46 protein-coding genes, 5 tRNA genes and 1 pseudogene are annotated in these 49,891 nt (G+C 61.8%); 30 read left to right on the top strand and 22 right to left on the bottom strand.

What is annotated here, in order from left to right; genetic code table 11:
• The 5 genes and pseudogenes from OO306_RS18650 to phhA form a co-directional block, all read right to left on the bottom strand.
• Positions 1 to 133, bottom strand: a pseudogene (locus OO306_RS18650) (FtsW/RodA/SpoVE family cell cycle protein); the annotation flags it as partial.
• A gap of 48 nt (positions 134 to 181) precedes the next feature.
• The gene (locus OO306_RS18655; RefSeq protein ID WP_099430130.1) at positions 182 to 1,381 is read right to left on the bottom strand and encodes an MFS transporter; all 1,200 of its coding nucleotides are present in this window, start codon (positions 1,379 to 1,381) and stop codon (positions 182 to 184) included.
• Between the two features lie 95 nt (positions 1,382 to 1,476).
• On the bottom strand, positions 1,477 to 1,605 hold the full coding sequence (locus OO306_RS18660; RefSeq protein ID WP_256214942.1) for a hypothetical protein: 129 nt from the start codon (positions 1,603 to 1,605) through the stop codon (positions 1,477 to 1,479).
• Positions 1,606 to 1,794: 189 nt separating this feature from the next.
• On the bottom strand, positions 1,795 to 2,151 hold the full coding sequence (locus tag OO306_RS18665) for a 4a-hydroxytetrahydrobiopterin dehydratase (protein ID WP_027593094.1): 357 nt from the start codon (positions 2,149 to 2,151) through the stop codon (positions 1,795 to 1,797).
• A 37-nt stretch (positions 2,152 to 2,188) separates the two neighbouring features.
• The gene (gene phhA / locus OO306_RS18670) at positions 2,189 to 2,977 is read right to left on the bottom strand and encodes a phenylalanine 4-monooxygenase (protein WP_027593093.1); all 789 of its coding nucleotides are present in this window, start codon (positions 2,975 to 2,977) and stop codon (positions 2,189 to 2,191) included.
• 256 nt (positions 2,978 to 3,233) lie between these two features.
• On the opposite strand from phhA, the gene OO306_RS18675 reads away from it, so the two are divergent.
• Positions 3,234 to 4,793 (top strand): sigma-54-dependent phenylalanine hydroxylase transcriptional regulator PhhR, encoded by a 1,560-nt coding sequence (locus OO306_RS18675; protein WP_027593092.1) that lies wholly within the window; start codon positions 3,234 to 3,236, stop codon positions 4,791 to 4,793.
• A 72-nt stretch (positions 4,794 to 4,865) separates the two neighbouring features.
• Here OO306_RS18675 and OO306_RS18680 read toward each other — a convergent pair whose 3' ends face one another.
• Complete coding sequence (locus OO306_RS18680; protein ID WP_027593091.1) at positions 4,866 to 5,120, bottom strand: DUF2790 domain-containing protein; 255 nt, start codon at positions 5,118 to 5,120, stop codon at positions 4,866 to 4,868.
• A gap of 408 nt (positions 5,121 to 5,528) precedes the next feature.
• On the opposite strand from OO306_RS18680, the gene acs reads away from it, so the two are divergent.
• From acs to mgtE, 21 genes are all read left to right on the top strand, one after another.
• A complete protein-coding gene (gene acs / locus OO306_RS18685) occupies positions 5,529 to 7,490 on the top strand; it encodes an acetate--CoA ligase (RefSeq protein WP_027593090.1) in 1,962 nt (653 codons plus the stop codon).
• A gap of 624 nt (positions 7,491 to 8,114) precedes the next feature.
• A complete protein-coding gene (locus OO306_RS18690) occupies positions 8,115 to 8,900 on the top strand; it encodes an ABC transporter substrate-binding protein (RefSeq protein ID WP_027593089.1) in 786 nt (261 codons plus the stop codon).
• A gap of 88 nt (positions 8,901 to 8,988) precedes the next feature.
• A complete protein-coding gene (locus OO306_RS18695) occupies positions 8,989 to 9,678 on the top strand; it encodes an ABC transporter permease (protein WP_027593088.1) in 690 nt (229 codons plus the stop codon).
• Positions 9,675 to 10,373: an ABC transporter permease gene (locus OO306_RS18700; RefSeq protein WP_027593087.1), complete on the top strand. Its 699-nt coding sequence runs from the start codon at positions 9,675 to 9,677 to the stop codon at positions 10,371 to 10,373. Before OO306_RS18695 ends, OO306_RS18700 begins: the two co-directional genes overlap by 4 nt.
• Positions 10,374 to 10,395: 22 nt before the next feature.
• A complete protein-coding gene (gene aotP / locus OO306_RS18705) occupies positions 10,396 to 11,160 on the top strand; it encodes an arginine/ornithine transport ATP-binding protein AotP (protein ID WP_027593086.1) in 765 nt (254 codons plus the stop codon).
• 103 nt (positions 11,161 to 11,263) lie between these two features.
• Complete coding sequence (gene argR / locus OO306_RS18710) at positions 11,264 to 12,244, top strand: transcriptional regulator ArgR (RefSeq protein WP_027593085.1); 981 nt, start codon at positions 11,264 to 11,266, stop codon at positions 12,242 to 12,244.
• A gap of 532 nt (positions 12,245 to 12,776) precedes the next feature.
• The gene (locus tag OO306_RS18715; RefSeq protein WP_265969579.1) at positions 12,777 to 13,997 is read left to right on the top strand and encodes an aspartate aminotransferase family protein; all 1,221 of its coding nucleotides are present in this window, start codon (positions 12,777 to 12,779) and stop codon (positions 13,995 to 13,997) included.
• 142 nt (positions 13,998 to 14,139) lie between these two features.
• The gene (gene aruF / locus OO306_RS18720; RefSeq protein WP_027593083.1) at positions 14,140 to 15,159 is read left to right on the top strand and encodes an arginine/ornithine succinyltransferase subunit alpha; all 1,020 of its coding nucleotides are present in this window, start codon (positions 14,140 to 14,142) and stop codon (positions 15,157 to 15,159) included.
• Between the two features lie 86 nt (positions 15,160 to 15,245).
• Complete coding sequence (gene astA / locus OO306_RS18725; RefSeq protein ID WP_027593082.1) at positions 15,246 to 16,274, top strand: arginine N-succinyltransferase; 1,029 nt, start codon at positions 15,246 to 15,248, stop codon at positions 16,272 to 16,274.
• Positions 16,275 to 17,738, top strand: a complete 1,464-nt coding sequence (gene astD / locus OO306_RS18730; protein ID WP_265969580.1) for a succinylglutamate-semialdehyde dehydrogenase — start codon at positions 16,275 to 16,277, stop codon at positions 17,736 to 17,738.
• A gap of 23 nt (positions 17,739 to 17,761) precedes the next feature.
• Positions 17,762 to 19,111: an N-succinylarginine dihydrolase gene (gene astB / locus OO306_RS18735; protein WP_265969581.1), complete on the top strand. Its 1,350-nt coding sequence runs from the start codon at positions 17,762 to 17,764 to the stop codon at positions 19,109 to 19,111.
• Between the two features lie 14 nt (positions 19,112 to 19,125).
• Positions 19,126 to 19,416 (top strand): hypothetical protein, encoded by a 291-nt coding sequence (locus OO306_RS18740; RefSeq protein WP_027593079.1) that lies wholly within the window; start codon positions 19,126 to 19,128, stop codon positions 19,414 to 19,416.
• A 10-nt stretch (positions 19,417 to 19,426) separates the two neighbouring features.
• The gene (astE, locus tag OO306_RS18745; RefSeq protein ID WP_027593078.1) at positions 19,427 to 20,434 is read left to right on the top strand and encodes a succinylglutamate desuccinylase; all 1,008 of its coding nucleotides are present in this window, start codon (positions 19,427 to 19,429) and stop codon (positions 20,432 to 20,434) included.
• A 393-nt stretch (positions 20,435 to 20,827) separates the two neighbouring features.
• Entirely contained in the window at positions 20,828 to 23,452 is a 2,625-nt protein-coding gene (alaS, locus tag OO306_RS18750) for an alanine--tRNA ligase (RefSeq protein WP_085272489.1), read from the top strand.
• Positions 23,453 to 23,536: 84 nt separating this feature from the next.
• Complete coding sequence (locus OO306_RS18755) at positions 23,537 to 24,772, top strand: aspartate kinase (RefSeq protein ID WP_027593076.1); 1,236 nt, start codon at positions 23,537 to 23,539, stop codon at positions 24,770 to 24,772.
• Positions 24,773 to 24,931: 159 nt separating this feature from the next.
• The gene (gene csrA / locus OO306_RS18760; protein ID WP_003254503.1) at positions 24,932 to 25,120 is read left to right on the top strand and encodes a carbon storage regulator CsrA; all 189 of its coding nucleotides are present in this window, start codon (positions 24,932 to 24,934) and stop codon (positions 25,118 to 25,120) included.
• 72 nt (positions 25,121 to 25,192) lie between these two features.
• Positions 25,193 to 25,283, top strand: a tRNA-Ser gene (locus OO306_RS18765).
• A gap of 107 nt (positions 25,284 to 25,390) precedes the next feature.
• A tRNA-Arg gene (locus tag OO306_RS18770) sits at positions 25,391 to 25,467 on the top strand.
• A gap of 72 nt (positions 25,468 to 25,539) precedes the next feature.
• Positions 25,540 to 25,616 (top strand) — tRNA-Arg (locus OO306_RS18775).
• A gap of 72 nt (positions 25,617 to 25,688) precedes the next feature.
• A tRNA-Arg gene (locus tag OO306_RS18780) sits at positions 25,689 to 25,765 on the top strand.
• A gap of 377 nt (positions 25,766 to 26,142) precedes the next feature.
• Positions 26,143 to 27,585 (top strand): magnesium transporter, encoded by a 1,443-nt coding sequence (mgtE, locus tag OO306_RS18785; RefSeq protein ID WP_027593075.1) that lies wholly within the window; start codon positions 26,143 to 26,145, stop codon positions 27,583 to 27,585.
• Between the two features lie 193 nt (positions 27,586 to 27,778).
• Here the strand turns inward: mgtE and OO306_RS18790 are convergent, their stop codons facing one another.
• The gene (locus tag OO306_RS18790) at positions 27,779 to 28,105 is read right to left on the bottom strand and encodes an Arc family DNA-binding protein (protein ID WP_003254499.1); all 327 of its coding nucleotides are present in this window, start codon (positions 28,103 to 28,105) and stop codon (positions 27,779 to 27,781) included.
• Between the two features lie 347 nt (positions 28,106 to 28,452).
• On the opposite strand from OO306_RS18790, the gene phnN reads away from it, so the two are divergent.
• Complete coding sequence (gene phnN, locus OO306_RS18795) at positions 28,453 to 29,049, top strand: phosphonate metabolism protein/1,5-bisphosphokinase (PRPP-forming) PhnN (protein ID WP_265969582.1); 597 nt, start codon at positions 28,453 to 28,455, stop codon at positions 29,047 to 29,049.
• 121 nt (positions 29,050 to 29,170) lie between these two features.
• Positions 29,171 to 29,247 (top strand) — tRNA-Arg (locus OO306_RS18800).
• 69 nt (positions 29,248 to 29,316) lie between these two features.
• On the opposite strand, the gene OO306_RS18805 is transcribed toward OO306_RS18800, so the two are convergent.
• The 6 genes from OO306_RS18805 to OO306_RS18830 form a co-directional block, all read right to left on the bottom strand.
• Positions 29,317 to 29,643, bottom strand: a complete 327-nt coding sequence (locus OO306_RS18805) for an AzlD domain-containing protein (protein ID WP_099430121.1) — start codon at positions 29,641 to 29,643, stop codon at positions 29,317 to 29,319.
• Positions 29,643 to 30,383: an AzlC family ABC transporter permease gene (locus OO306_RS18810; protein ID WP_265969583.1), complete on the bottom strand. Its 741-nt coding sequence runs from the start codon at positions 30,381 to 30,383 to the stop codon at positions 29,643 to 29,645. Before OO306_RS18810 ends, OO306_RS18805 begins: the two co-directional genes overlap by 1 nt.
• 140 nt (positions 30,384 to 30,523) lie before the next feature.
• Complete coding sequence (locus OO306_RS18815) at positions 30,524 to 31,474, bottom strand: dihydrodipicolinate synthase family protein (RefSeq protein WP_265969584.1); 951 nt, start codon at positions 31,472 to 31,474, stop codon at positions 30,524 to 30,526.
• 31 nt (positions 31,475 to 31,505) lie between these two features.
• Entirely contained in the window at positions 31,506 to 32,879 is a 1,374-nt protein-coding gene (abaF, locus tag OO306_RS18820; protein WP_099430119.1) for a fosfomycin efflux MFS transporter AbaF, read from the bottom strand.
• 264 nt (positions 32,880 to 33,143) lie between these two features.
• Positions 33,144 to 33,764 (bottom strand): GntR family transcriptional regulator, encoded by a 621-nt coding sequence (locus OO306_RS18825; RefSeq protein WP_097151317.1) that lies wholly within the window; start codon positions 33,762 to 33,764, stop codon positions 33,144 to 33,146.
• A 131-nt stretch (positions 33,765 to 33,895) separates the two neighbouring features.
• Complete coding sequence (locus OO306_RS18830; RefSeq protein WP_265969585.1) at positions 33,896 to 34,417, bottom strand: hypothetical protein; 522 nt, start codon at positions 34,415 to 34,417, stop codon at positions 33,896 to 33,898.
• A 215-nt stretch (positions 34,418 to 34,632) separates the two neighbouring features.
• Between OO306_RS18830 and OO306_RS18835 the strand changes: the two genes are divergently transcribed.
• Entirely contained in the window at positions 34,633 to 35,631 is a 999-nt protein-coding gene (locus tag OO306_RS18835) for a sensor domain-containing diguanylate cyclase (protein ID WP_265969586.1), read from the top strand.
• A 227-nt stretch (positions 35,632 to 35,858) separates the two neighbouring features.
• Here the strand turns inward: OO306_RS18835 and lpdA are convergent, their stop codons facing one another.
• From lpdA to OO306_RS18855, 4 genes are read right to left on the bottom strand one after another with little or no spacing between them, the layout of a single operon-like run.
• The gene (gene lpdA, locus OO306_RS18840; protein WP_252825307.1) at positions 35,859 to 37,238 is read right to left on the bottom strand and encodes a dihydrolipoyl dehydrogenase; all 1,380 of its coding nucleotides are present in this window, start codon (positions 37,236 to 37,238) and stop codon (positions 35,859 to 35,861) included.
• Positions 37,239 to 37,240: 2 nt separating this feature from the next.
• The gene (locus OO306_RS18845) at positions 37,241 to 38,527 is read right to left on the bottom strand and encodes a dihydrolipoamide acetyltransferase family protein (RefSeq protein WP_265969587.1); all 1,287 of its coding nucleotides are present in this window, start codon (positions 38,525 to 38,527) and stop codon (positions 37,241 to 37,243) included.
• Positions 38,528 to 39,586 (bottom strand): alpha-ketoacid dehydrogenase subunit beta, encoded by a 1,059-nt coding sequence (locus OO306_RS18850; RefSeq protein WP_027593065.1) that lies wholly within the window; start codon positions 39,584 to 39,586, stop codon positions 38,528 to 38,530.
• A 1-nt stretch (position 39,587) separates the two neighbouring features.
• Positions 39,588 to 40,820, bottom strand: coding sequence for a 3-methyl-2-oxobutanoate dehydrogenase (2-methylpropanoyl-transferring) subunit alpha (locus OO306_RS18855; RefSeq protein WP_027593064.1), 1,233 nt, complete (start codon positions 40,818 to 40,820; stop codon positions 39,588 to 39,590).
• 197 nt (positions 40,821 to 41,017) lie between these two features.
• On the opposite strand from OO306_RS18855, the gene bkdR reads away from it, so the two are divergent.
• From bkdR to OO306_RS18870, 3 genes are all read left to right on the top strand, one after another.
• Positions 41,018 to 41,503 carry a Bkd operon transcriptional regulator BkdR gene (bkdR, locus tag OO306_RS18860; RefSeq protein ID WP_027593063.1) on the top strand — a complete coding sequence of 162 codons (486 nt, stop codon included), beginning with the start codon at positions 41,018 to 41,020 and terminating at the stop codon, positions 41,501 to 41,503.
• 309 nt (positions 41,504 to 41,812) lie between these two features.
• Positions 41,813 to 43,054 (top strand): glutamine synthetase family protein, encoded by a 1,242-nt coding sequence (locus tag OO306_RS18865; protein ID WP_265969592.1) that lies wholly within the window; start codon positions 41,813 to 41,815, stop codon positions 43,052 to 43,054.
• A gap of 130 nt (positions 43,055 to 43,184) precedes the next feature.
• Positions 43,185 to 44,525, top strand: coding sequence for an MFS transporter (locus tag OO306_RS18870; RefSeq protein ID WP_027593061.1), 1,341 nt, complete (start codon positions 43,185 to 43,187; stop codon positions 44,523 to 44,525).
• Positions 44,526 to 44,584: 59 nt separating this feature from the next.
• Here OO306_RS18870 and OO306_RS18875 read toward each other — a convergent pair whose 3' ends face one another.
• From OO306_RS18875 to flgA, 5 genes are all read right to left on the bottom strand, one after another.
• Positions 44,585 to 45,163: a hypothetical protein gene (locus OO306_RS18875; RefSeq protein WP_265969588.1), complete on the bottom strand. Its 579-nt coding sequence runs from the start codon at positions 45,161 to 45,163 to the stop codon at positions 44,585 to 44,587.
• Between the two features lie 151 nt (positions 45,164 to 45,314).
• On the bottom strand, positions 45,315 to 46,058 hold the full coding sequence (locus OO306_RS18880) for a flagellar brake protein (protein WP_265969589.1): 744 nt from the start codon (positions 46,056 to 46,058) through the stop codon (positions 45,315 to 45,317).
• A 79-nt stretch (positions 46,059 to 46,137) separates the two neighbouring features.
• Positions 46,138 to 46,605, bottom strand: a complete 468-nt coding sequence (locus tag OO306_RS18885; protein ID WP_099428626.1) for a flagella synthesis protein FlgN — start codon at positions 46,603 to 46,605, stop codon at positions 46,138 to 46,140.
• 50 nt (positions 46,606 to 46,655) lie between these two features.
• Positions 46,656 to 46,970 (bottom strand): flagellar biosynthesis anti-sigma factor FlgM, encoded by a 315-nt coding sequence (gene flgM, locus OO306_RS18890; RefSeq protein WP_265969590.1) that lies wholly within the window; start codon positions 46,968 to 46,970, stop codon positions 46,656 to 46,658.
• 156 nt (positions 46,971 to 47,126) lie between these two features.
• The gene (gene flgA, locus OO306_RS18895) at positions 47,127 to 47,879 is read right to left on the bottom strand and encodes a flagellar basal body P-ring formation chaperone FlgA (protein ID WP_265969591.1); all 753 of its coding nucleotides are present in this window, start codon (positions 47,877 to 47,879) and stop codon (positions 47,127 to 47,129) included.
• A 77-nt stretch (positions 47,880 to 47,956) separates the two neighbouring features.
• Between flgA and OO306_RS18900 the strand changes: the two genes are divergently transcribed.
• Positions 47,957 to 48,886 (top strand): chemotaxis protein CheV, encoded by a 930-nt coding sequence (locus OO306_RS18900; RefSeq protein ID WP_099428629.1) that lies wholly within the window; start codon positions 47,957 to 47,959, stop codon positions 48,884 to 48,886.
• Positions 48,887 to 48,937: 51 nt separating this feature from the next.
• Entirely contained in the window at positions 48,938 to 49,765 is an 828-nt protein-coding gene (gene cheR / locus OO306_RS18905) for a protein-glutamate O-methyltransferase CheR (RefSeq protein ID WP_027593054.1), read from the top strand.
• The last annotated feature ends 126 nt before the right edge of the window (positions 49,766 to 49,891 follow it).

Consider the following 49,891-nt stretch of genomic DNA (forward strand, 5'->3'; position numbering starts at 1 on the left):
GGCAGATGCCGACCAAGCCGAACTCCTCACCGAGCACGGCGATGATGAAGTCGGTGTGGCTCTCGGGCAAAAAGTCCAGGTGCGACTGGGTGCCCAGCAGCCAGCCCTTACCGAATACCCCGCCCGACCCGATCGTGGGAGCGGGCTTGCCCGCGAAGAGGCCGGTACAGCCACTGCATCATCAGGACTGCTGCAGGGTATCCCGAGCCCGGCGCGCCTGCCTGTACAGGTAAAGGCTCAACACCAGCCCGCACGCCGCAGCCCCCGCCGCAAACAAGAACATCGAAGCAAACCCGAACCCCGCCGCCACTGCGCCCACCAGCGGGCCGGTAATCCCCAGCGACAAATCGATGAACAGCGAATACGCCCCAACCGCAGCGCCGCGGTTGGCCGCCGACACCTGGTTCACCGCTTCCACGCCCAGCGCCGGGAACACCAGCGAAAAACCAAAGCCACTCAGTGCCGCACCTGCCAATGCCAGCTCGGCACTGGGTGCCAGCCACAGCATCAACAACCCCACGGTCTCCACCGAAAGGCAGGCGATCGCCACGCGAAAACCACCGATGCGATTGATCAGGTTGCCGAACAACAAGCGGGCACTGATGAAGCTGGCGCCGAACAGGCTCAAGGTCAGTGCGGCATTCGGCCAGTCGCGGCTGGCGTAGTACAAGGTGATGAACGTGGCGATGGTGCCAAAGCCGATCGAGCCCAAGGCCAGGCCTGAGCCATGCGGGAACACCTTGCCCAATACGCTCAGGAATGGCAGGCGCACGCCGCTGACGATGGGCGCCGCGCGCTTGGGCCAGGCCAGCAGAAGGCCGGCCGCGCACAGCAGCATGATGCTCACGCCCATGCTCCATAGCCCCAGTGTCTTGACCATCAGCACCCCCAGCGGCGCGCCAATGGCCAGAGCGCCATAGCTAGCAATGCCGTTCCAGGAGATGACCTTGGCGGTATTCTCAGCGCCCACCCGGCCGATGCCCCAGCCGATCGCGCCAGAGCCCACCAGGCTTTCGGCGCTGCCCAGCACCAGGCGGCCGATCAGCAAGCAGGTCAGGCTCAGCCAGGGCAGGTGGGTGAGAAAGGCGCAAGCCAGCATGAATACGCCGCTGAGCCCACAACCGGCCAGGCCATACATCACCGCCTTCTTGCTGCCGAGGTTGTCGATGATGCGGCTGGCCGTCGGGCGGCTGAGCAACGTGGCGAGGTATTGCACGCTGATCACCAGGCCAGCGACCACGGCGCTGAAGCCCAGGTCGTTATGCACATAGCTGGGCAATACGGCCAGGGGGATGCCGATGTTCAGGTAGCCGATAAAGGTGAAGAGGACGATGGAGACGACTTGCAGGGTGACCGCAAGAGGGCGCGGTGAGTGGGGCATGGGGGCCTTCGTGGCAGAGTTCTGGACGGTGTGAAAACGTGATGACGGGGGTGGCCCGCAGGTCAGCCGTTTTCACACAGTCGGGGGATGCGCAGTTATTCCTGGTCAGCGCTGGATTGATCGTCACCATCCTGATCGACGGCAGGCGTCGGCTCGGCATGGACGGTAACGGTTTGCTCTTCTGGGTTCAGGCTTGGGAAGGGAAGATTCGGGATTTCATGCATCTCGTCGTTCCTCGCAAGTGTGAGTGAAAAGGCTGCGCCAGGCGCGTGTGGGGCTTTAAAAAGCTGGGGCAGGATACAGCAGTCTGGATGACAGTTTGAAATTTTTCCCGTTCGTTTGTCGGTTTTACGGGCGAATAGCGGACATTTGCCTTACAAAAAACGGGGCCATTGCGGCCCCGTTTTCGCTTGTTACTTACGGCCTTCGGCCGTCTCGGCGACCTTGTCGGTGCGCGCGCACATGATGAAGTCGTTGCGGTGCAGGCCTTTGATCGAGTGGCTCCACCAGGTCACGGTGACCTTGCCCCACTCGGTCAGCAGGCCGGGGTGGTGGCCTTCGGCTTCAGCGATTTCACCCACGGCGTTGGTGAAGTCCAGGGCGTGCTTGAAGTTCTTAAACTTGAACACGCGCTCCAGCTCCATGTGGCCGTCACGCACTTCGATGTTCCAGTCCGGGATTTCGCGAATCAGCTCGGCCAACTCTTCGTCACTGACTTTCGGGGCGTCGGCGCGGCAGGCTTCGCAGTGGGCTTGGTTCAAGGCATTCATGGTGTCTTTTTCCAGTTCGAGTTGTTATCAGGTGGCTTCAGGCAGCAACCTTGGGTGGAAACTTGGGGGTGTGCAGGCCCAACTGCATGGCCTGCTGCACCATGCCCATAATGTCTTCATGGGCCAGGTCGAATAGGCGCTTGAGGTTCGGCAGCACGAAGTACAGCGGCTGCAGAATGTCGATACGGTACGGCGTGCGCATCGCCTCGATCGGGTCGAACGCCTGATGTTCCGGTTCGTTCGACAGACTGTAGACCGTTTCTTTCGGCGAAGAGAGGATGCCGCCGCCATAGATCTTGCGACCTTGCGGGGTCTCCATCAGGCCGAACTCGATGGTCATCCAGTACAGGCGCGCCAGGTAAACGCGCTGTTCCTTGGTCGCAGCCAAGCCGAGCTTGCCGTAGGTGTGGGTGAATTCGGCGAAATACGGGTTGGTCAGCAGCGGGCAGTGGCCGAAGATCTCGTGGAAGATGTCGGGCTCCTGCAGGTAGTCGAGTTCTTCCGGCGTGCGGATGAACGTGGCGACCGGGAAGCGCTTGCTGGCCAGCAGTTCGAAGAACGTCTGGAAGGGGATCAGCGCTGGCACCCTGGCAACCTGCCAGCCGGTGGTGGCGCCCAAGACCTTGTTGACCTCGCCCAATTGCGGGATACGGTCGTGGGGCAGCTTCAACTGATCGATGCCGTCCAGGTATTCCTGGCAGGCACGGCCTTCAATGACTTTCAGCTGACGCGTGATCAGCGTGTTCCACACCGCATGCTCTTGCTGCGGGTAGTCGATAAAACCATGCGCATCGGGCTCGCGTGCCACGTATTGCGTCTGTTTCATGTGGCTCTCCTGGTGAGGGCTTTTCTTGTTATGTCCACGACATACCTAAGGAATATCCCCTCATTGCCCGATTTGCACGGGGGTAGGGTGGCCGCCCCGGTCCAGGATCGGTCCTGGTTCGTAACGATAATTTTACAAAAAGGCGTAGGTGTCGGAAAATCCGGGGCAAAGGGCTGATGATTTACGGGTTTTTGTCAGCTTATCTTTACGAATTTTCTGCGTCGGGTTGAAAAACTTCGGCGCTTCGAGAGCGTTCATGCGTATCAAAGTGCATTGCCAGAACCGCATCGGCATCCTTCGCGACATCCTCAACCTGTTGGTGGAGTACGGCATCAACGTGCTGCGTGGTGAGGTGGGCGGCGACCATGGCAACGCCATCTACCTGCACTGCCCGAACCTGATCAACTTGCAGTTTCAGGCACTGCGGCCCAAGTTCGAAGCCATTGCCGGGGTGTTCGGCGTCAAACGCGTCGGCTTGATGCCCAGCGAGCGCCGGCACATGGAGCTGAACGCGTTGCTGGGTGCGTTGGACTTTCCGGTGCTGTCGATCGACATGGGCGGCAGCATCGTCGCCGCCAACCGCACTGCGGCGCAGTTGCTCGGGGTGCGCGTCGACGAGGTGCCGGGCATGCCGCTGGCGCGTTATGTGGAAGACTTCGACCTGCCCGAGTTGGTGCGCGCCAACAAGTCGCGCATCAATGGCCTGCGGGTCAAGGTGAAAGGGGATGTGTTTCTCGCCGACATCGCTCCCTTGCAATCCGAGCATGACGACAGCGAGGCGCTGGCCGGCGCGGTGCTGACCCTGCACCGCGCCGACCGTATCGGTGAGCGCATCTACAACGTGCGCAAGCAGGAGCTGCGCGGCTTTGACAGTATCTTCCAGAGCTCGCGGGTGATGGCGGCGGTGGTGCGCGAGGCACGGCGCATGGCGCCCTTGGATGCCCCGTTGCTGATCGAAGGGGAGACCGGTACCGGCAAGGAGTTGCTGGCACGTGCCTGCCACCTGGCCAGCCCGCGCGGGCAGTCGCCGCTCATGGCGCTCAATTGTGCGGGGTTGCCAGAATCCATGGCTGAGACCGAGCTGTTCGGCTACGGGCCGGGTGCTTTCGAGGGTGCGCGGGCCGAGGGCAAGCTGGGCCTGCTGGAGCTGACGGCCGGCGGTACGCTGTTCCTTGACGGGGTAGGGGAGATGAGCCCGCGTTTGCAGGTGAAACTGCTGCGCTTTCTGCAGGACGGTTGCTTTCGCCGCGTAGGCAGTGATGAAGAGGTGTACCTGGATGTGCGAGTGATCTGCGCCACCCAGGTGGATTTGTCCGAACTGTGCGCGCGCGGTGAGTTCCGCCAGGACCTGTACCACCGCCTCAACGTGCTGTCGCTGCACATTCCGCCATTGCGTGAGTGCATGGACGGGCTGGAAGGCTTGGTGCAGCACTTTCTCGACCAGGCCAGCCGGCAGATCGGCTGCGCCTTGCCACGGTTATTACCGGCCGCGATGGATAAACTAAGCCAGTACCACTGGCCAGGCAACGTACGGCAACTGGAAAACGTATTGTTCCAGGCGGTTTCGTTATGTGAAGGCGGTGTAGTTAAAAGCGAACATATACGGTTGCCGGACTACGGTGTGCGGCAGCCGTTGGGGGAGTTTTCATTGGAAGGGGACCTTTCACAGATTGTCGGCCGTTTTGAAAAAGCCGTGCTGGAAAGTTTGATGGGGGAATTTACAAGTAGTCGCGCACTGGGCAAAAGACTGGGTGTTTCGCACACCACGATTGCCAATAAGTTGCGGGATTATGCATTGGGCAAGTCAACTGAATAATGCCAGCCGACTGGGTTTATTTGTTCGCGGGGAAACCCGCGAAGGGCCCCAGCGGGGCCCCGATCTCAAGGGTTAGCCGTTAGAGCAACCGTTCCCCATCACGCGGTATTCAAGAATGTGCTTCTGGCCCTGGGAGTCCTCGTAGGTCATGCGGGCGGGCACGACTTCACAGACGTTGGGCACTTCGCTCATGGAGATGACGCGGGCAATGTCCAAGTGCTGCGAGTAACTGTACTGTTCAACCGGAATCTGCTCGGCATCGTTTGCTTCGCCGGCCATTGCCGCGCCGCAAAGACTGCCAAGTACCAATACCAGTAACGCTTTCATTTTCTATTTACCTGTCTAAGGTCGTGAGGGGGTGCGCGGCGCTTGTGGCGCCGCGAGTACTGCTAGTTTTAACGATCGGGATTTAGCGGGTGATTAACGCTTGCCTTCGTGGGGGCTGTTGCCAGAAGTTAATCGCCTTGCCGTTGTTGGCGAGATGAATTCTAGGCAGGTGGCAACCGCTGAAACAGTGGGACTTTTGATAAAGTGTTTTGACAGAATCTGTAACAATCGCGCGAAAAAAACCGCGATTCTTTCTGCCCTGGGCTGCGAGCCGCGTGCTAGAGCGCTTTGCTCGTACGTCAGTACCAAAATCCGCTGCTTTACTACCAACGTCGAATGGCTTTTGCCGCTCTGGTACAGTTACAAACGGTTCCATACAAAAACAACTATTACACCGAGGTAACACAGATGAGTGCGGCTCCACTGTATCCCGTTCGTCCCGAGGTTGCGGCCACTACCCTGACCGACGAGGCCACCTACAAGGCCATGTACCAGCAATCGGTGATCAACCCGGACGGCTTCTGGCGCGAGCAGGCCCAGCGTCTCGACTGGATCAAGCCGTTCACCAAGGTCAAGCAGACCTCGTTCGATGACCACCATGTCGATATCAAGTGGTTTGCCGACGGCACTCTGAACGTTTCCTCCAACTGCCTGGACCGTCACCTCGAAGAGCGTGGCGACCAACTGGCGATCATCTGGGAGGGCGACGACCCTTCCGAGCACCGCAACATCACCTACCGCGAGCTCCACGAGCAGGTCTGCAAGTTCGCCAACGCCCTGCGCGGCCAAGACGTGCACCGTGGCGATGTGGTGACTATCTATATGCCGATGATCCCCGAGGCCGTGGTCGCCATGCTGGCCTGTGCCCGCATCGGTGCAATCCACTCGGTGGTATTCGGCGGCTTCTCCCCTGAGGCGTTGGCTGGCCGAATCATCGACTGCAAGTCCAAGGTGGTGATCACCGCCGACGAAGGTGTGCGTGGCGGGCGCCGTACGCCGCTCAAAGGCAACGTCGACCTGGCGCTGACCAACCCTGAGACGAGCAGCGTGCAGAAGATCATCGTGTGCAAGCGCACCGGTGGCGATATCGCCTGGCACCAACACCGCGACATCTGGTACGAAGACCTGATGAAAGTGGCCTCCAGCCACTGCGCGCCGAAAGAGATGGGCGCTGAAGAAGCGCTCTTCATCCTTTACACCTCCGGCTCCACCGGCAAGCCCAAGGGCGTGCTGCACACCACCGGGGGTTACCTGGTTTACGCCGCGCTGACCCACGAGCGCGTGTTCGACTACCGCCCAGGTGAAGTCTACTGGTGCACCGCCGACGTTGGCTGGGTCACCGGCCACAGCTACATCGTCTACGGCCCGCTGGCCAACGGCGCCACCACCTTGCTTTTCGAAGGCGTGCCGAACTACCCGGACATCACCCGTGTGTCGAAGATCGTCGACAAGCACAAGGTCAATATCCTCTACACCGCACCGACCGCAATCCGCGCCATGATGGCCGAAGGGCAGGCTGCGGTAGAGGGTGCTGATGGTTCCAGCCTGCGCCTGTTGGGTTCGGTCGGCGAGCCGATCAACCCCGAAGCGTGGAACTGGTACTACAAGACCGTCGGCAAGGAGCGTTGCCCGATCGTCGACACCTGGTGGCAGACCGAGACCGGCGGCATCCTGATCAGCCCGCTGCCGGGCGCCACTGGCCTCAAGCCGGGCTCCGCGACCCGTCCGTTCTTCGGCGTGGTGCCGGCACTGGTGGATAACCTGGGCAACCTGATCGATGGCGCTGCCGAAGGCAACCTGGTGATTCTCGATTCCTGGCCGGGCCAGTCGCGCTCGCTGTATGGCGACCACGACCGCTTCGTCGACACCTACTTCAAAACCTTCCGGGGCATGTACTTCACCGGCGACGGCGCGCGCCGCGACGAGGATGGCTACTACTGGATCACCGGGCGCGTGGACGACGTGCTCAACGTATCTGGCCACCGCATGGGTACTGCCGAGATCGAAAGCGCCATGGTTGCCCATTCCAAGGTTGCCGAAGCGGCAGTAGTGGGCGTGCCGCACGACATCAAGGGCCAGGGCATCTATGTCTATGTCACCCTCAATGCCGGCGTGGAGCCTAGCGAGCAATTGCGCCTGGAGCTGAAGAACTGGGTGCGCAAGGAGATCGGCCCGATTGCCTCGCCGGATGTGATCCAGTGGGCGCCAGGGCTGCCGAAGACACGTTCGGGCAAGATCATGCGGCGTATCCTGCGCAAGATCGCCACGGCGGAATACGGCTCGCTGGGTGATATCTCGACCCTGGCTGACCCGGGTGTGGTGCAGCATCTGATCGACACGCACAAGGCCATGAACCTGGCTACGGCCTGATATTGGGGCAGAGCGCGAGCCCTTGTAGGAGCGGCCTTGTGTCGCGAAAGGGCCGCAAAGCGGCCCCGGCATTGCCAGTGGCGAAGCTGAAATGGTGGGGCCGCTTCGCGCCCCATCGCGACACAAGGCCGCTCCTACAGGGGTGTGTCTGTGTCAGAAAACCCCGCACGGGCAACCGGCGGGGTTTTTTGCTTTACTGTTACCCGACATTCATCGGTAACTCTTCTGTCACCGATTACGCACAGGCGCGGGGCGAGCGGAAACAGTCTTGACCCGTTTCGGTGCGTTTGCCGAGCCATTTTCTGCAACACAGCACGCTACACTTGCCGTCGTACAAGGCTTTGCGAATAATAGGCCCAGTAATTGCTAGGTCTATAGGTTATTTTCCTTGCGCCTTTGCATGTTTTGCAATGGCTGTCAACATCGCCCGCAGTGGTTTCAAGCGCTTCTGTAAGTAGTTGTCGCTTTGAAGAAATATCGACTACCGGGCTGTCGTTAAAATGCCACTCACTCGCTCGTGGTCTGCGGCCTTGGTCGAACCCTGCGCGGCTCGCGTTGTACCCATTCGCATATCGGGCAGTTGTTACCCTGCCTTGTATTGCCCCGTACCGATGGAGTTACCTGATGAAGAAGCTCGCACTGCTTGGCGCCCTGGCGCTGTCCGTGTTTTCCCTGGTGTCGCAGGCCGATGAAAAACCGTTGAAAATCGGCATCGAAGCCGCTTACCCACCCTTCGCCTTCAAGCAGCCCGACGGCAGCATCGCCGGTTTCGACTACGACATCGGCAATGCCCTGTGTGAAGAGATGAAAGCCAAGTGCACCTGGGTCGAGCAAGAGTTCGACGGCCTGATCCCGGCACTGAAGGTGCGCAAGATCGACGCTATCCTGTCGTCGATGTCGATCACCGAAGACCGCAAGAAATCGGTCGACTTCACCAAGCGCTACTACCTGACCCCAGCGCGCCTGGTCATGAAGGAAGGCACCACCGTCAGCGACAGCCTCAACGAACTGCAGGGCAAGAAGATCGGCGTGCAGCGTGGCTCGATCCATGACCGCTTCGCCAAGGAAGTACTGGGCGCCAAAGGTGCCACCGTGGTCCCTTACGGCACCCAGAACGAAATCTACCTGGATGTCGCGGCCGGTCGCCTCGATGGCACCGTGGCTGACGCCACCCTGCTGGAAGATGGCTTCCTGAAGACCGATGCTGGCAAAGGCTTCGCGTTCGTAGGCCCCGCATTCACCGACGCCAAGTACTTCGGTGACGGCATCGGCATTGCCGTGCGCAAGGGCGACAAGGCCAACGTCGACCGCATCAACGCGGCCATCGACGCCATCCGTGCCAACGGCAAGTACAAACAAATCGAAGCCAAGTACTTCAATTTCGATATCTACGGTCCAGACTCGAAGTAAGACGTCGGGTTAAACCTGTGCAATGGTGCAAACAGCAGAGGCTCTGAGGTTTGCACCATTTTTCATTCTCTAGGTCGAGGACCTCATCATGTTGAAAGGCTACGGGGCAGTCATCCTCGACGGGGCGTGGCTGACGCTGCAGCTCGCCCTGTCGTCGATGGCCCTGGCCATCGTGCTCGGCCTGATCGGTGTGGCGCTGCGCTTGTCGCCAGTGCGCTGGCTGGCTTGGCTGGGCGATATGTATGCCACGGTCATCCGTGGTATTCCGGACTTGGTACTGATCCTGCTGATCTTCTACGGCGGGCAAGACATCATCAACCGGGTAGCGCCGCTGCTCGGCTACGAAGACTACATCGACCTGAATCCGCTGGCGGCGGGTATCGGGACCTTGGGCTTCATTTTTGGCGCCTACCTGTCGGAAACCTTCCGCGGCGCCTTCCTCGGCATCCCCAAGGGCCAGGCCGAAGCCGGCGTGGCCTATGGTATGAGCAACCGTCAGGTGTTCTTCCGCATCCAGGTGCCGCAGATGATCCGCCTGGCCATCCCGGGCTTCACCAACAACTGGCTGGTGCTGACCAAGGCCACGGCGCTGATCTCGGTGGTCGGCCTGCAGGACATGATGTTCAAGGCCAAGCAGGCGGCGGACGCTACCCGTGAACCCTTCACCTTCTTCCTGGCGGTGGCGGCCCTGTACCTGGTGCTGACCAGTGTCTCGCTGCTGGCGCTGAAGTATCTTGAAAAACGCTACTCGGTAGGCGTCAAGGTGGTTGAACTATGATCTTCGACTACAACGTGGTGTGGGAGGCCATGCCGCTGTACTTGGGCGGGTTGCTGACCACCCTGAAGCTGCTGGCGCTGTCACTGTTGTTCGGTTTGCTCGCGGCGATTCCGCTGGGGCTGATGCGGGTGTCCAAGCAGCCGCTGGTGAACCTCACCGCCTGGTTGTACACCTATGTGATCCGCGGTACGCCGATGCTGGTGCAGTTGTTCCTGATCTACTACGGCCTGGCCCAGTTCGAAGCGGTGCGCGAGAGCATCTTCTGGCCGCTGCTGTCCAGTGCGACCTTCTGCGCTTGCCTGGCCTTTGCCGTCAACACCAGCGCCTACACCGCAGAAATCATCGCCGGCAGCCTCAAGGCCACGCCCCATGGCGAGATCGAAGCGGCCAAGGCCATGGGCATGTCGCGCTTCAAGATGTACCGCCGCATCCTGCTGCCCTCGGCCTTGCGCCGGGCATTGCCGCAGTACAGCAACGAAGTGATCATGATGCTGCAGACCACCAGCCTGGCGTCGATCGTCACCCTGATCGACATCACGGGTGCGGCGCGCACGGTCAATGCCCAGTACTACCTGCCTTTCGAGGCCTACATCACGGCGGGCGTGTTCTACCTGTGCCTGACCTTCATCCTGGTGCGCCTGTTCAAGATGGCCGAACGCCGCTGGCTCGGCTACCTGGCGCCGCGCAAGCACTGACCGCTTTGTGAGAATCGACAGCATGTACAAACTCGAAGTCCAAGACCTGCACAAGCGCTATGGCAGCCATGAAGTGCTCAAGGGCGTGTCCCTGGCGGCCAAGGCAGGCGATGTGATCAGCATCATCGGCTCCAGCGGCTCGGGCAAGTCAACCTTCCTGCGCTGCATCAACCTGCTGGAGCAGCCCCACGCCGGCAAGATTCTGCTCAATAACGAAGAGCTGAAACTGGTCGCTGGCAAGGATGGCGCGCTCAAGGCGGCCGACGCGCGCCAGTTGCAGCGCATGCGCTCGCGCCTGTCGATGGTGTTCCAGCATTTCAACCTGTGGTCGCACATGACCGCGTTGGAGAACGTCATCGAAGCCCCCGTGCACGTGCTCGGGGTGAGCAAGAAAGAGGCCCTGGAAAAGGCCGAGTACTACCTGGCCAAGGTGGGTGTGGCCCACCGCAAGGATGCCTTCCCGGGGCACATGTCCGGTGGTGAGCAGCAGCGCGTGGCGATTGCCCGTGCCTTGGCCGTCGAGCCTGAGGTGATGCTGTTCGACGAGCCGACCTCGGCCCTCGACCCCGAGCTGGTGGGCGATGTGCTCAAGGTGATGCAGGCGCTGGCCCAGGAAGGCCGGACCATGGTGGTGGTGACCCACGAGATGGGCTTTGCCCGCGAGGTGTCGAACCAGTTGGTGTTCCTGCACAAGGGCCTGGTCGAAGAGACCGGCTGCCCGCGCGAGGTGCTGGCCAACCCGCAATCGGAGCGGCTCAAGCAGTTCCTCTCCGGCAGCCTCAAGTAAAGTAGGCTGCATCTTTGCACCAGAATAGGGCATGCTGCGCAGCGAGCGCAGCCTGACCCTGTGCCACTGACGTGAACGCCCCCAAGGTTTCGGACCGCACCCTATGACCACCCAGCGAATCGGTTTTCTCATCTGGCCCAGCACCAAGCCCTTGACCCTGGCGCTGGCCGAGGAAGTGTTGCAGGTGGCCCAGCGGGTGCATCCGGATGTGGTCTACGACTTGGCGTTTCTGCAGGCCGAGCCGGCGGTGGAGGGCGCCTGGCGCTTGCCGGGCGAGCCGTGGAATGGCCGCCTCGAAGGGTGCCAGAAGCTCTTGTTGCTGGCCGACGAGCCGCCGCAGGCCGTGGGTTCGGTGTTGTCGACCGCACTCAAGCAACTGGCGCGCAGTGGTTGCATGATCGGTGGCTTGTCTGCCGGTGTGTATCCGCTGGCGCAGCTTGGCCTGCTCGACGGTTACCGTGCGGCAGTGCACTGGCGCTGGCAGGATGATTTTGCCGAGCGCTTCCCCAAAGTCATCGCCACCAGCCACCTGTTCGACTGGGACCGCGACCGCCTGACTGCCTGTGGTGGTATGGCGGTGACCGACCTGTTGCTGGCCGTGCTGGCGCGTGATCACGGCGCGGAGCTGGCGGGGGCGGTGTCCGAGGAGCTGGTGGTCGAGCGCATTCGCGAGGGCGGCGAGCGTCAGCGCATTCCGTTGCAAAACCGCTTGGGCTCCAGCCACCCCAAACTGACCCAGGCTGTGCTGCTGATGGAAGCCAACATCGAAGAGCCGCTGACCACCGACGAGATCGCCCAGCATGTGTGCGTGTCGCGTCGGCAGCTGGAGCGGATCTTCAAGCAGTACCTGAACCGCGTGCCCAGCCAGTATTACCTCGAGTTGCGGCTGAACAAGGCGCGGCAGATGCTGATGCAGACCAGCAAGTCGATCATCCAGATCGGCTTGTCGTGCGGGTTCTCTTCCGGGCCGCATTTTTCCAGTGCCTACCGTAATTTCTTTGGCGCGACGCCGCGAGAAGATCGCAACCAGCGGCGTAACAGCAGCCCGTTCGAGTTGAGTTCGGCGCCGGCTGAAAAGGGCTGAGATTCTGGTTGGGTTCGGGCGAATGCCTTGGGGGTGAGGGTGGCGCCGAAATCGAGCGCCGCCCGCGCGGCGCTTCGCAGCACAAGGCTGCTCCCACATCTGTTTCGGGCCAATGAGTCCTGAGGCAGAGGCGCGCGGCCCTTTGGCGTCCACCTCGATATCGTGCGGAACAAACAAGGCGGTCGCGCGCGTAGGTACAGGCGTAACTGGCCCGAAACAGATGTGGGAGCAGCCTTGTGCTGCGAAGCGCCGCGCGGGCGGCGCTCGATTTCCGCGCCACCGCCACATCATCGCCCTACACCCGCGCCCCCCCCCCGCCCAATTCCGTGTGAACACCCGTTCACCCAGCCACCCACTCCCGTTACACTGCGCGATTGCGACAGTGTTTGTCGCATTGCCGAAAGCCTGGGTAAAACAGGGTTTTGCGCTGTAACAAGTTGTCGCTTGGCCGCAAGGACAGGCGCTGATCAGTCCTTACAATCCCCCCATCGCTCGCCACTTCCAGGCCAGCGTTCCTCTTCAGGAGACTCAGATGTCCGTTGAGCAAGCCCCGGTGCAACGTGCCGATTTCGACCAGGTCATGGTTCCCAACTATTCGCCGGCGGCCTTCATTCCTGTCCGAGGCGAGGGTTCCCGGGTTTGGGACCAGTCGGGTCGCGAGCTGATCGACTTTGCTGGCGGTATCGCCGTCAATGCCCTGGGTCACTGCCATCCGGCACTGGTCAAGGCGCTGACCGAGCAGGCCAACACCCTCTGGCACGTGTCCAACGTCTTCACCAACGAGCCGGCCCTGCGCCTGGCGCACAAGCTGGTAGACGCGACGTTTGCCGACCGTGCCTTCTTCTGTAACTCCGGTGCCGAGGCCAACGAGGCCGCCTTCAAGCTGGCCCGTCGCGTGGCCCATGACCGCTTCGGCCCTGAAAAGCACGAAATCATCGCCACCGTGAACAGCTTCCACGGGCGTACCCTGTTCACCGTCAGCGTCGGTGGCCAGCCGAAGTACTCCGATGGCTTCGGGCCGAAGATCACCGGCATCAGCCATGTGCCTTACAACGACCTGGAAGCACTGAAAGCACAGATTTCCGGCAAGACCTGCGCCGTGGTAATCGAACCGATCCAGGGCGAAAGTGGTGTGGTGCCGGCCGACAAGGCGTACCTGGAAGGCGCACGCAAGCTGTGCGATGAGCACAATGCCCTGCTGATCTTCGACGAAGTGCAGACCGGCGTTGGCCGTACCGGTTCGCTGTATGCCTACCAGCACTACGGTGTAACCCCGGATATCCTGACCAGCGCCAAGAGCCTGGGCGGCGGCTTCCCGATCGGCGCCATGCTGACCACCACCGAGCTGGCCAAACACCTGGCCGTCGGCACCCACGGCACCACCTATGGCGGTAACCCGCTGGGCTGCGCCGTTGCCTGCGCCGTGCTGGACGTGATCAACACCCCTGAAACCCTGGCCGGCATCAAGGCCAAGCACACGCGTTTTAAAACCCGCCTGGAGAAGATCGGCCAGCAGTACGGCCTGTTCTCCCAGGTGCGTGGCGTCGGCCTGCTGATCGGTTGCGTGCTGACCGACGCCTGGCAGGGCAAGGCCAAGGACGTGCTCAACGCCGCCGAGAAAGAAGGTGTGATGGTGCTGCAGGCCGGCCCGGACGTGGTGCGTTTCGCGCCTAGCCTGGTGGTTGAAGACGCCGACATCGAAGAAGGCCTGGACCGCTTCGAGCGCGCCGTGGCCAAACTGACCCAAGGCTGATTCGCCTGCGGTCCCTTCGCCGGCCCTTAGCGGGCCGGCGATAGCTGAATTCCAGTGCGGGCGCGTGCTTGCCGTTTCAATCACGCGCCCGCCGTTTTTTCGTGCCGTCACGAACGGCCCGCTTTACCAAAGGAGTGACACCATGCTGGTGATGCGCCCCGCGCAAATGGCTGACCTGAACGAAGTGCAGCGCATGGCTGCCGACAGCCCCATTGGTGTCACCTCGCTGCCGGACGATACTGCCCGTCTGGGCGACAAGATCGCCGCGTCGGAAACCTCCTTCGCCGCCGAGGTCAGCTTCAATGGCGAAGAAAGCTACTTCTTCGTGCTCGAAGACAGCGACACCGGCAAGCTTGCCGGCTGCTCGGCCATCGTCGCCTCGGCCGGTTACTCCGAGCCGTTCTACAGTTTCCGTAACGAGACCTTCGTGCACGCCTCGCGCGAGCTGAAGATCCACAACAAGATCCACGTTCTCTCGCTGTGCCACGACCTGACTGGCAACAGCTTGCTGACCAGCTTCTACGTGCTGCCCGAATTGGTCGGCAGCGGCTGGGCCGAGCTCAACTCGCGTGGCCGCCTGCTGTTCATGGCCTCGCACCCGGAGCGTTTTGCCGATTCGGTGGTGACCGAGATCGTGGGTTACAGCGACGATCAGGGCGAGTCGCCCTTCTGGGATGCCATAGGCCGCAACTTCTTCGACCTCAACTACGCCCATGCCGAGCGCCTGTGCGGGCTGAAGAGCCGTACCTTCCTGGCCGAACTGATGCCGCACTACCCGATCTACGTGCCGCTGCTGCCCGACGAAGCCCAGGAGGCCATGGGCCAAGTGCATCCGCGGGCGCAGATCACCTTCGACATCCTGATGCGTGAAGGCTTTGAGACCGAGCACTACATCGACATCTTCGACGGCGGGCCGACCTTGCACGCACGGGCTTCGGGCATCCGCTCGATTGCCCAGAGCCGTGTAGTACCGGTCAAGCTGGAGGAGGCCCCGGCCAAGGGGGGGCGCCCGTACCTGGTGTGCAACGGCCAGTTGCAGGACTACCGCGCGGTGTTGCTGGAACTCGACTGGGTGCCCGGCAAGCCGGTCAGCTTGGGGCGCGACGCAGCCGAGGCCCTGGGTGTCGGTGAGGGTGCAAGCGTGCGGCTGGTTGCCGTCTAAGGCGTGAGCCTGCGCAGGCAGCTCGAAACAGCAAGCTCGAAACGAAGCGTTTCGCGGTGGCAGAGGTCGCCGCTCAAGGAGATAGCATGATCGTTCGTCCCGTACGCAGCAGCGATTTACCCGCGCTGATCGAATTGGCTCGCAGCACCGGTACCACCGGGCTGACCACGCTGCCAGCCAACGAAGAGCGCCTTGGGCATCGCGTGGGCTGGGCCGAGAAGAGCTTCCGTGGCGAAGCCGAGCGGGGCGATACCGACTACCTGTTCGTGCTGGAAAACGACGAGGGCCTGGTGGTGGGCATCAGCGCCATCGCCGGGGCCGTCGGCCTGCGTGAGCCTTGGTACAACTACCGGGTCGGGCTCACCGTCAGCGCCTCGCAGGAGCTGAACATCTACCGCGAGATCCCCACCCTGTTCCTGGCCAACGACCTGACCGGCAACTCCGAGCTGTGCTCGTTGTTTTTGCGCAGTGACTACCGTTCCGGCCTCAATGGCCGCTTGCTATCGCGGGCGCGGATGTTGTTCATCGCCGAGTTCCCGGAGCTGTTCGGCAAGAAGATCATTGCCGAGATGCGCGGCATGTCCGACGAGCAGGGCCGCTCGCCGTTCTGGGAAAGCCTGGGCCGCCACTTCTTCAAGATGGAGTTCAGCCAGGCCGACTACCTGACCGGGGTGGGCAACAAGTCGTTCATCGCCGAGCTGATGCCCAAGTTCCCGCTGTACACCTGCTTCCTCTCCGAAGCCGCGCGCAACGTGATCGGGCGTGTCCACACCGACACCGAGCCTGCGCTGGCCATGCTCAAGCAGGAAGGTTTCAACTACCAGGGCTATGTCGACATCTTCGACGCAGGCCCCGCCATCGAGTGCGAGACCGCGAAGATTCGTGCCGTGCGCGAAAGCCAGACCCTGGTGCTGGCGGTCGGTACCCCGGGCGATGACGCCACCCCTTACATCATCCACAACCGCAAACGCGACGACTGCCGCATCACGGCCGCGCCTGCACGCCTGGCGGCTGGCACCCTGGTGGTCGACCCGCTGACCGCCAAGCGCCTGCGCATGGGGGCTGGCGACAACGTGCGTGCCGTGCCGCTGTCGGCAAGCCGGGAGGCCCAGTAAATGACTACGCATTACATCGCCGGCCACTGGCAGGCCGGCCAGGGAGCACCCCTGCAATCGCTCAATCCCGTGACCCAGGCCGTTGTCTGGGACGGGCAGGGCGCCGACGCCAGCCAGGTTGACGCTGCCGTGAAGGCTGCGCGCCAGAACTTTCCGGCCTGGGCGCAGTTGAGCCTGGAGGCACGTATCGATGTGCTGGAAAAGTTTGCCGAACAGCTGAAGCAGCATGCTGAAGCGCTGGCGCATTGCATCGGCGAAGAAACCGGCAAGCCGCTGTGGGAATCGGCGACCGAAGTCACCAGCATGATCAACAAGGTGGCGATTTCGGTACAGAGCTACCGCGAGCGCACCGGTGAAAAAAGCGGCCCACTGGCCGATGCCACGGCCGTGCTGCGGCACAAGCCCCACGGTGTGGTGGCAGTGTTCGGGCCCTACAACTTCCCCGGCCACTTGCCCAATGGGCACATTGTGCCGGCACTGCTGGCGGGCAACTGCGTGGTCTTCAAGCCCAGCGAGCTGACGCCCAAGGTGGCCGAACTGACGGTCAACTGCTGGATCGCCGCCGGCTTGCCTGCCGGAGTGCTCAACCTGGTCCAGGGCGCGCGTGAAACGGGCGTGGCGCTGGCGGCCAACCCGGGTATCGACGGGTTGTTCTTCACCGGCTCCAGCCGCACTGGCAACCTGTTGCACCAGCAGTTCGCCGGGCGCCCGGACAAGATCCTCGCGCTGGAGATGGGCGGCAACAACCCGTTGCTGGTGGACGAGGTCAAGGACCTGGACGCTGCGGTGTACACCATCATCCAGTCGGCCTTCATTTCTGCTGGCCAGCGCTGCACCTGTGCACGACGCCTGCTGGTGCCGCAAGGGGCGTGGGGCGATTCGTTGATCACGCGGCTGGTCGAGGTGTGCAAAAGCATCACCGTTGGCGCTTTCGACCAGCAGCCAGCGCCGTTCATGGGTTCGGTGATTTCGCTGCAGGCAGCACAGGCGCTGATCGCAGCCCAGGCAGAGCTGGTGGGCAAGGGCGCTGTGAAGTTGCTGGAAATGACCCAGCCCGAGGCTGATGCCGCGTTGCTGACACCGGGCATTCTCGATGTCAGCGCCGTTGCCGACCGCCCGGACGAAGAGTTCTTCGGCCCGTTGCTGCAGGTGATTCGCTACGCCGATTTCGAGGCCGCCATCGATGAGGCCAACAACACCCAGTACGGCCTGGCCGCCGGGCTGCTGTCCGACTCCCGCGCCCGTTACCAGTACTTCTGGCTGCGCAGCCGGGCGGGCATCGTCAACTGGAACAAACAGTTGACCGGCGCCGCCAGCAGCGCGCCGTTCGGGGGTGTCGGCAACAGCGGCAACCACCGCGCCAGCGCCTATTACGCGGCCGACTACTGCGCTTACCCCGTGGCTTCGCTGGAGACCGCCAGCCTTGCCTTGCCGGCAACCTTGACGCCGGGCGTCACCCTATAACAAACGGTCTCGGAGCCTAGCCGATGAAATCCTATGAAGTGAATTTTGATGGCCTGGTGGGGCCTACCCACAACTATGGCGGCTTGTCTTACGGCAATGTGGCTTCGCAAAGCAACAGCCAGCAGGCGTCCAACCCGCGTGAAGCGGCGCGCCAGGGCCTGGCAAAGATGAAGGCCTTGGCCGACATGGGCTTCAAGCAGGGCGTGCTGGCCCCGCAGGAGCGCCCGGACGTAGCTGCGCTGCGCCGCCTGGGCTTCACTGGCAGCGATGCCGAAGTGATCCAGCGCGCCGCCAAGGAGGCCATGCCGTTGCTGGTGGCCAGCTGCTCGGCCTCAAGCATGTGGGTGGCCAACGCTGCCACGGTCAGCCCCAGTGCCGACACCGCCGATGGCCGCGTGCACTTCACTGCTGCCAACCTCAACTGCAAATACCACCGCAGCATCGAGCACCCGACCACCAGCCGCGTGCTGGAGGCGATGTTCGCCGATGCCAAGCACTTCGCCCACCACGAGGCATTGCCGGCGGTGGCGCAGTTCGGTGACGAGGGCGCGGCCAACCACACTCGCTTCTGCCGCAGCTATGGCGAGGCGGGCGTCGAATTCTTCGTCTACGGCCGAAGCGCCTTCGACAGCCGCTACCCTGCGCCGCAGAAGTACCCGGCGCGGCAAACCCTGGAGGCGTCCCAGGCCGTGGTGCGGCTGCACGGCCTGCGCGATGACGGCGTGGTCTACGCTCAACAGAACCCGGCAGTGATCGACCAGGGCGTGTTCCACAACGACGTGATTTCGGTGGGTAACGGCGAGGTGCTGTTCTACCACGAGGACGCCTTCCTGGAGACCGATGCGGTGCTTGGCCAGCTGCAAGCTAAACTGGCCAACAAGGGCGGCAACTTCCAGGCCATCCGTGTGCCGCGTGCGGCGGTGGCAGTAGACGACGCCGTGCGTTCGTACCTGTTCAACAGCCAGCTGCTCAGCCGTGACGACGGCTCCATGCTGCTGGTAGTGCCGGAAGAGTGCCGCAGTAACGAGCGCGTCTGGGCCTACCTGGAACAACTGACCCAGCAGGGCGGCCCGGTCAAAGAGGTCAAAGTGTTCGACCTCAAGCAGAGCATGCAGAACGGCGGAGGCCCTGCTTGCCTGCGTCTGCGCGTGGCATTGAAGGAATCGGAACTGGCGGCGGTGAATCCAGGCGTTATCATGACCGCGCCGCTGTACGACACCCTGCTGCAATGGGTCGACAAGCATTACCGCGATCGCCTTGGCGAAGCGGAGCTGGCCGATCCGCAACTGCTGGTCGAATGCCGTACGGCACTGGATGAGTTGACCCAGATTCTGAAATTGGGTTCGGTCTATCCGTTCCAACGCCAACCTTGAAGAGAGACTAAGTAATGACCGATGCCCTGCGCCTGATCCTCGAAGACGAAGACGGCACCCAGCTGGAAACCTCCTGCACCCGTTTTGCTGTGGTCTGGCAAGGCAAGGAAGTGTGGATTCAGCAGGACGGCCGCGGCCAGTTGCTGATTGGCGTGGATGTCGATGAAAACGACACCGAGTATGCCAACCTGCTGCTGCGCCCGATGGCCACCAACCTGGTCAGCCTGCAGCTGGAAATGGAGCTGGCTGAAGCCGCTGATGGCGACGATCACGTCCATGGCCCTGATTGCGGCCACCACCACTAAGGAAGTGCCTATGCTCGCCCTCGGCAAATTGCTTGAGCTGACCTTGACCGATCACGAACCGGCCGAGAAGACCCAAGTTACACCCAAGGGCGTGCGTTTGCGCTGGCTGGGGGAGGGCGCCCTTGAGGTGCGCCCGCCCGAGCATGAGGACAGTGGGCTCGACCTGCTGCTGTCGGCCGGTATCCATGGTAACGAAACGGCGCCGATCGAGTTGCTCGAGCGCCTGTTGCATGGCGTGGCCAATGGCAAGATCAAGCCGCGTTCGCGGGTGTTGTTCCTGTTCGGCAACCCGGCGGCCATCCGCAAGGGCGAGCGCTTCGTCGAGCAGGACATCAACCGCCTGTTCAATGGTCGCCACGAGCTGTCCAGTGGTTTCGAGGCGCTGCGCGCCGCCGAACTTGAACAGTTTGCCCGGGTGTTCTTCAGCAAGCCGGGCCGCCCCCGCCTGCATTACGACCTGCATACCGCCATCCGTGGCTCGAAGATCGAGCAGTTTGCCCTGTACCCCTACAAGGAAGGGCGCAAGCATTCCCGCCGGGAGCTGGCGCGCCTGGCCGCAGCGGGTATGGAGGCCGTGCTGTTGCAGAGCAAGTCGTCCATTACCTTCAGCGCCTTCACCTACGAGCAGCTCGACGCCGAGGCGTTCACCCTGGAGCTTGGCAAGGCGCGGCCGTTCGGGCAGAACGAGCAGGTCAACCTCGACAAGCTGGAAGAGCGCCTGATCCAGATCATCGAAGGCACCGAGCCTGAGACTGAAGACTCGCTGGAGGGCTTGAAACTGTTCAGCGTCGCCCGCGAGATCATCAAGCACAGCGAGGGCTTCCGCCTGCACTTGCCGGCGGATATCGAAAACTTCTCCGAGCTGAGCAAGGGTTACCTGCTGGCCGAAGACCTGGCCGAAATGCGCTGGGTGGTCGAGGAGGAGGGCGCGCGGATCATCTTCCCCAACCCTAAGGTAAAAAACGGGCTGCGCGCGGGAATTCTGGTAGTACCGGATTCGGGCCAGCGCCTAGGCTGAATACCGCCCTTGTAAGAGCAGCCTTGTGCTGCGAAGCGGCCAGTGCAAGCACAATGAATGCTCGCTGATTACACTGGCCGCTTCGCAGCACAAGGCTGCGCCTACCGGAAATGCAGGATTATTGGATCCTGTTTCACCATGAAAACCTTTTAATTCACCGTCTATTCCATTTTCCCTTCCCTTCGGCCGTAATGGGCTTGCCAGTGGCGAAAGGCTGCAATTAGCATCCGATCATGTCATTTTCGTTTGCAACCGCCTGAAAACCGTCTATTCGACGTTTTCCATCGCATAAACACACTGCACCGAGTTTGCAGGACCGATATAATGCGGCCCTTTGCCGTCGTTTCGTCGACGCGTTTGCCCATCAGGGCCGCCGTTTCCGTGGAAGAACCTATGAAAAGCGCAGAAATCCGTGAAGCCTTCCTTCGCTTCTTCGAAGAGCAGGGACACACCCGAGTTGCCTCCAGCTCCCTGATCCCGGGCAATGACCCGACCCTGCTGTTTACCAACGCCGGCATGAACCAGTTCAAGGACTGCTTCCTCGGCCAGGAAAAGCGCGCCTACACCCGCGCCGTCAGCAGCCAGAAATGCGTACGCGCCGGCGGCAAGCACAACGACCTGGAAAACGTCGGCTACACCGCGCGTCACCATACGTTCTTCGAGATGCTGGGCAACTTCAGCTTCGGCGACTATTTCAAGCGCGACGCGATCACCTACGCCTGGACCTTCCTGACCTCGGACAAGTGGCTGAACCTGCCGAAGGAAAAGCTCTGGGTCACCGTCTACGCCACCGATGACGAAGCGTACGACATCTGGACCAAGGAAATCGGCGTGCCGGCCGAGCGCATGGTGCGCATCGGTGACAACAAAGGCGCCCCGTACGCGTCCGACAACTTCTGGACCATGGGCGATACCGGCCCGTGCGGCCCTTGCACCGAGATCTTCTACGACCACGGCGCCGACATCTGGGGCGGCCCACCCGGCTCGCCGGAAGAAGACGGCGACCGCTACATCGAGATCTGGAACAACGTCTTCATGCAGTTCAACCGCACCGCCGATGGCGTCCTGCACCCGCTGCCAGCCCCCTCGGTAGACACCGGCATGGGCCTGGAGCGTGTCAGTGCGGTACTGCAGCATGTTCACTCGAACTACGAGATCGACCTGTTCCAGAACCTGCTCAGCGCCGCGGCCAAGGCCATCGGTTGCAGCAATGACAGCCAGGCGTCGCTGAAAGTGGTCGCCGACCATATCCGTTCGTGCGGCTTCCTGATCGCAGACGGCGTGCTGCCGTCCAACGAAGGCCGTGGCTACGTGCTGCGCCGCATCATTCGCCGCGCTTGCCGCCACGGCAACAAGCTGGGCGCCAAGGGCAGCTTCTTCTACCAGATCGTTGCCGCACTGGTGGCCGAGATGGGCGAAGCCTTCCCAGAGCTGAAGAGCCAGCAGGCGCATATCGAGCGCGTGCTCAAGGCTGAAGAAGAGCAATTCGCCAAGACCCTGGAGCAAGGCCTGCGCATCCTCGAGCAGGACCTGGCGCAACTGCAGGGTGACGTGGTGCCGGGTGACGTGGTGTTCAAACTGTACGACACCTACGGCTTCCCCATGGACCTGACCGCCGACATCGCCCGCGAGCGCGAGCTGACCATCGACGAAGCCGGTTTTGAGCGTGAAATGGACGCTCAGCGTGAGCGTGCGCGCTCTGCCAGCGCCTTCGGCATGGACTACAACAGCCTGGTCAAGGTCGACACCGCCACAGACTTCCTGGGCTACACCACCACCGAAGGCCAGGCCAAGGTCATTGCTCTGTACAAGGACGGCCAGGCCGTCGAGCAGTTGGGCGAAGGCGAGCAGGGCGTGGTGATCCTCGACCGCACGCCGTTCTACGCCGAGTCCGGCGGCCAGGTGGGTGACAGCGGCTTCCTGCAGGCTGGCGCCGTGCGCTTTGACGTGCGCGACACCACCAAAACCGGCGGTGCCTTCCTGCACCACGGTGTGGTTGCCAGCGGTGCATTGAGCGTGGGTGCCGAGGTCGAGGCCAAGGTCGACGCCGACGTGCAGCACGCCACGTCGCTGAACCACTCGGCCACTCACCTGCTGCACGAAGCGCTGCGCCAGGTGCTGGGCGATCACGTACAACAGAAAGGCTCGCTGGTCGACAGCCAGCGCCTGCGTTTCGACTTCAGCCACTTCGAGGCGGTCAAGCCAGAGCAGATCAAGGCCCTGGAAGACATCGTCAACCGTGAAGTGCGCCGCAACACCGAAGTGCTGACCGAGGTGACCGACATCGAGACCGCCAAGCGCAAAGGCGCCATGGCCTTGTTCGGCGAGAAGTACGGCGATACCGTGCGCGTGCTGAGCATGGGTGGCGACTTCTCGGTGGAGCTGTGCGGGGGTATCCATGCCAAGCGCACTGGCGATATCAGCCTGTTCAAGATCATCAGCGAAGGCGGCGTGGCCTCTGGGGTACGTCGTATCGAAGCGGTTACCGGCGCGGCTGCGCTGGCCTACCTGAACGCTGCTGAAGAGCAGGTGAAGGAAGCCGCGCAACTGGTCAAGGGTAACCGTGACAACCTGATCGACAAGCTGTCGGCGGTGCTCGAGCGCAACCGTCAGCTGGAGAAGCAGCTGGAACAGCTGCAGGCCAAGGCCGCCAGCGCCGCCGGGGATGATCTCTCCAACGCGGCCGTTGAGGTCAAGGGCGCCAAGGTGCTTGCCGCTCGCCTGGATGGGCAAGATGGCAAGGCCTTGCTGGCCCTGGTCGATCAGCTGAAGAACAAGCTCGGCCACGCAGTGATCCTGCTGGGCAGTGAGCATGAGGGCAAGGTCGTGCTGGTGGCCGGCGTGACCAAGGACCTCTCCAGCCAACTCAAGGCTGGCGATCTGATGAAACAAGCCGCTGCGGCAGTGGGTGGCAAGGGCGGTGGCCGTCCGGACATGGCCCAGGGTGGCGGCGTCGACGTCGCTGCGCTGGACCAGGCCCTGGCGCTGGCCGTGCCGTTCGCAGAGCAGGGACTTTGAGATGAGGGGGCCGGCGGTCTAGTCGCCGGCTCCTTCATGTTGGATTGTTTTTTGGGGCCCTGTATGGGCTGAGGCACCATTGAAATGGCGTTGATCGTACAGAAATTTGGCGGCACCTCTGTCGGTTCCATCGAGCGGATCGAGCAGGTAGCCGAAAAGGTCAAGAAACACCGTGAGGCGGGCGACGACCTGGTGGTCGTGCTGTCGGCCATGAGCGGTGAAACCAATCGCCTGATCGATCTGGCCAAGCAGATCACCGATCAGCCGGTTCCGCGTGAACTGGATGTGATCGTGTCGACCGGTGAGCAGGTCACCATTGCCCTGCTGACCATGGCCTTGATCAAGCGTGGTGTGCCAGCGGTGTCCTACACCGGTAACCAGGTGCGCATTCTGACCGACAGCTCGCACAACAAAGCCCGCATCCTGCAGATCGACGACCAGAAGATTCGCGCCGACCTCAAGGAAGGGCGTGTGGTCGTGGTTGCAGGTTTCCAGGGGGTCGACGAGCACGGCAGCATCACCACCCTCGGCCGTGGCGGCTCCGACACCACCGGCGTAGCCCTGGCGGCGGCGCTCAAGGCTGACGAGTGCCAGATCTACACCGATGTCGATGGCGTCTACACCACTGACCCGCGCGTGGTGCCGCAGGCACAGCGCCTGGAGAAGATCACCTTCGAAGAGATGCTGGAAATGGCCAGCCTCGGTTCCAAGGTGCTGCAGATCCGTTCGGTGGAGTTCGCCGGCAAGTACAACGTCCCGCTGCGCGTGCTGCACAGCTTCAAGGAGGGTCCGGGTACCCTCATTACCATTGATGAAGAGGAATCCATGGAACAGCCGATCATTTCCGGTATCGCCTTCAACCGTGATGAAGCCAAGCTGACCATTCGCGGCGTGCCGGACACCCCGGGCGTGGCCTTCAAGATCCTCGGCCCGATCAGCGCCTCGAACATCGAGGTCGACATGATCGTGCAGAACGTGGCGCACGATAACACCACCGACTTCACCTTCACCGTACACCGCAACGAGTACGAGAAGGCGCAGAACGTGCTGGAAAACACCGCCCGCGAAATCGGTGCCCGTGAAGTGATCGGCGACACCAAGATCGCCAAGGTCTCGATCGTTGGCGTTGGCATGCGCTCCCACGCAGGTGTTGCCAGCCGCATGTTCGAAGCCCTGGCCAAGGAGAGTATCAACATCCAGATGATCTCCACCTCCGAGATCAAGGTGTCGGTCGTGATCGAAGAGAAGTACCTGGAGCTGGCCGTACGCGCGCTGCACACCGCGTTCGAACTGGACGCTCCTGCCCGACAGGGCGAGTAAGGCGCTGCCTGGAAGGGCGCGGCTTGCCGCGCCCTTCGCGTTTCTGCTCGCCACGCACGCGCTGCTGCGGGGCGGGCAACCAGGGCTGGGTCGTCGTCCGCGACCAGGCCCCGATACCAAAGACTGTTATCCCTGAATGTTTTGCGTAAGGAGAAAGCTATGTTGATTCTGACTCGCCGGTGCGCCGAGAGCCTGATCATTGGAGACGGCGAGATCACCGTGACGGTGCTTGGCGTCAAAGGCAACCAGGTGCGTATTGGCGTCAGCGCCCCGAAAGAAGTGGCTGTGCACCGCGAGGAAATCTACCTGCGGATCAAGAAAGAGAAGGACGAGGAGCCAAGCCTTTAATTCTTTTGAAGTTTTTTTCAAAAAAAGGGTTGCAAAGGTGAAAGAGGTTCTTTAATATTCGCCTCGTGTTGCGGTGAGGTGGCCGAGTGGCCGAAGGCGCTCCCCTGCTAAGGGAGTATACCTCATAAGGGTATCGGGGGTTCGAATCCCCCCTTCACCGCCATTATTCGCTTAGGCCGCTGTAAACAGTAAGAACGCTAAGTAGTTGAAATTAAACGAAAAAAGTTCTTGCAAAAATGTTTCAGCGACCTATAATGCGCGGCAAGACACGGACTCATAGCTCAGCTGGATAGAGTACTCGGCTACGAACCGAGCGGTCGCAGGTTCGAATCCTGCTGAGTCCGCCACTTTTGAAGTGGCTTTGCTTACAAGGCTACTTCAAACAACCAGTGGTAATCTGGTCTAAAACTACCAACCACGGACTCATAGCTCAGCTGGATAGAGTACTCGGCTACGAACCGAGCGGTCGCAGGTTCGAATCCTGCTGAGTCCGCCACTTTTGAAGTGGCTCTGCTTGCAAAGACGCTTCAACAAGCCAGTGGTAACCTGGCCTAAAAATACCGACCACGGACTCATAGCTCAGCTGGATAGAGTACTCGGCTACGAACCGAGCGGTCGCAGGTTCGAATCCTGCTGAGTCCGCCATACAATCAAGAAGCCCGCTCAAATGAGCGGGCTTTTTGTTTTCTCCCGTTCACTGTTTCTCAGTGATGCCCGCTAGACTGCACATAAACCGGCCCGATAATCTTTTGCGCGGCATCTGTGTTTTTTCTTTTGCTTGTGCCGTCGCACAGATAGCTTCGAGCGTTGTCCTAGCTTTATCTCGCAAACGATTGTTCTGGCCAAAAATTTAAGCGATCTGACAGCTTAGGCAGTGTATGATTGCGCCCGTCAGCCCCGCCGGGGCTTGTGGAATACCACCATGGACTTACCCAGTAGTTACTCCCTAACAAGATTCATACAGAAAGATCTGACCGATTGATTCCCCCGGCGTGCTCCGCTGCTGGGAGTGGAGTTCGCCTATGACTGAAGTAGAAGTAAAGAAAGCGCAAGAGAGCCTGCAGGATCGCCTGGCTCAGGTGGTTGAACTGCTGCAGCGCCAGCGCGTCGTCGAAGACCTCACCCACCGCCAGGAGGGTGCTCATCACGACCTGGTCGAAAACCTCGTCCACCGCCAGAACCTCGTTGAGCTGCAGCGCAAGCTCGATGACCTGCACCCCGCCGACGTCGCCTACATCCTCGAAGCATTGCCCCTGGAAGACCGCCTGACGGTCTGGCAGCTGGTGCGCTCGGACCGCGACGGCGACATCCTGCTTGAAGTATCCGATTCGGTTCGCCAATCGCTGATCGCCGACATGGACGATCACGAGCTGCTCGCCGCTGCCAAGGAAATGGACGCCGACGAGCTGGCCGACCTGGCACCCGAGCTGCCGCGCGACGTCGTTCACGAGTTGATGGAAACCCTCGATGCCCAGCAACGCGAGCGCGTGCGTTCGGCGCTGAGCTACGACGAGGAGCAGGTCGGTGCGTTGATGGACTTCGAGATGGTCACCATCCGCGAAGACGTCAGCCTCGAAGTCGTATTGCGCTACCTGCGCCGCCTGAAAGAGCTGCCTAACCACACCGACAAACTGTTCGTGGTCGACTATGACGGCATTCTCAAGGGCGTGCTGCCCATCAAGCGCCTGCTGGTCAACGACCCGGACAAGAAGGTGGCAGAGGTCATGGCGACCGACCCTGTGTCCTTCCACCCCGAGGAAGATGCCTACGACGCGGCTCAAGCCTTCGAACGTTACGACCTGGTATCCGCCCCGGTGGTGGACAAGAGCGATCGCCTGATCGGCCGTCTGACCATTGACGAAATGGTCGACCTGATCCGTGAAGAGAGCGAGAGCGAAGTGCTGAACATGGCCGGCCTGCGCGAAGAAGAAGACATCTTCGCCTCGGTCTGGCGTTCGCTGCGCAACCGTTGGGCGTGGCTGGCCATCAACCTGATTACTGCATTCCTGGCTTCGCGGGTGATCGGCCTGTTCGAGGGGTCGATCGAGAAGCTGGTAGCACTGGCCGCCTTGATGCCGATCGTGGCGGGTATCGGTGGTAACTCCGGCAACCAGACCATCACCATGATCGTGCGCGCGATGGCGCTGGACCAAGTGTCGCCAGGCAATACCAGCCGCCTGATGCGTAAGGAGCTGGCGGTTTCGTTGCTCAACGGCTTGATCTGGGGTGGCGTGATCGGTGCGGTGGCGTTCTGGCTGTATGGCAGTTGGTCGTTGGGCCTGGTGATGACCGCGGCAATGACCTTGAACCTGCTGTTGGCAGCGTTGATGGGGGTGTTGATCCCGATGACCCTGACACGCCTGGGGCGCGATCCGGCGATGGGCTCCAGCGTGATGATCACGGCGGTGACCGACAGCGGCGGGTTCTTCATCTTCCTGGGCTTGGCGACGCTGTTCCTGCTCTAATTCGTGGAGGGGCCAGCCCATGGCCTGTAGGAGCAGCCTTGTGCTGCGAAGAGGCCCTGATAGCAGCCAACATTCATGGTGTTGTCACTGGCCTCTTCGCAGCGCAAGGCTGCTCCTACAGACGATTGCTAATGATGTGACGAACAATAAAAAAGCCAGCTTACGCTGGCTTTTTTGTGTTCGCTGGCAACCTTCAGGAAGCGTCGGCGGCCATTTCTACATCGTGAGCGATGAGGGCGACCAGAGCGTTCTGCTGGCGATGGGACAGTTGGCGGAAGCGTTGCAGCAACTCGCGCTCATGCAGGGACAGTTCAGGGCTGTCCAGGCGCATGCTCAGCTCGTCACCCAACGCGCCTTCCTGGATAAGGCTCTGTTCCAGGCGCGCGATGATCTCGGAGTTCATGCTGCGGTGATGGTTGCGCGCTACCTCGGCAATGCGCTCACGCATCCCATCTGGCAGGCGGACGACAAACTTGTCAGCGGTGCGGCTGGAGTAAATAGCCTGTTTCATTGGGCGCATATAAATTGACCGGATTTACTGGTTCAGGGGACGCGGTTCTCAAATTGGCCGCACGGGGTGGAAATACGACCGTGGCGACAACAAAATGTTCAACCCTCGTGGAAAATTGGATGCTCATCTTGCCTCATGGTCGCCGTTTCCTTGGCGTCAATTCTGTGACAAATAGTGAGCCCGGTAAAGGCTTTCTGCCAGTACCAATTATCAGAAATGAGCACTGGTTTGAAAAGTTTTACATGCTCCGACTTGTCCCGCCGTCAGTCTTCTGCCGTCAAAAACTGGTAAAACGCAGCAAAAGGCCAAGAAAACTCCTAGAATGCGCGGGTTTCCTTCCATAGAGCATAGTGGCTATGCAACATGACGCAAGCGCACGGCGATCAGCGACAGGCCGCCTGATATTTCTGATAGGACCGTCGGGTTCAGGGAAAGATTCCCTGATCAATGCCGCGCGCGCGCAACTCACTGCTGCCGGGGTGAAAATTGCTCGCCGCATCATCACACGCTCGGCCGAAGCCAAAGGCGAAGCAGCCCAAGGCGTCACTGCCCAACAGTTCGACGCGATGCGTGCGCAGGGTGCCTTTGCCATGCATTGGCAAGCCAATGGGCTGAGCTACGGGATCGCGCAGCACGTTGATCAATGGCTGGACGCGGGCAGTTCGGTGCTGGTGAACGGCTCTCGTGCCTATCTGGCTGAAGCGCGGCGGCGCTACCCAGATCTTCTGGCAGTGCTCATCGACGTGAAGCCTCAGGTATTGCGCCAGCGCTTGCTGGCCAGAGGCAGGGAAACCCCGGACGAGATCGAACAGCGGCTGGCGCGTAATGCGGGGCTGCAAGCCTTCGACGACCCTGCCGTGCATGTGCTGGACAATTCCACTACGCTCGACGCAGCGGTGACTGGGTTGTTCAAACTGCTTCATGATGAAGGCGTGATCCCGTACCTGACCTAACCAGCCACGGAACCGCAGAAAAGGATTACGTGAAAAAGGCCTGTTGCAGCATGACAAACGGCAGCATGCTGGTTAACATGCTGGCCGTCCAACCGTGCAGTGTTCACTGCCCGGTTCTAGCGTCTCAGTAGCTCAATTGGATAGAGCATCCCCCTCCTAAGGGGAAGGTTGCAGGTTCAATTCCTGCCTGGGACGCCATTCTTCAAAACGATCCCGCACCTTCATCGCCCTCCGACGCTTTTGTCGGCAGACGTGCGCGCGCTTTGCCTACAGCCCCCAGTGCTTCAATGCCCACAGCGCGCCCATGCCCACGCCCAGCGTCAACAGCGTGCTGCGCGTACGCCAGGCCACCAGGCCCGCCAGTATCGCGGCGGGAATTTGCGGGTTCATCCAGTCGAAGTCGGCGTGCCGGTCAGGGAACACCACGGCCGGCAGCACCAGTGCAGCCAGCACGCTGGCTGGCACATAGGCCAACGCGCGGCGAAACAGCGGCGGGATGCGCAGCACGGTGTAGAACTCGATGAACGACAACCGGACCGCGAAGGTACCCAGGCCGATCAGCAGGAAGGTAATCCATTGGCTCATTTCGCTCATCATGCGTCCTGCTCGATGTGTTCATCCGCCACGGGCTGTACGGGTTTTGTTTTCTGCAGGTTCTCGAGGGTCAAGCCGGCGATGATCCCACCCAATGCACCCGCCAACAGGCCCAGGTTATAAGGCAGGTCGACCGCCAGCACCGCGAGCACGCCACCGGTCAGCGCTGCGCCGAGCGTCGCCCGGTTACGGATGCTGGGGATCAGCAGCGCCAGGAACGACAAAGGGATGGCAAAACCCAGCGACCAGTCTTCGGGGATACCCGCGCCCAGGTACATGCCGGCCAGCACCGAAAGGTTCCAGCCAAACCACATGGTAATCGCCGTGCCAGCGTAGTAGTGAAACGCGAAGCGCCCGAGTTCGCCTGAAGACATCTTCAATGAGCACAGGGCAAAGGATTGGTCGGAAAGCAGGTAGGCCATCGGCCATTTATGGCGCCGTGGCAGGTGGCTCAGGTGCGGGGCGAGGCTGGCGCTGTACATCAGGAAGCGCAGGTTGATCACCAGCGCCGTGACCACCATCGTCACCGGCAGGGCGCCGCTTTGCATCAATTGCATCACCACCATCTGCGCGGAGCCTGAATAGAACAGCAGCGTCATGCCGATGGCATCGGCGGGCGACAGGCCCATGCCGATCGCCGTGACCCCGGTGATCAAACCAAAAGGTACGACCCCGGAGGTCAATGGCAGGACGCTGTGGGCGCCCTGTCTGAACGCTTGGGTCGCGCTGGGGTACGGCATTTGAATTCCTTGACGGTGTACGGGAGGGGGATGCTCGCTCCCAAGGTAATGCGCGTGAAAGTTGCCCGCAATGGCTGCGTGTTCAAGGTGTCGCCCCCTGCTAGAGGAAGGGGGCATTGCTCAGCGATGGATCAGCGCGGTCAGTCTATGTTGTTGGCCGCGGACCAATCGGCGTACCAGGTGCGGAACAACGCGTACTGCTGTTCGGCATAGCGGCGTTGGGCGTCGCTCAATGCATCGCTTTCGTTGAAGTGCAGGGCGTATTCCTGGTCGCCATTGAGCACCATCAGGTGCTTGTAGTACAGGACCAGGTCGCAGCCTTCATCGAACGACGACAGCACGGCCAGGGCCGCTTCCAGCTCGCCGGCCAGCCGGCGCGCTTTTGCATCGCCTTTGGTAGCGCGTTTGGCCAGCGCGACCAGGTGTAGCACTTCGCGCGGCAGGGCATTGCCGATGCCGGTGATGGCGCCGGTGGCATTGCAGTTGACGAAACCGTGCACCACCTGGGTATCGACGCCCACCATCAAGGTCACGTCGTCATCTTTGGAGGTGATGAATTCTGCGGCATAGCGCAGGTCGGCACCGCCGCCGAATTCCTTGAAGCCGATCAGGTTCGGGTGCTCGCGGCGCAGGTCGAAAAACAGGTCGGCGCGGGTCGCGAAACCATAGTATGGGCTGTTGTAGATCACCGCCGGCAGCTGAGGGGCAGCGTCGAGAATGGCCTTGAAGTGGGCCTTTTGGGCTACTGCCGAGGCGCCGCGGGACAGCACGCGAGGGATCACCATCAAGCCTTGGGCGCCGACTTTGGCCGCATGGGCGGCATGGGCCACGGCTTCGCGGGAATTGACCGCGCCGGTGCCAACGATGGTCGGGATGCCGGCGGCGACCAGGCGGGCCACGCCTTCCTGGCGCTCGGCCTCGGTCAGCAGCGGCCAGTCGCCCATGGAGCCGCAATACACCACGGCGCTCATGCCGGCGTCTATCAACTCGCGGCCTTTGCGTACCAGCGCGTCGAAGTCCGGTTTGCGGTCCGGGGTGCAAGGGGTCATCAGTGCGGGGATGGTGCCGGTGAAGATGTTGCTCATGGTCATTACCTCGAGAGTTGTCGTTCTTGTTGGTCTGTCAGCGCTTGGCAGTGCGCGCCACGGATTCTTCGTCCACCGCCCGCAGTGATTTGCCGCGTGTCTCCCTGGCACCGGCCACGGCAATGATCGAGATCACGGCGGAGGCCACCAGGTACCAGGCGATCGGTGTGGAGCTGTTGTATTCCTTGAGCAGGGTCACCGCGATCAGCGGGGCCAGCGAGCCGGCGAGGATTGGCGCGACCTGGTAGCACAGCGACAGGGCGGTGTAGCGCACATGGGTGGGGAACAGCTCGGCCATCAGGGCGGAGTAGGGCGCGTAGGTCATCGACTCGATGGCCAGCCCCAGGGTGATGGCGGCCATGATCAGCCAGTTGTTGCCGGTGTCCATCATCGGGAAGCCGATGAACCCCCAGAACGCGGTGAGCACGGCGCCGATCAAGTACACAGGCTTGCGCCCGATGATGTCCGAGAGGTAGCCCATGAACGGGATCATGAAGAAGTGCAGCAGGTGAGCGCCAAACATCAGCAGCAGGATCTGTGACGTGTCCTTGTGCACCACCAGTTTGAGGTAGGTGATGGAGAAGGTGACGACGATGTAGTACAGAATGTTTTCGGCAAACCGCGCACCAATGCCGATCAGCACCTCGCGCCAGTATTTGGTGACCACCTCGACTACGCCCAGCTGCTGGCTTTCCATCAACTGCTGGCGGGCCTGGGCTTCTTTGAAGATGGGCGCATCGTCGACCCGGGTACGGATCCAGTAGCCAATCAGCACGACCACCGCCGAGAACCAGAACGCAACGCGCCAGCCCCAGTCCAGGAACTGCGCTTCGGTCAGGTTGGTGGAGAGCAGCAGGAGGATGACCGTGGCAATCAGGTTGCCTGCTGGCACGCCGGCTTGCGGCCAGCTGGCCCAGAAGCCGCGGCGGTTATCCGGGCTGTGTTCGGACACCAGCAATACCGCGCCGCCCCATTCACCGCCAAAGGCAAAGCCCTGGATCAACCTCAGTACCACCAGCAAGATGGGGGCGGCGTAACCGATGCGTTCGAAGGTGGGCAAGCAGCCCATCAGGAAGGTGGTCACCCCGACGACGATCAGGCTGATCTGCAGCAGGTGCTTGCGGCCGACCTTGTCGCCGTAGTGGCCGAACACCAAGCCGCCGATGGGGCGAGCGAGAAAGCCCACGGCGTAAAGGGCGAAAGCCGCGATGATGCCGTCCATCGCACTGCCGGTCTGGCGGAAGAACAGCTGGCCGAACACCAAGGCCGATGCTGTGCCATAGAGAAAGAACTCGTACCACTCGGCAACAGCGCCCGCCATCGCGGCTGCCACCACACGTTTGATGCCCGCAGGCGCCTTGTCTGCTGTGTTCACGGCATTCACTGATGCCGCCGTTGAGGGTGTGGCCATCGTTTTGCACTCCGATACGTATTATTGGAAGAAGGAGTAGGCAGTTCGGCATCGATTGGGTGCCGTGCATTCCTTATATGGTATTTCGTATACGATATCTAGATAAGCAAAAACGAAGCCAAACAGGCCGGTCTCGGTATGGCGTGTAGGAGCAGCCTTGTGCTGCGAAGAGGCCGGTGCTGTCGGTGGAGATTTACGGGGCTATTACGGGCCTCTTCGCAGCACAAGGCTGCTCCTACAAAGGGCGCGCGGTGGGTGAGTGAGTTAGTTATGGGGCAGGTGATCGTAAAGGCTTTGGCACACACCATTGATGTGCGCTTCGATCAGCCGAGCGGCCAGCTCCACATCCCGCGCACGGCAGGCGGCGACGATATCGCGATGCTCGTGATCGGCCCGGTCCTTGCCCGCCGACAAACTCATCTGCATACGCAAATACCGTTCGACCTTGTCATGGATGGAGCGAATCAGGCCGATCAGGTAGGGGCGTTTCGCCGGCTCGTACAAACAAGCGTGCAACGCCCAGTTGAGGTCGGCCCAACGGCCGATGTCATCCTCGCCGATAAACTCTGCGCAGATGGCTTCGGCACGGGCAAAGTGTTCTTCGGTCATGTTGGGGATCGCCAGGCGGATCGCCTTCACTTCCAGCAGCACCCTTACCTCGAACATCTGCGCCAGTTCGGGTTCCGAGATGCGCGTGACCAGTGCGCCGCGGTTACGATGAAAGTCCACTAGGCCTTCCGCTTCAAGGCGTTTCAAGGCTTCACGCACAGGAATTTTGCTGACATTGAAGGCTTGCGCCACCTCGTCCTGGCGCACGGGTTCGCCTTCGGCGAGTTGGCCTGAAATGATCGCCTCGCGCAGGTGCTTGGCAATGATTTCGGACATCGAGGGGGTTGCCCCCAGGTTGGTGGCTTTGAACGACGGCAGCGGCACAGGATTTTCCAGCAGGCGGGCTTGGCGGATATGTTATACGAAATGCAGGGTTATCCAAACCAACCGCCTGCGTTGTTTCACGCTTAGCTGGCTGCCTGTTCCTCGTCACTCGCAGTGGCTTGCTGCTGGGTGAGTTGCTCCTCGACCTTCGCATGGAGCTTGCGCTCGATGTCTTCCTTCATACGCTGGGCGATCAGTTCGTCGACCTTCGCCCTCGCCTCAGGCGGCAAGGCGTTGTACTCCTCCTCGGTCAGGCCCATTTCGAGCAGCAGCTTTTCCTTGATCAACTCGCCAGGCGACTTGGCCATGAAATCGCGAAAGTCCTGCAAGGCGCTGCTGGTCGCCTCTATTTCAGCGCTGGCTTGCTGGCGCGCAGGGACCTCAGGGTTTTGCAGCGCTACCTTGAGTTTGGCAAAGGCTTCTTCGCGTGCATCCTCGGCGTTTTGCTGTGAGGTATTGCTTTGATTGTGCTGTTGCGCTGCGGCGTTGCCGGTAGCCACTGGCACGCGCAGTTGCGCGGCCTGGGCAACGGCCTGTTCATCAGGGACGCGCTGGGGTTGGTGAGCGGTGGGCTGCCAGCTGACGCCGTTGTGGGCGATTATCATGTTTCCTCCTTGGAAATCTCATTGGCAGGCATTACGCGCAAAAGCCATGCCAGCACTGAACAGGCGCAAAATAGGGCTTTGGGCCTATTCCGGTTACTTCCCGCTGGGCATATGCTTGCCCGTCAGAGGCATTGCCTTGCCGCATGCGGCAACCATCAATACTGTCGGCAGCCCCTTGAACGGAGCGCAGTTGCTGGGCATCAGGGAGAGCGTCCATGAGTCAGGAAACCATGCCGGCACCCGCCGGCTTCAGTGAGCAGCAGCTGCAGACCTTGTTCGAGTTGGTCAGTGACGGCATCTGGGACTGGAATGCCAACACCGGCTACGTCTACCGCAACCCAGGCTGGTACGCCATGCTCGGCTATGCCAGCCATTCCATGGCCAACTCGGTGCTCACCTGGGAAAGCGTGATTCACCCGGAGGACTACCCGCGGGTCATGGCGCATTTCGAGGCCTACATCAATCACCGCAACGAGCGCTACCTGATCGAGTACCGCTGCCGCTGCCAGGATGGCAGCTACCTGTGGATCGAAGACAGCGGCTACATCATCGCCCGCAACGACGACGGCTCGGTGGCCCGGATGCTTGGCGCCCACCGCAATATCGATGCCGGCAAGCGGCGGGTGGCCCAGCTTGAGCAGCAGAACCTGTCTCTGGAAACCCTGGTGGCCGAGCGCACCCGCGAGCTGTCCTGGGTCAACCAGCAATTGCAGCGTCAGCTGGATGAAAACCGCGAGCTGGCCGAGCGCGATGCGCTGACCCGCATCGCCAATCGGTACCGGCTGGAAAAGGTGTTGCAGCAAGAGTGCGAGCGCGCCCAGCGCTTCCGCCACCCCTTGTCGCTGATTGCCATGGACGTGGATGACTTCAAGCCGATCAACGACCACTACGGCCATGCCCGTGGCGATGCGGCGTTGGTGCAGGTGGCCGAAAACCTGCGCACCTGCCTGCGCGAGCATGACCTGCTGGCGCGCTGGGGCGGTGACGAGTTCGTCATCGTGCTGCCGCAGACGGCGCTGGACGATGCGCTTGAAGTGGCCGCACGGTTGCGTCAGGTGATGGAGCAGGTGGAGCCGGTTGGCGAGTGTCGCCTGACCATGAGCTATGGGGTGGTGCAGTGGCAGGAGGGTGAAGACCCGGATGATTTGCTGGCCCGCGCCGACAAGGCCCTGTATCGCGCCAAAGGCTTGGGCAAGAACGCGATAGCTGAATGAGCTGGCGATGGGTGAATTGGGGCCGCTGCGCGACCCATCGCAGCGGTTCGGCGCACCGACAAGCCAGCTCCTACAAAGATCACACCATTCCCAAGGTCTACGCTGTACCTGTAGGAGCTGGCTTGCCTGCGATGGGCTGCGAAGCGGCCCCTTTGGCTGAGCGAAAGAAAAAAGACCCGCAGCGCCTTGCGGCGCAGCGGGCCAAATCGGCCTCAGCCGCTTCAGTGTCAGATATGCAAGGCGTGGCCCAGTGCTCGCAACGCAGCTTCCTGTACCGCTTCACCCAGCGTCGGGTGGGCGTGGATGGTACCGGCGATGTCCTCAAGGCAAGCGCCCATTTCCAGCGATTGGGCAAACGCCGTGGACAGTTCCGAGACCGCCACGCCAACCGCCTGCCAACCCAAGATCAGGTGATTGTCGCGGCGCGCCACCACGCGAACGAAGCCGGCTTTCGACTCAAGGCTCATGGCCCGCCCATTGGCCGCGAACGGGAACTGCGCAACGATGCAGTCCAGGCCTTGTTGGCTGGCTTGCTCCGGCGTCTTGCCGACCACCACGATTTCCGGGTCGGTGAAGCACACCGCGGCGATCGCATTCGGCTCGAAGCGCCGTGCCTTGCCAGCGATGATCTCGGCGACCATCTCGCCCTGGGCCATGGCCCGGTGTGCGAGCATCGGTTCACCCGCCACGTCGCCGATGGCCCAGACATTGCGCATGCTGGTCTGGCAGCGTTCGTCGATGGCGATGGCGGCGCCGTTCATCTTCAGTTCCAGTGATTCAAGGTTGAAGCCTTGAGTACGCGGTCGCCGGCCCACAGCCACCAGCACCCGGTCGGCCTCCAGGCGCAGTGGCTGGCCCTGGCCGTCACGGGCCAGCAGGCAACCGTTTTCGTAACCCTCGACGCTATGGCCCAGGTGCACGGCGATACCCAGCTTCTTCAGCGCCTCGGCCACTGGGGCGGTTAGTTCGCTGTCGTAGGTTGGCAGGATGCGCTCGCGCGCTTCCACCACGCTCACCTGCGCGCCCAGCTTACGGTAGGCGATACCCAGCTCCAGGCCGATATAACCACCGCCCACCACAACCAGATGCTGCGGCAAGGCCTCGGGTGCCAGCGCTTCGGTCGAAGAAATGATCGGCCCGCCCAGCGGCAGCATCGGCAGTTCGACGCTGTTGGAACCTGTGGCCAGCAACAGGTGCTCGCACTGGATGCGTTGGCCGTCGACGTCGACATGCTTGCCGTCGAGGACCTTCGCCCAGCCATGGATCACCTTGACCCCGTGCTTCTTCAGCAAGGCAGCCACCCCGGTGGTCAGGCGGTCGACGATGCCGTCTTTCCAGGCCACGCTGCGGGTGATGTCCAGGCGCGGTGAGCTGACACTGATGCCCAGTGCCGATGGCTCGGTGTAGCGCGAGGTCTGGTGGAACTGCTCGGCGACATGAATCAACGCCTTGGACGGAATGCAGCCAACGTTGAGGCAAGTGCCGCCCAACGCCTGGCCTTCCACCAGCACGGTGGGAATACCCAATTGCCCGGCGCGGATGGCGGCTACATAGCCGCCAGGGCCGCCGCCGATGATCAGCAGGGTGGTTTCGATAGTCTGTTGCATGCTCACTCCACGAACAGGCAGGCGGGTTGCTCAAGCAGGCCACGCACGGCCTGGATGAACAGCGCAGCATCCATGCCGTCGACCACCCGGTGGTCGAACGAGCTGGACAGGTTCATCATCTTGCGTATGACGATCTGGCCGTCGATCACCATCGGCCGCTCGACCATGCGGTTGACGCCGACGATCGCCACTTCCGGGGTGTTGACCACCGGGGTACTGACGATGCCGCCCAACGCGCCGAGGCTGGTCAGGGTGATGGTCGAGCCGGACAGTTCCTCGCGGCTGGCCTTGTTGCTGCGCGCGGCGGTCGCCAAACGGCCGATCTCGCTGGCATTGCCCCACAGGCTGCCGGCTTCGGCATGGCGCAGTACCGGTACCATCAGGCCATTGTCGCCTTGGGTGGCGATGCCCACATGCACCGCGCCATGGCGGGTGATAATTTGCGCTTCGTCGTCATAGGTGGCGTTGATCTGCGGGAAGTCGCGCAGGGCCACGACCAACGCGCGGACCAAAAACGGCAGCAGGGTCAGCTTGCCGCGGCTGTCGCCGTGCTTCTGGTTGAGCTGCTGGCGCAGGGCTTCCAAGGCCGTGACGTCGATCTCTTCGACGTAGCTGAAATGCGCGACCCGGCGCTTGGCGTCCTGCATGCGCTGGGCGATTTTGCGGCGCAGGCCGATGACTTGCACCTGCTCGCTGTCGGTACGCTTGGCGTAGCCACTGGGCGCTTGCCCGGCGGCGGTCTGTGGCTTGCTCATGAACGCATCGAGGTCTTCGTGCAGGATGCGCCCGGCTGGGCCGCTGCCATGCACGTAGCGCAGCTCGATGCCGGTATCCAGTGCACGCTTACGCACAGCCGGGGAGGCCAGCGGCTTGTCGCCCGCCTGGCGCGGCACGATGGGCGCGGCTGTGGCGGTGGCTGCAGCCTGGCAGGCCGGCGCTGCGACTGCGGCACGCGCTGGCGGTGTGTTGGCTACTGGCGCGGCCACTGGCTCGGCGGGCTTGGCTTCAGCGGGCTTGCCCTGCGGCGCGTCGACATGGTTGCCGCTGCCTTCCACTTCGATGCGGATCAGCTCGCTGCCGACTGCCATCACTTCACCCGGCTGGCCACCCAGGGCCAATACCTTGCCGCTGACCGGCGAAGGGATTTCCACGGTCGCCTTGTCGGTCATGACATCGGCCACCACCTGGTCTTCGGCGATCACATCACCGACCTTGACGAACCACTCGACCAACTCGACTTGCGCGATGCCTTCGCCAATGTCCGGCATCTTGATGACGTGCGTGCCCATTCAGACCTCCATGACCCGTTTCAATGCCGCACCTACCCGCGAAGGCCCTGGGAAGTAAGCCCATTCCTGTGCGTGAGGGTAGGGGGTGTCCCAACCGGTGACGCGCTCGATCGGCGCTTCGAGGTGATGGAAGCAGTGCTCCTGGACCAGCGCCACCAGCTCGGCACCGAAACCGCAGGTACGGGTAGCCTCGTGCACCACCACGCAACGGCCGGTCTTTTTCACTGACTCGACGATGGTCTCCAGGTCCAGCGGCCACAGGCTGCGCAGGTCGATGACTTCGGCGTCGACGCCGGTTTCCTCGGCGGCCACTTGGGCCACATAGACCGTGGTGCCATACGTCAGCACGGTAACGTCGCTGCCGGGGCGGGTGATTGCCGCCTTGTCCAGCGGCACGGTGTAGTAGCCATCCGGTACGGCGCTGTGCGGGTGCTTGGACCACGGCGTCACAGGGCGGTCGTGGTGGCCGTCGAACGGGCCGTTGTAGAGGCGTTTTGGCTCAAGGAAGATGACCGGGTCGTCGCATTCGATCGAGGCGATCAGCAGGCCCTTGGCGTCATAGGGGTTGGACGGCATGACGGTGCGTAGCCCGCACACCTGGGTGAACATCGCTTCGGGGCTCTGGCTGTGCGTTTGGCCGCCATAGATGCCGCCACCGCAGGGCATGCGCAGGGTCAGCGGGGAGATGAACTCGCCGGCCGAGCGATAGCGCAGGCGGGCCATTTCCGACACGATCTGGTCGGAGGCCGGGTAGAAGTAGTCGGCAAACTGGATTTCCACCACCGGGCGCAGGCCGTAGGCGCCCATGCCCACGGCAGTGCCGACGATGCCGCTTTCCGAGATCGGGGCGTCGAACACGCGCGACTTGCCGTACTTGGTCTGCAAGCCTTCGGTGCAGCGGAACACGCCACCGAAGTAGCCGACGTCCTGGCCGTAGATCACGACATTGTCGTCACGCTCGAGCATGATATCCATGGCCGAGCGCAGGGCCTGGATCATGGTCATGGTAGTGGTGGCCATGGCGGTTTCCGGGTTGATGCTGTTGTTATGGTCGTTCATCTCAAACCCCCAGTTCCTGGCGTTGACGGCGCAGGTGTTCGGGCATTTCCTTGTACACGTCCTCGAACATCGAGGCCGCGCTCGGGATATGGCCGTTGGCCAGGGTGCCGTACTGTTCAGCTTCCTTCTGCGCGGCGATGACCGCAGCCTCGAACTCGGCGGTGACCGCCTGGTGTTCTTCTTCGGACCAATGACCGATCTTGATCAGGTGCTGCTTCAGGCGGGCGATCGGGTCGCCCAGCGGGAAGTGGCTCCAGTCATCGGCAGGGCGGTACTTGGACGGGTCGTCGGAGGTGGAGTGCGGGCCGGCACGGTAGGTGACCCATTCGATCAGGCACGGGCCCAGGCCACGGCGGGCGCGTTCGGCGGCCCAGCGCGAGGCGGCGTACACAGCGACGAAGTCGTTGCCGTCGACGCGCAGGGAGGCGATACCGCAGCCCACGCCACGGCCGGCGAAGGTGGTCGATTCACCGCCAGCAATGGCTTGGAAGGTGGAGATCGCCCACTGGTTGTTGACCACGTTGAGGATCACCGGCGCGCGGTACACGTGGGCAAAGGTCAGGGCGGTGTGGAAGTCCGACTCGGCGGTGGCGCCATCGCCGATCCAGGCTGAGGCGATCTTGGTATCGCCCTTGATCGCCGAGGCCATGGCCCAGCCGACCGCCTGCACGAATTGGGTCGCCAGGTTGCCGCTGATGGTGAAGAAGCCGGCCTCGCGTACCGAATACATGATCGGCAGCTGGCGCCCTTTGAGCGGGTCGCGCTCGTTGGACAGCAACTGGCAGATCATCTCCACCAGCGACACGTCGCGGGCCATCAGGATGCTCTGCTGGCGGTAGGTGGGGAAGCACATGTCGGTGCGGTTCAGGGCCAGGGCCTGGGCGCTGCCGATGGCTTCCTCGCCCAGGCTCTGCATGTAGAAGGACATCTTTTTCTGGCGCTGGGCAACCACCATGCGGCTGTCGAAGATGCGCGTCTTGAGCATGGCGCGCATGCCTTGGCGCAGCACCTGCGGGTCGATGTCTTCGGCCCATGGGCCGAGGGCGTCACCGTGCGCGTCCAACACGCGGATCAGGCTGTTGGACAGCTCTGCGGTGTCGGCAGCGTCGACGTCGATGGACGGTTTGCGGACAACACCTGCATCGTTCAGACGCAGGTAGGAAAAATCGGTCTGGCAGCCTGGCCGGCCGGTGGGCTCGGGCACATGCAAACGCAGGGGGGCGTACTCGTTCATGCTTTTTACGCTCGCTCGAATGTTGTTTTTGTGAGCTCTGAAGCGGCCGCCGCTGAGTACCGGCTTGTGACTGGTAAGTCAGCGTCACCTACATCTTAGTGGCACGGCAGGAGAATTTTTCTCTCAAGTTGGTTGCCTTTGCTGACGGGCGCAGATAAACATTCCGCATAAACACAAAAAACCGGTGAATTTGTCTCATGCGCAAACTCGATCGTACCGATATCGGTATTCTCAACAGCCTTCAGGAAAACGCCCGCATCACCAACGCGGAGCTGGCGCGCTCGGTGAACCTGTCGCCCACCCCCTGTTTTAATCGGGTCAAGGCCATGGAAGAGCTGGGGGTGATCCGCCAGCAGGTGACCTTGTTGTCGCCGGAGGCGTTGGGGCTGGACGTGAATGTGTTCATCCATGTGAGCCTGGAAAAACAGGTCGAGCAGTCGCTGCACCGCTTTGAGGAAGAGATCGCCGAGCGCCCCGAGGTGATGGAGTGCTACCTGATGACGGGCGACCCGGATTACCTGCTGCGGGTGCTGCTGCCCAGTATTCAAGCGCTGGAGCGGTTTCTCGATTACCTGACGCGGTTGCCGGGCGTGGCGAATATCCGGTCGAGTTTTGCCTTGAAGCAGGTGCGCTATAAAACGGCGCTGCCTTTGCCCGCGAATGGGATGACCCTGCGCGAATAAGGGAAGCGGAGTTACACACACCTGTAGGAGCAGCCTTGTGCTGCGAAGAGGCCGGTAATGACTGCAAAGATGTGCAGCGCGATCACCGGCCTCTTCGCAGCACAAGGCTGCTCCTACAGAATGGGGGCCATCCAGAATCAGGTGCTTGATATTTTAAACACCCCCAGCCTATGTTGTTGCCAGCCTATAACAACAAGGACAAGCGTCATGACCACCCCAAGCCCGAGCACCCTCGCCGAGCACCTCCAGGGCATCGATGAAATCGAATGCGTCACCCCCGACCTCAACGGAGTGCCGCGCGGCAAGGTGATGACCGCCGAGGGCTTCCTCGAAGGCCGGCGCCTGCAGATGGCGCGCGGTGTACTGCTGCAATGCATCATGGGGGGTTACCCGCCGGCAAGGTTCTACGGCAGTGATGATGGCGACCTGGCGCTGGTGGCCGAGCCCGCTCACATTCACCGCCTGCCCTGGAGCGAAGACGGCCGGGCCTTGGCGATCTGCGATGCCAACGAACTGGATGGCAGGTCTTCGGCGTTGTCCACCCGCGGTCAGCTCAAGGCGGTCATCGCCCGCTATGCGGCGTTGGGCCTGGCACCGGTGGTGGCGACAGAGCTCGAGTTCTTCGTCTTCGCCCCCAACACCGACCCGCTGCAGCCGTTCTTGCCGCCACTGGGCAAGGATGGCCGCCGGGAGCTGGGCCATTCGGCGTTCAGTGTCAGCTCCAACAATGGCCTGCGGCCGTTCTTCAATGAGGTCTACCGCTGCATGGCGGCGCTTGGCCTGCCGCGTGACACCTTCATGCACGAGATGGGCATCAGCCAGTTCGAGATCAACCTCTTGCACGGTGACCCGCTGCTGCTGGCCGACCAGACGTTCCTGTTCAAACACCTGCTCAAGGAAGTGGCGCTCAAGCATGGGCTGACCGTGGTGTGCATGGCCAAGCCATTGGCGCATACGCCGGGCAGTTCCATGCACATCCACCAGAGCCTGGTGGACATCGATAGCGGCCGAAATGTGTTCAGCGATGACCAGGGGCAGCCGACCGAGACCTTCTACCACTTCATCGGCGGCCAGCAGGCGTGCATGGCTGATTTCACTGCGCTGTTCGCGCCCAACGTCAATTCGTATCAGCGGCTTTGTCACCCCTACGCCTCGCCCAACAATGCCTGTTGGTCTGAGGACAACCGTGCCGCAGGGCTGCGCATCCCGGCCAGTGCGCCGGTGGCCCGGCGCGTGGAAAACCGCCTGCCGGGCGCCGACGCCAACCCCTACCTGGCCATCGCCGCCAGCCTGGCTGCCGGGCTGCATGGCATCGAGCAACGCCTGCAGCCGACCCCGGCGATTCAGGGTGAGTTCGCTGTGCCAGAGCACCTGAGCCTGCCATGCACGCTGCACGCGGCACTCGAACGACTGAAGCGCAGTGCACTGGCGCGGGAACTGTTCGGGGCTGAGTTCATCGAAGGCTACGTCGCCACCAAGACCCTGGAACTGAGCGATTTCTTTGACGAGATCACACCCTGGGAGCGGCGTGTGCTGGCGGCACAGGCCTGATCGCGACACAACCACTACTGGACGCGTCCCCCGTTGGCTATTTCGCCGGCAGGGGACTGCGCCGCGGCAAAATTGCTTTTATGCTAGCCAGCAAGCCAACGCCACCTGACCAGGGAGCCCGACGGGACGTATGCGAAACATCTGGAAGCCGTTTCAGTCGCTGTATTTCGCTGCCTTGATGATGCTTATCGGCTCGGGCTTGCTCAGTACCTACTTGGCACTGCGCCTGGCAGCCGATCATGTCGACAGCTTGTGGGTCGGTGCGTTGATGGCCGCCAACTATTTTGGCCTGGCGGTGGGCGGCAAGGTCGGTCACCGTCTGATCGGCCGGGTAGGGCACATCCGCGCCTATGCGACTTGCGCCGGCATCGTCTGTGCGGCGGTGCTTGGCCATGGCATGACCAACTGGCTACCGGCCTGGGTCGGGCTGCGGATGGTGGTCGGCTTGGGGATGATGTGCCAGTACATGGTCATCGAGAGCTGGCTTAACGAACAAGCCGACGCCAAGCACCGGGGTGCAGTGTTCAGTGGCTACATGATCGCCTCCTACCTCGGGTTGGTACTCGGCCAACTGATCCTGGTGGTGCACCCTGAACTCGGCCCTGAGCTGCTGATGCTGGTCGCCATGTGCTTTGCCCTGTGCCTGGTGCCGGTGGCAATGACCCGGCGCATCCACCCGGCGCCTTTGCGGCCGGCGCCGATGGAGCCGAAATTCTTCATCAAGCGCGTGCCGCAGTCACTCAGTACGGTGCTGGGCTCGGGCTTGATCGTCGGTTCGTTCTACGGCCTGGCGCCGCTGTACGCCTCCAGCCAGGGGTTGAGCACCGAGCAGATCGGTCTGTTCATGGGTAGCTGCATCTTTGCCGGGCTGGTGGTGCAGTGGCCATTGGGCTGGCTGTCTGACCGCTACGACCGCGCGGTGCTGATCCGCAGTGCCGCGGTGGGGCTGGCGCTGGCCTCTGCGCCCTTGGCGATCTTGCCCAGCGTGCCGCTGGAGCTGCTGTTCGGCATCGGCTTTGTCATCTCGTTGCTGCAGTTTTGCCTGTATCCGTTGGCGGTGGCGTTTTCCAATGACCATGTGGAAAGCGAACGCCGCGTCTCGCTGACGGCCATGCTACTGGTCACCTATGGTGTCGGCGCCTGTATCGGGCCGCTGGCTGCTGGGGTGCTGATGAAGGTATTGGGCGCGCAGATGCTCTATGCCTTCTTCGTGTTCTTCGCGCTGGTGCTGGTGTGGCGCATTCGGCCGAAAGCGGTCACCGGGCTGCACCAGGTGCAGGACGCTCCATTGGGCCACGTGGCGATGCCAGCGGCTGGTTCGCCGTTGTCGGCGGCGCTCGACCCGCGGGTCGATGAGCAGACCGTGCAGGATGTGATGCAGACGCCGGTGGCGGCCGAGGATACCGAAGAAGAGCAGGCGGCGAGTGAGCGTGGGGTCAAGCCTGAGGTCGAGGTCGACAGGTCGGTGTGATGCGCTGTGGCCCACCGATGAAGGGGCGCTGCTCGCTTCATCGGTGGGCCGCGCGGCAGTCATGCAACCTTGATGTTGCGCAGGTGGAATCTCAGTATTTCCCCCGCTTTGTTGCCGGCGTGCAGGAACCAGTGACGTAGGGGCGGCTTATTCCGCGTATACCTTGCTTCAACTTGCGCCACTCTGTGGCCCTTTTCGTCGCGCAGGTAGAACTCGACATGCTCAGCGCTCTCCAGATCGCCATCCCATGCGTCGAGCAATTCCATTTTCCACATGTCCTGCAAGGCGGGCAGCCGGGCCAGCAGGCTGGGTGGGAAGATGCAGTTGGCAAGATCATCCCCCCACGCATACCCATACATGCCCAGCCAGCCGTTTGAGTTCTGCTCGAGCCGGCCGCTGAGAAACGTCGGGCCAGTCGCGCTGTTGATCCTGTAATAGAGACGGTTGTTCGTTGCGTTGACAAACGTGAAGGTGAATTCAATCGGCTTGAAGCTGGCGGTGAAGCCTCGCTTGTCATCGGTGCACAACCAGCCGTCCTGGTCGGCGGAAAACAACGGATGGGCCCATCGAGGCGTATCGACCACCCCGACCTGGCCGTATTGGCAATGCAACGCGGCTGTGAATGTTGAGCGAATCATAGTGTCCGGCTCCTGAAGGCGCCTGAAGTCGGCGCGGCGCAAGCCACACTATGCAGTCGGTCAAATAACGGTAACGGGGAATCCCTTCTGGCTACAGCGATGGGGCCGCGTAGCAGCCCATTCGGCCTTCGCTGAAAGCCAGGCAGGCGGATCAGTAATCGTCTTTATCGAACCGACGCGCTTCGCGCTGCAGCTGATAGACGAAACTCTCGATCTTGCGCTGCGCCTGGCCGCTGAGGTTATGGAAGCGCACACCCGCGAAGGTGGTGTTGATACGCTCCTCGAAGTGCAGGTGGCGCAGTTCGACCATGGTGTCGACCAGGCCCAGCGGGTTGCCAGCCTTGAAGCGCTCGTACACCTGACCCAGTTGCAGGCGATCCTCGACGTTGCCGTCGAAACGCAATTTGCAGCCGGTAGCCGAGATGTCCAGCAGCTTGCCGCGCAGGGCGCCGTTGCCTTTGAGGTGGGTGCCGTCGAGGATGATGTCGACCAGTTGCGACAGCTTCAGCGCAGCCCGGAATGCACTGCGGCGCTGGTGGTAGGTCATTTCTTCAGGCATCGCGCCGCGGTAGCAGCGGTGGCCATCGACTTCACTGATGGTGAGCGGGGCATTGCATTCCCAGGCGATGCGCACGCCATCGTGGAAGCCCTCGACGCGGAACGGTTCGCCGTTCTCGATGAATTTTTCCCCGTCGCGGGGGATCATCTCGTCCAGTGCCAGGGTATTGCTGTCGCGATCGACATGCACCACGTAGCTCTGGAAGCGCTGGCTGCGATCAGGGAAGGTGATGATCAGGGGGTCATGGCTTTCCTGCAGCTGTCGCAGGTTGGCCGCGATCTCCAAAGGCGTACTGAGCACCTTTGGCGGCTGCGGGGCATCGGCTTCATTGAACACGGCTAATCACTCTCCAGGCAAAAACGACACACGCAAGTAACGGCATTTTGCCAGTATGTGACGTGGCTTGATAGAAGTATCACACTTGGCTGAGGGCGCGCGGCTTGGCCAGCAGCGAGGTACTGCCGCGGCTGTCGTAGAGCGACGGAGAATCGCCACCCATGAGGATTCTGACCTGATTGTTGGTGATGTGTTGCTGCACCTGGATGATCCGGCCGTTGGTCTCGTTGACCTGCTGGCAGGTGTCCATCAGCTGCGAGAGCATGTCCAGCCGTTGCAGCATCGCGTCGCCATGCTGTGACTGCGCGGCCACAGCCTGCACACCGGCGCGGTCGGCGCTGAGGCCGAGGCTGGTGAGCAAGTGGCTGCGCCGCTGCCCATGCTGCTCGAGCAAGATGATCAATGACTGCTTGCGGGCCAGGATCTGTTCCAGCAACGCCATGTCGCGGCCATGCAGGGCAATCGCTTCTTTTTGAAGAAGGTCGAGCAGTTCCTGCATCGGGGCGATGTCATCTTCGATCAGTTGCAGCAAGGTGGTGTCGTGCATGGCTAACTCTTGGCTTTAGTAAGCGTCCGTGAAGTCAGCGCGCCGAACGGTCAGCGCTGGGCTTCAAAATCGAGCAGTTTGCTGGCAACCCGGCCGGCATCGACCTGGTAGCTGCCATCGGCGATGGCCTGTTTCAACTGGGCCACGCGGGCGCTGTTGACGACGGGCTGGTCGCGCAGCGTATCGCTGACCTTCTGCAACTGCTGTGCCTCTTGGCTGAGGTGTACTGCCTCTCCGCTGGCGCTGGTGCCTTTTGGCGCTTCCGGGCTGGCAGCGGCCTTTTCGGCGCTGCCGGCCGCAGCATTGCCGCGAACGCCGCCCGTAACGGACGGAGAGTTATTCAAACGACTGAAGTCGATGACCATGATCAGAAACCCCTGGGTATTTGGACGCTTGCCTTGTTTTCGGCCAACCCGAAAGAAACTTTAGGCCCAATTGCGTAGCCGCCTGTCAGCAAGCCCGCGAACCCGTTTTCTGACACAGTTTAGGAAAAGCGGTTCCACACCGCCAGTACAATGCCGCTACATCGTCACCTCGACCTGGCCGGGGCCGGTCACCCTGGCCTTGATCACCCGTTTGGAATTCAGGTTGCGCACCCGGATCTGTTCGCTCAGGCCGCCCTTGCTTAACGCTTCGCCGGGCATGCGCACGCTCAGGCTGCCGCTGCGAGCGATGATCACCACCTGGTCGCCCTTGCGCACCACCTCCGCTTGCTCAAGGTGCTGCGGGGTAAGGACTTGGTCGATGACTGTGGGGCGCAGCATCTTCATGCCCACCGCCTGGTCCAGCTCGCTGAGAAAACCTTGGCCGAGGGTGCCGACATCGCGCTCGCGCAACGCCACGTCGCCGTCGCCTACCACGTTGTCACGCTTGAGCGGGCGGGTAACCACCACCACGTCGCGGAACAGCCGCACCGTTGCCGGCACGAACACGGTCCACGGCGCGGCACTGTCGCAGCGGACCCGCACCGTGACCCGGCCCAGTGGCTGCGCGGGGCTTTCCAGCGACGCGTCCAGCGGCTGGCTGCACAGCGGCATGCGCAAGCGCGGGTCAAGGGTGCTGACCTGGATCTCGTAACGGCCGGCGGTCTGGGTGCTGGCCAGATAATCTTCTACGGTGAATTCAAGAAACCCTTGGGTGACACCGATAAGCTGTTCAGGCAAGGTAAAAGCGTCCGCCAGCGTGCGAACGCCGGGCGCCAGCAGGCACAGCGTGGCCAGCGAGCCAGTCAGCAGGTGCGTCAATCGTCGGAAAAATGTCGTTTTCGTGTACATGGCGCTCAAAAAAGCAAAGCCCGTGCCGACTCGGTACCTGAATTGCAACGAAAGGCTGAAACGTTAAGGAGTCTGGCATGGCGGGTGTTATGGATTCGGTCAACCAGCGCACTCAGCTGGTGGGGCAGAATCGCCTGGAATTGTTGCTGTTTCGCCTCAATGGCGGTCAGCTCTACGGCATCAACGTGTTCAAGGTCAGAGAGGTGCTGCAGTGCCCGGCGCTGACCTTGCTGCCCAAGTCACACCCGGTGGTGCGCGGCGTGGCCAACATTCGTGGGGCGACCATCCCGATCCTCGACCTGTCGATGGCCACCGGGTTGGCGCCGCTGCAGGAAGACACGCGCAACAGTTTTGTGATCATCACCGAATACAACACCAAGACCCAGGGCTTCCTGGTGCACTCGGTCGAGCGCATCGTCAACATGAACTGGGAAGAAATCCACCCGCCACCCAAGGGCACCGGCCGCGACCATTACCTGACCGCTGTCACCCGTGTGGATAACCGCATGGTCGAGATTATCGACGTGGAGAAGGTGTTGGCCGAAGTGGCGCCGTCGTCCGAACAGGTGTCTGCGGGGGTGGTCGATGCCGAGGTGCAGGACAAGGCCGTACTGCTGCGGGTGCTGACCGTCGACGATTCGTCGGTGGCGCGCAAGCAGGTCAGCCGCTGCCTGCAAACCGTCGGTGTCGAGGTGGTGGCGCTCAACGACGGCCGCCAGGCGCTCAATTACCTGCGCCAGCTGGTGGAGGAGGGCAAGCGGCCGGAAGAAGAGTTCCTGATGATGATCTCGGACATTGAAATGCCAGAAATGGACGGCTATACGCTCACCGCAGAGATCCGCAGCGATCCGCGCATGCAAAAATTGCACATCGTCCTGCATACTTCGCTCTCCGGGGTATTCAACCAGGCGATGGTCAAGAAAGTCGGCGCCGATGATTTCCTGGCCAAGTTCAAGCCGGACGACCTGGCCCAGCGCGTGGTCGACCGGATCAAGGCAACGCATTGAAGCAGCCGGGAGCCCGCTCCCGGCACCAGCGATTGAAAAGAGGCGGCAAGAGTGTCTACGGGTAATTTGGATTTCGAACAGTTCCGGGTCTTCCTGGAGAAAGCCTGTGGCATCCTGCTGGGCGAGAATAAGCAGTACCTGGTCTCCAGCCGTCTCAACAAGCTGATGGAGCAACAGGGCATCAAGAGCCTGGGCGAGCTGGTGCAGCGCATCCAGGCCCAGCCGCGCAGCGGTTTGCGCGAACAGGTGGTCGACGCGATGACGACCAACGAAACCCTGTGGTTCCGCGATAGCTACCCCTTTGAGGTACTGAAGAACAAGGTTATCCCCGAGTTCATCAAGAACAACCCAGGCCAGCGCCTGCGCATGTGGTCGGCGGCGTGCTCGTCGGGGCAGGAGCCTTACTCGATCTCGATGGCCATCGACGAGTTCGAGCGCAGCAACCTGGGCCAATTGAAGATGGGCGCGCAGATTGTCGCCACCGACCTGTCCGGGACCATGCTGAACAACTGCAAGACCGGTGAATACGACAGCCTGGCCATCGCCCGCGGCCTGTCGCAAGAGCGCCTGCAGCGCTACTTCGACCCCAAAGGGCCGGGGCGCTGGGCGGTCAAGCCGGCCATTCGCAGCCGCGTCGAGTTCCGCTCGTTCAACCTGCTCGACAGCTACGCGAGCCTGGGCAAGTTCGACATCGTGTTCTGCCGCAACGTGCTGATCTACTTTTCGGCCCAGGTGAAGAAGGACATCTTGCTGCGCATCCACAGCACGCTCAAGCCTGGTGGGTACCTGTTCCTCGGCGCCTCGGAGGCGCTGAACGGGTTGCCGGACCATTACCAGATGGTGCAGTGCAGCCCAGGGATCATCTACCAGGCCAAGTAAAGCCAAACGCGATTCCTGTAGGAGCAGCCTTGCGCTGCGAAGAGGCCGGTGTAGGAGCAGCCTTGTGCTGCGAAGAGGCCGGTGCAAGTGCAGTAAATCTACTGTGGCTTCACCGGCCTCTTCGCA

The sequence above is a fragment of the Pseudomonas sp. DCB_AW genome (assembly GCF_026240895.1).
Lineage (GTDB): Bacteria > Pseudomonadota > Gammaproteobacteria > Pseudomonadales > Pseudomonadaceae > Aquipseudomonas > Aquipseudomonas kermanshahensis.

Coding starts and splice junctions, on each gene's coding strand:
- acs (WP_027593090.1), top strand. CDS start 5,529: ATGAGTGCGGCTCCACTGTATCCCGTTCGTCCCGAGGTTGCGGCCACT.
- OO306_RS18835 (WP_265969586.1), top strand. CDS start 34,633: ATGAGTCAGGAAACCATGCCGGCACCCGCCGGCTTCAGTGAGCAGCAG.
- OO306_RS18830 (WP_265969585.1), bottom strand. CDS start 34,417: ATGATAATCGCCCACAACGGCGTCAGCTGGCAGCCCACCGCTCACCAA.
- OO306_RS18885 (WP_099428626.1), bottom strand. CDS start 46,605: ATGCACGACACCACCTTGCTGCAACTGATCGAAGATGACATCGCCCCG.
- OO306_RS18845 (WP_265969587.1), bottom strand. CDS start 38,527: ATGGGCACGCACGTCATCAAGATGCCGGACATTGGCGAAGGCATCGCG.
- bkdR (WP_027593063.1), top strand. CDS start 41,018: ATGCGCAAACTCGATCGTACCGATATCGGTATTCTCAACAGCCTTCAG.
- OO306_RS18695 (WP_027593088.1), top strand. CDS start 8,989: ATGTTGAAAGGCTACGGGGCAGTCATCCTCGACGGGGCGTGGCTGACG.
- OO306_RS18870 (WP_027593061.1), top strand. CDS start 43,185: ATGCGAAACATCTGGAAGCCGTTTCAGTCGCTGTATTTCGCTGCCTTG.
- OO306_RS18655 (WP_099430130.1), bottom strand. CDS start 1,381: ATGCCCCACTCACCGCGCCCTCTTGCGGTCACCCTGCAAGTCGTCTCC.
- OO306_RS18850 (WP_027593065.1), bottom strand. CDS start 39,586: ATGAACGACCATAACAACAGCATCAACCCGGAAACCGCCATGGCCACC.
- OO306_RS18755 (WP_027593076.1), top strand. CDS start 23,537: ATGGCGTTGATCGTACAGAAATTTGGCGGCACCTCTGTCGGTTCCATC.
- aotP (WP_027593086.1), top strand. CDS start 10,396: ATGTACAAACTCGAAGTCCAAGACCTGCACAAGCGCTATGGCAGCCAT.
- alaS (WP_085272489.1), top strand. CDS start 20,828: ATGAAAAGCGCAGAAATCCGTGAAGCCTTCCTTCGCTTCTTCGAAGAG.
- flgA (WP_265969591.1), bottom strand. CDS start 47,879: ATGTACACGAAAACGACATTTTTCCGACGATTGACGCACCTGCTGACT.
- OO306_RS18900 (WP_099428629.1), top strand. CDS start 47,957: ATGGCGGGTGTTATGGATTCGGTCAACCAGCGCACTCAGCTGGTGGGG.
- OO306_RS18740 (WP_027593079.1), top strand. CDS start 19,126: ATGACCGATGCCCTGCGCCTGATCCTCGAAGACGAAGACGGCACCCAG.
- astE (WP_027593078.1), top strand. CDS start 19,427: ATGCTCGCCCTCGGCAAATTGCTTGAGCTGACCTTGACCGATCACGAA.
- OO306_RS18810 (WP_265969583.1), bottom strand. CDS start 30,383: ATGCCGTACCCCAGCGCGACCCAAGCGTTCAGACAGGGCGCCCACAGC.
- OO306_RS18700 (WP_027593087.1), top strand. CDS start 9,675: ATGATCTTCGACTACAACGTGGTGTGGGAGGCCATGCCGCTGTACTTG.
- OO306_RS18805 (WP_099430121.1), bottom strand. CDS start 29,643: ATGAGCGAAATGAGCCAATGGATTACCTTCCTGCTGATCGGCCTGGGT.
- OO306_RS18680 (WP_027593091.1), bottom strand. CDS start 5,120: ATGAAAGCGTTACTGGTATTGGTACTTGGCAGTCTTTGCGGCGCGGCA.
- astA (WP_027593082.1), top strand. CDS start 15,246: ATGATCGTTCGTCCCGTACGCAGCAGCGATTTACCCGCGCTGATCGAA.
- aruF (WP_027593083.1), top strand. CDS start 14,140: ATGCTGGTGATGCGCCCCGCGCAAATGGCTGACCTGAACGAAGTGCAG.
- phnN (WP_265969582.1), top strand. CDS start 28,453: ATGCAACATGACGCAAGCGCACGGCGATCAGCGACAGGCCGCCTGATA.
- OO306_RS18665 (WP_027593094.1), bottom strand. CDS start 2,151: ATGAATGCCTTGAACCAAGCCCACTGCGAAGCCTGCCGCGCCGACGCC.
- flgM (WP_265969590.1), bottom strand. CDS start 46,970: ATGGTCATCGACTTCAGTCGTTTGAATAACTCTCCGTCCGTTACGGGC.
- phhA (WP_027593093.1), bottom strand. CDS start 2,977: ATGAAACAGACGCAATACGTGGCACGCGAGCCCGATGCGCATGGTTTT.
- csrA (WP_003254503.1), top strand. CDS start 24,932: ATGTTGATTCTGACTCGCCGGTGCGCCGAGAGCCTGATCATTGGAGAC.
- OO306_RS18875 (WP_265969588.1), bottom strand. CDS start 45,163: ATGATTCGCTCAACATTCACAGCCGCGTTGCATTGCCAATACGGCCAG.
- OO306_RS18815 (WP_265969584.1), bottom strand. CDS start 31,474: ATGACCATGAGCAACATCTTCACCGGCACCATCCCCGCACTGATGACC.
- mgtE (WP_027593075.1), top strand. CDS start 26,143: ATGACTGAAGTAGAAGTAAAGAAAGCGCAAGAGAGCCTGCAGGATCGC.
- argR (WP_027593085.1), top strand. CDS start 11,264: ATGACCACCCAGCGAATCGGTTTTCTCATCTGGCCCAGCACCAAGCCC.
- OO306_RS18690 (WP_027593089.1), top strand. CDS start 8,115: ATGAAGAAGCTCGCACTGCTTGGCGCCCTGGCGCTGTCCGTGTTTTCC.
- abaF (WP_099430119.1), bottom strand. CDS start 32,879: ATGGCCACACCCTCAACGGCGGCATCAGTGAATGCCGTGAACACAGCA.
- OO306_RS18675 (WP_027593092.1), top strand. CDS start 3,234: ATGCGTATCAAAGTGCATTGCCAGAACCGCATCGGCATCCTTCGCGAC.
- lpdA (WP_252825307.1), bottom strand. CDS start 37,238: ATGCAACAGACTATCGAAACCACCCTGCTGATCATCGGCGGCGGCCCT.
- OO306_RS18865 (WP_265969592.1), top strand. CDS start 41,813: ATGACCGCCGAGGGCTTCCTCGAAGGCCGGCGCCTGCAGATGGCGCGC.
- OO306_RS18825 (WP_097151317.1), bottom strand. CDS start 33,764: ATGTCCGAAATCATTGCCAAGCACCTGCGCGAGGCGATCATTTCAGGC.
- astB (WP_265969581.1), top strand. CDS start 17,762: ATGAAATCCTATGAAGTGAATTTTGATGGCCTGGTGGGGCCTACCCAC.
- astD (WP_265969580.1), top strand. CDS start 16,275: ATGACTACGCATTACATCGCCGGCCACTGGCAGGCCGGCCAGGGAGCA.
- OO306_RS18715 (WP_265969579.1), top strand. CDS start 12,777: ATGTCCGTTGAGCAAGCCCCGGTGCAACGTGCCGATTTCGACCAGGTC.
- OO306_RS18660 (WP_256214942.1), bottom strand. CDS start 1,605: ATGCATGAAATCCCGAATCTTCCCTTCCCAAGCCTGAACCCAGAAGAG.
- OO306_RS18790 (WP_003254499.1), bottom strand. CDS start 28,105: ATGCGCCCAATGAAACAGGCTATTTACTCCAGCCGCACCGCTGACAAG.
- OO306_RS18855 (WP_027593064.1), bottom strand. CDS start 40,820: ATGAACGAGTACGCCCCCCTGCGTTTGCATGTGCCCGAGCCCACCGGC.